The sequence below is a fragment of the Kitasatospora sp. Xyl93 genome, from assembly GCF_055383135.1.
On the sequence record NZ_AP029185.1, the window covers coordinates 3,409,951 to 3,464,020 of the forward strand.

At 72.4% G+C, this 54,070-nt stretch carries 57 protein-coding genes; 8 read left to right on the forward strand and 49 right to left on the reverse strand.

The window, feature by feature from the left end:
* Nucleotides 1–809: 809 nt before the first annotated feature.
* From ACZ5GH_RS15060 to ACZ5GH_RS15080, 5 genes are all read right to left on the reverse strand, one after another.
* Nucleotides 810–2,465, reverse strand: coding sequence for a hypothetical protein (locus ACZ5GH_RS15060; RefSeq protein WP_464334484.1), 1,656 nt, complete (start codon nt 2,463–2,465; stop codon nt 810–812).
* 305 nt (nt 2,466–2,770) lie between these two features.
* Nucleotides 2,771–4,561 carry a GMC oxidoreductase gene (locus ACZ5GH_RS15065; protein WP_464334485.1) on the reverse strand — a complete coding sequence of 597 codons (1,791 nt, stop codon included), beginning with the start codon at nt 4,559–4,561 and terminating at the stop codon, nt 2,771–2,773.
* A 124-nt stretch (nt 4,562–4,685) separates the two neighbouring features.
* A complete protein-coding gene (locus tag ACZ5GH_RS15070) occupies nt 4,686–6,317 on the reverse strand; it encodes a succinic semialdehyde dehydrogenase (protein WP_387756406.1) in 1,632 nt (543 codons plus the stop codon).
* A gap of 96 nt (nt 6,318–6,413) precedes the next feature.
* A complete protein-coding gene (locus ACZ5GH_RS15075; RefSeq protein ID WP_387756404.1) occupies nt 6,414–8,156 on the reverse strand; it encodes a serine/threonine-protein kinase in 1,743 nt (580 codons plus the stop codon).
* A 161-nt stretch (nt 8,157–8,317) separates the two neighbouring features.
* On the reverse strand, nt 8,318–9,418 hold the full coding sequence (locus ACZ5GH_RS15080) for a protein kinase domain-containing protein (RefSeq protein ID WP_387756402.1): 1,101 nt from the start codon (nt 9,416–9,418) through the stop codon (nt 8,318–8,320).
* Nucleotides 9,419–9,475: 57 nt separating this feature from the next.
* Between ACZ5GH_RS15080 and ACZ5GH_RS15085 the strand changes: the two genes are divergently transcribed.
* On the forward strand, nt 9,476–10,006 hold the full coding sequence (locus ACZ5GH_RS15085; protein WP_464334486.1) for an SHOCT domain-containing protein: 531 nt from the start codon (nt 9,476–9,478) through the stop codon (nt 10,004–10,006).
* Nucleotides 10,007–10,017: 11 nt separating this feature from the next.
* Here ACZ5GH_RS15085 and ACZ5GH_RS15090 read toward each other — a convergent pair whose 3' ends face one another.
* Nucleotides 10,018–11,931, reverse strand: coding sequence for a serine/threonine-protein kinase (locus tag ACZ5GH_RS15090; protein ID WP_464334487.1), 1,914 nt, complete (start codon nt 11,929–11,931; stop codon nt 10,018–10,020).
* Nucleotides 11,932–12,184: 253 nt separating this feature from the next.
* Here ACZ5GH_RS15090 and ACZ5GH_RS15095 point away from each other — a divergent pair, with 253 nt between their 5' ends.
* On the forward strand, nt 12,185–12,745 hold the full coding sequence (locus ACZ5GH_RS15095; RefSeq protein WP_464334488.1) for a hypothetical protein: 561 nt from the start codon (nt 12,185–12,187) through the stop codon (nt 12,743–12,745).
* Nucleotides 12,746–13,156: 411 nt separating this feature from the next.
* Here the strand turns inward: ACZ5GH_RS15095 and ACZ5GH_RS15100 are convergent, their stop codons facing one another.
* The 4 genes from ACZ5GH_RS15100 to ACZ5GH_RS15115 form a co-directional block, all read right to left on the reverse strand.
* On the reverse strand, nt 13,157–14,284 hold the full coding sequence (locus ACZ5GH_RS15100; RefSeq protein WP_387756394.1) for a GuaB3 family IMP dehydrogenase-related protein: 1,128 nt from the start codon (nt 14,282–14,284) through the stop codon (nt 13,157–13,159).
* 189 nt (nt 14,285–14,473) lie between these two features.
* Complete coding sequence (gene guaB, locus ACZ5GH_RS15105) at nt 14,474–15,976, reverse strand: IMP dehydrogenase (protein ID WP_387756392.1); 1,503 nt, start codon at nt 15,974–15,976, stop codon at nt 14,474–14,476.
* A 263-nt stretch (nt 15,977–16,239) separates the two neighbouring features.
* Nucleotides 16,240–16,956 carry a sigma-70 family RNA polymerase sigma factor gene (locus ACZ5GH_RS15110; protein WP_387756390.1) on the reverse strand — a complete coding sequence of 239 codons (717 nt, stop codon included), beginning with the start codon at nt 16,954–16,956 and terminating at the stop codon, nt 16,240–16,242.
* A 335-nt stretch (nt 16,957–17,291) separates the two neighbouring features.
* On the reverse strand, nt 17,292–17,903 hold the full coding sequence (locus tag ACZ5GH_RS15115; protein WP_014136228.1) for a response regulator transcription factor: 612 nt from the start codon (nt 17,901–17,903) through the stop codon (nt 17,292–17,294).
* 564 nt (nt 17,904–18,467) lie between these two features.
* Here ACZ5GH_RS15115 and ACZ5GH_RS15120 point away from each other — a divergent pair.
* Nucleotides 18,468–18,794: a WhiB family transcriptional regulator gene (locus ACZ5GH_RS15120; protein WP_350735776.1), complete on the forward strand. Its 327-nt coding sequence runs from the start codon at nt 18,468–18,470 to the stop codon at nt 18,792–18,794.
* Nucleotides 18,795–18,893: 99 nt separating this feature from the next.
* Here ACZ5GH_RS15120 and ACZ5GH_RS15125 read toward each other — a convergent pair whose 3' ends face one another.
* The 3 genes from ACZ5GH_RS15125 to groES all read right to left on the reverse strand — a co-directional run bounded on the left by ACZ5GH_RS15125 (nt 18,894) and on the right by groES (nt 22,075).
* Nucleotides 18,894–19,892 (reverse strand): LysR family transcriptional regulator, encoded by a 999-nt coding sequence (locus ACZ5GH_RS15125; protein WP_387756387.1) that lies wholly within the window; start codon nt 19,890–19,892, stop codon nt 18,894–18,896.
* A 129-nt stretch (nt 19,893–20,021) separates the two neighbouring features.
* Nucleotides 20,022–21,653 (reverse strand): chaperonin GroEL, encoded by a 1,632-nt coding sequence (gene groL / locus ACZ5GH_RS15130; RefSeq protein ID WP_387756385.1) that lies wholly within the window; start codon nt 21,651–21,653, stop codon nt 20,022–20,024.
* A 116-nt stretch (nt 21,654–21,769) separates the two neighbouring features.
* Nucleotides 21,770–22,075 carry a co-chaperone GroES gene (gene groES, locus ACZ5GH_RS15135; protein WP_014136232.1) on the reverse strand — a complete coding sequence of 102 codons (306 nt, stop codon included), beginning with the start codon at nt 22,073–22,075 and terminating at the stop codon, nt 21,770–21,772.
* Between the two features lie 249 nt (nt 22,076–22,324).
* Between groES and ACZ5GH_RS15140 the strand changes: the two genes are divergently transcribed.
* Nucleotides 22,325–22,660 carry a hypothetical protein gene (locus ACZ5GH_RS15140; RefSeq protein ID WP_387756383.1) on the forward strand — a complete coding sequence of 112 codons (336 nt, stop codon included), beginning with the start codon at nt 22,325–22,327 and terminating at the stop codon, nt 22,658–22,660.
* Between the two features lie 67 nt (nt 22,661–22,727).
* On the forward strand, nt 22,728–23,894 hold the full coding sequence (locus ACZ5GH_RS15145) for a class I SAM-dependent methyltransferase (RefSeq protein ID WP_387756381.1): 1,167 nt from the start codon (nt 22,728–22,730) through the stop codon (nt 23,892–23,894).
* Nucleotide 23,895: 1 nt separating this feature from the next.
* Here the strand turns inward: ACZ5GH_RS15145 and ACZ5GH_RS15150 are convergent, their stop codons facing one another.
* The 5 genes from ACZ5GH_RS15150 to tsaB form a co-directional block, all read right to left on the reverse strand.
* Nucleotides 23,896–24,807, reverse strand: a complete 912-nt coding sequence (locus tag ACZ5GH_RS15150; RefSeq protein WP_464334489.1) for a polysaccharide deacetylase family protein — start codon at nt 24,805–24,807, stop codon at nt 23,896–23,898.
* 76 nt (nt 24,808–24,883) lie between these two features.
* A complete protein-coding gene (locus tag ACZ5GH_RS15155; RefSeq protein WP_387756377.1) occupies nt 24,884–25,144 on the reverse strand; it encodes a hypothetical protein in 261 nt (86 codons plus the stop codon).
* Nucleotides 25,141–26,232: a tRNA (adenosine(37)-N6)-threonylcarbamoyltransferase complex transferase subunit TsaD gene (gene tsaD, locus ACZ5GH_RS15160; protein WP_387756375.1), complete on the reverse strand. Its 1,092-nt coding sequence runs from the start codon at nt 26,230–26,232 to the stop codon at nt 25,141–25,143. Before tsaD ends, ACZ5GH_RS15155 begins: the two co-directional genes overlap by 4 nt.
* A complete protein-coding gene (gene rimI, locus ACZ5GH_RS15165; RefSeq protein ID WP_464336832.1) occupies nt 26,225–26,758 on the reverse strand; it encodes a ribosomal protein S18-alanine N-acetyltransferase in 534 nt (177 codons plus the stop codon). The genes tsaD and rimI overlap by 8 nt, the downstream gene beginning before the upstream one ends.
* Before the next feature lie 23 nt (nt 26,759–26,781).
* Nucleotides 26,782–27,438, reverse strand: a complete 657-nt coding sequence (tsaB, locus tag ACZ5GH_RS15170) for a tRNA (adenosine(37)-N6)-threonylcarbamoyltransferase complex dimerization subunit type 1 TsaB (RefSeq protein ID WP_464334490.1) — start codon at nt 27,436–27,438, stop codon at nt 26,782–26,784.
* 154 nt (nt 27,439–27,592) lie between these two features.
* On the opposite strand from tsaB, the gene ACZ5GH_RS15175 reads away from it, so the two are divergent.
* Nucleotides 27,593–28,159: a hypothetical protein gene (locus ACZ5GH_RS15175; protein ID WP_387756371.1), complete on the forward strand. Its 567-nt coding sequence runs from the start codon at nt 27,593–27,595 to the stop codon at nt 28,157–28,159.
* Between the two features lie 51 nt (nt 28,160–28,210).
* On the opposite strand, the gene ACZ5GH_RS15180 is transcribed toward ACZ5GH_RS15175, so the two are convergent.
* From ACZ5GH_RS15180 to ACZ5GH_RS15200, 5 genes are all read right to left on the reverse strand, one after another.
* Nucleotides 28,211–28,447: a hypothetical protein gene (locus tag ACZ5GH_RS15180; protein WP_464334491.1), complete on the reverse strand. Its 237-nt coding sequence runs from the start codon at nt 28,445–28,447 to the stop codon at nt 28,211–28,213.
* 112 nt (nt 28,448–28,559) lie between these two features.
* Nucleotides 28,560–29,057, reverse strand: coding sequence for a tRNA (adenosine(37)-N6)-threonylcarbamoyltransferase complex ATPase subunit type 1 TsaE (gene tsaE, locus ACZ5GH_RS15185; RefSeq protein ID WP_387756367.1), 498 nt, complete (start codon nt 29,055–29,057; stop codon nt 28,560–28,562).
* Nucleotides 29,058–29,174: 117 nt separating this feature from the next.
* The gene (locus ACZ5GH_RS15190; RefSeq protein WP_464334492.1) at nt 29,175–30,410 is read right to left on the reverse strand and encodes an alpha/beta fold hydrolase; all 1,236 of its coding nucleotides are present in this window, start codon (nt 30,408–30,410) and stop codon (nt 29,175–29,177) included.
* Nucleotides 30,407–31,606 (reverse strand): alanine racemase, encoded by a 1,200-nt coding sequence (gene alr / locus ACZ5GH_RS15195; RefSeq protein WP_464334493.1) that lies wholly within the window; start codon nt 31,604–31,606, stop codon nt 30,407–30,409. The genes ACZ5GH_RS15190 and alr overlap by 4 nt, the downstream gene beginning before the upstream one ends.
* Nucleotides 31,607–31,709: 103 nt before the next feature.
* Nucleotides 31,710–33,221: an NAD(P)H-hydrate dehydratase gene (locus ACZ5GH_RS15200; RefSeq protein WP_464334494.1), complete on the reverse strand. Its 1,512-nt coding sequence runs from the start codon at nt 33,219–33,221 to the stop codon at nt 31,710–31,712.
* Between the two features lie 171 nt (nt 33,222–33,392).
* Between ACZ5GH_RS15200 and ACZ5GH_RS15205 the strand changes: the two genes are divergently transcribed.
* Entirely contained in the window at nt 33,393–33,950 is a 558-nt protein-coding gene (locus ACZ5GH_RS15205) for a Uma2 family endonuclease (RefSeq protein WP_387756359.1), read from the forward strand.
* 39 nt (nt 33,951–33,989) lie between these two features.
* Here ACZ5GH_RS15205 and glmS read toward each other — a convergent pair whose 3' ends face one another.
* Nucleotides 33,990–35,846 carry a glutamine--fructose-6-phosphate transaminase (isomerizing) gene (gene glmS / locus ACZ5GH_RS15210; RefSeq protein WP_387756357.1) on the reverse strand — a complete coding sequence of 619 codons (1,857 nt, stop codon included), beginning with the start codon at nt 35,844–35,846 and terminating at the stop codon, nt 33,990–33,992.
* Between the two features lie 99 nt (nt 35,847–35,945).
* Here glmS and coaA point away from each other — a divergent pair, with 99 nt between their 5' ends.
* Nucleotides 35,946–36,941 carry a type I pantothenate kinase gene (gene coaA, locus ACZ5GH_RS15215; RefSeq protein ID WP_387756355.1) on the forward strand — a complete coding sequence of 332 codons (996 nt, stop codon included), beginning with the start codon at nt 35,946–35,948 and terminating at the stop codon, nt 36,939–36,941.
* 84 nt (nt 36,942–37,025) lie between these two features.
* Here the strand turns inward: coaA and glmM are convergent, their stop codons facing one another.
* The 25 genes from glmM to rplN form a co-directional block, all read right to left on the reverse strand.
* A complete protein-coding gene (gene glmM / locus ACZ5GH_RS15220) occupies nt 37,026–38,390 on the reverse strand; it encodes a phosphoglucosamine mutase (RefSeq protein ID WP_387756353.1) in 1,365 nt (454 codons plus the stop codon).
* A gap of 165 nt (nt 38,391–38,555) precedes the next feature.
* Nucleotides 38,556–39,077, reverse strand: coding sequence for a 30S ribosomal protein S9 (gene rpsI, locus ACZ5GH_RS15225; protein WP_387756606.1), 522 nt, complete (start codon nt 39,075–39,077; stop codon nt 38,556–38,558).
* A 33-nt stretch (nt 39,078–39,110) separates the two neighbouring features.
* On the reverse strand, nt 39,111–39,554 hold the full coding sequence (rplM, locus tag ACZ5GH_RS15230; protein WP_030055846.1) for a 50S ribosomal protein L13: 444 nt from the start codon (nt 39,552–39,554) through the stop codon (nt 39,111–39,113).
* A 233-nt stretch (nt 39,555–39,787) separates the two neighbouring features.
* Nucleotides 39,788–41,446 (reverse strand): ABC-F family ATP-binding cassette domain-containing protein, encoded by a 1,659-nt coding sequence (locus tag ACZ5GH_RS15235; RefSeq protein ID WP_464334495.1) that lies wholly within the window; start codon nt 41,444–41,446, stop codon nt 39,788–39,790.
* 46 nt (nt 41,447–41,492) lie between these two features.
* Nucleotides 41,493–42,401: a tRNA pseudouridine(38-40) synthase TruA gene (gene truA / locus ACZ5GH_RS15240; protein ID WP_464334496.1), complete on the reverse strand. Its 909-nt coding sequence runs from the start codon at nt 42,399–42,401 to the stop codon at nt 41,493–41,495.
* Between the two features lie 80 nt (nt 42,402–42,481).
* On the reverse strand, nt 42,482–42,949 hold the full coding sequence (rplQ, locus tag ACZ5GH_RS15245) for a 50S ribosomal protein L17 (protein ID WP_387756347.1): 468 nt from the start codon (nt 42,947–42,949) through the stop codon (nt 42,482–42,484).
* 127 nt (nt 42,950–43,076) lie between these two features.
* Complete coding sequence (locus ACZ5GH_RS15250) at nt 43,077–44,099, reverse strand: DNA-directed RNA polymerase subunit alpha (protein ID WP_049649049.1); 1,023 nt, start codon at nt 44,097–44,099, stop codon at nt 43,077–43,079.
* A gap of 141 nt (nt 44,100–44,240) precedes the next feature.
* A complete protein-coding gene (rpsK, locus tag ACZ5GH_RS15255; protein WP_014136257.1) occupies nt 44,241–44,648 on the reverse strand; it encodes a 30S ribosomal protein S11 in 408 nt (135 codons plus the stop codon).
* A 72-nt stretch (nt 44,649–44,720) separates the two neighbouring features.
* Nucleotides 44,721–45,101: a 30S ribosomal protein S13 gene (gene rpsM, locus ACZ5GH_RS15260; protein WP_188306769.1), complete on the reverse strand. Its 381-nt coding sequence runs from the start codon at nt 45,099–45,101 to the stop codon at nt 44,721–44,723.
* A gap of 176 nt (nt 45,102–45,277) precedes the next feature.
* The gene (rpmJ, locus tag ACZ5GH_RS15265; protein ID WP_003956441.1) at nt 45,278–45,391 is read right to left on the reverse strand and encodes a 50S ribosomal protein L36; all 114 of its coding nucleotides are present in this window, start codon (nt 45,389–45,391) and stop codon (nt 45,278–45,280) included.
* A 32-nt stretch (nt 45,392–45,423) separates the two neighbouring features.
* Complete coding sequence (gene infA / locus ACZ5GH_RS15270; protein WP_003956442.1) at nt 45,424–45,645, reverse strand: translation initiation factor IF-1; 222 nt, start codon at nt 45,643–45,645, stop codon at nt 45,424–45,426.
* A gap of 193 nt (nt 45,646–45,838) precedes the next feature.
* Nucleotides 45,839–46,264 (reverse strand): large conductance mechanosensitive channel protein MscL, encoded by a 426-nt coding sequence (gene mscL / locus ACZ5GH_RS15275; RefSeq protein WP_387756345.1) that lies wholly within the window; start codon nt 46,262–46,264, stop codon nt 45,839–45,841.
* Between the two features lie 141 nt (nt 46,265–46,405).
* On the reverse strand, nt 46,406–47,245 hold the full coding sequence (gene map / locus ACZ5GH_RS15280; protein WP_387756343.1) for a type I methionyl aminopeptidase: 840 nt from the start codon (nt 47,243–47,245) through the stop codon (nt 46,406–46,408).
* A gap of 118 nt (nt 47,246–47,363) precedes the next feature.
* Entirely contained in the window at nt 47,364–48,017 is a 654-nt protein-coding gene (locus ACZ5GH_RS15285; RefSeq protein WP_387756341.1) for an adenylate kinase, read from the reverse strand.
* Nucleotides 48,017–49,327, reverse strand: coding sequence for a preprotein translocase subunit SecY (gene secY, locus ACZ5GH_RS15290; protein ID WP_387756339.1), 1,311 nt, complete (start codon nt 49,325–49,327; stop codon nt 48,017–48,019). The genes ACZ5GH_RS15285 and secY overlap by 1 nt, the downstream gene beginning before the upstream one ends.
* A 310-nt stretch (nt 49,328–49,637) precedes the next feature.
* A complete protein-coding gene (gene rplO, locus ACZ5GH_RS15295) occupies nt 49,638–50,090 on the reverse strand; it encodes a 50S ribosomal protein L15 (RefSeq protein WP_030280790.1) in 453 nt (150 codons plus the stop codon).
* A 2-nt stretch (nt 50,091–50,092) separates the two neighbouring features.
* On the reverse strand, nt 50,093–50,275 hold the full coding sequence (gene rpmD, locus ACZ5GH_RS15300; RefSeq protein ID WP_030055835.1) for a 50S ribosomal protein L30: 183 nt from the start codon (nt 50,273–50,275) through the stop codon (nt 50,093–50,095).
* Nucleotides 50,275–50,895 carry a 30S ribosomal protein S5 gene (gene rpsE, locus ACZ5GH_RS15305; RefSeq protein ID WP_316523510.1) on the reverse strand — a complete coding sequence of 207 codons (621 nt, stop codon included), beginning with the start codon at nt 50,893–50,895 and terminating at the stop codon, nt 50,275–50,277. Before rpsE ends, rpmD begins: the two co-directional genes overlap by 1 nt.
* A 48-nt stretch (nt 50,896–50,943) precedes the next feature.
* On the reverse strand, nt 50,944–51,327 hold the full coding sequence (gene rplR, locus ACZ5GH_RS15310; RefSeq protein WP_031063032.1) for a 50S ribosomal protein L18: 384 nt from the start codon (nt 51,325–51,327) through the stop codon (nt 50,944–50,946).
* A gap of 3 nt (nt 51,328–51,330) precedes the next feature.
* Nucleotides 51,331–51,870, reverse strand: a complete 540-nt coding sequence (gene rplF, locus ACZ5GH_RS15315) for a 50S ribosomal protein L6 (protein ID WP_387756336.1) — start codon at nt 51,868–51,870, stop codon at nt 51,331–51,333.
* A 22-nt stretch (nt 51,871–51,892) separates the two neighbouring features.
* Nucleotides 51,893–52,300: a 30S ribosomal protein S8 gene (rpsH, locus tag ACZ5GH_RS15320; RefSeq protein WP_238862988.1), complete on the reverse strand. Its 408-nt coding sequence runs from the start codon at nt 52,298–52,300 to the stop codon at nt 51,893–51,895.
* Between the two features lie 281 nt (nt 52,301–52,581).
* A complete protein-coding gene (locus ACZ5GH_RS15325; protein ID WP_030055830.1) occupies nt 52,582–52,767 on the reverse strand; it encodes a type Z 30S ribosomal protein S14 in 186 nt (61 codons plus the stop codon).
* Nucleotides 52,768–52,771: 4 nt separating this feature from the next.
* Nucleotides 52,772–53,341, reverse strand: coding sequence for a 50S ribosomal protein L5 (gene rplE, locus ACZ5GH_RS15330; RefSeq protein WP_316523506.1), 570 nt, complete (start codon nt 53,339–53,341; stop codon nt 52,772–52,774).
* Complete coding sequence (rplX, locus tag ACZ5GH_RS15335; protein WP_030263484.1) at nt 53,341–53,652, reverse strand: 50S ribosomal protein L24; 312 nt, start codon at nt 53,650–53,652, stop codon at nt 53,341–53,343. The genes rplE and rplX overlap by 1 nt, the downstream gene beginning before the upstream one ends.
* Nucleotides 53,653–53,667: 15 nt before the next feature.
* Entirely contained in the window at nt 53,668–54,039 is a 372-nt protein-coding gene (rplN, locus tag ACZ5GH_RS15340) for a 50S ribosomal protein L14 (protein ID WP_196949334.1), read from the reverse strand.
* Nucleotides 54,040–54,070: the final 31 nt, after the last annotated feature.

The following is a 54,070-nucleotide window of genomic DNA, read 5'->3' on the forward strand; positions in this document are numbered from 1 at the left end:
GCAGGACCACGCGTGGAGTTCCACCCAGTCCACCGGCGCACGTGGTGCCGCCGCCCGGCCCGCCGGGCGCGCGGCTCCGTGGGACCGTGCGCGGGTGCCGCGGCCGGCCAGCAGGGGACAGCGACCCCGGCCGCGACTGGGCCGAGAGGTGGGACGGCCGGAATCCGGGGACGCCCGGGCCGGCCGTCGCACCCCCGGTCCGATCCGGTGCGCGCCCGGGCGCACGCCCCCTTCCACACCGCGCCGCTACGCGCGTCCCCGTGCGCCACCACCACCCGAGCCACTACGCACCGTGATCATCGATGGCGGTCGCGGCGGGAATTGCTCTGGGCCGAACTGCGCCGAACCGGTTGCAGAGCGAGCCCCTCGTCCAGCACGATGCTCCTTGTAAGCGGTTCTCCCGGCGCCTCACGGCTCGCCGAGGAGGCCCGCCAAGGGCGTTCTCCGCAGCCGCGCCGCAGGGAGGTGGCAGCGGTCGTCAGTTCACGCTCCGTGAGCACAGGACCGGCGCAGACCTGCGCGCCGACCCCTCGCCCACGGGTCTGCGCGCCCCGCGCGGCCGGCCACCCACGCCGGAGCCGCACGGCGCGCCCCGAAGCCAACCGACACGACGGCGCTCCTCCCCCGGCGCCGTCACCCCAGCACCGGCGCGGCCCTGACGCCGAGTGCTGAACGACAAAGGGCCCCGTTCCCCCGCGGGGCCCTTTGCCCTGTCCGGGCCGCCCCGGCTCAGGGGCGCCCCGGCTCAGGGCCGCTCCGGCTCAGGGGCGCCCCGGCTCAGGGCCGCTCCGGCTCAGGGGCGCTCCGACTCAGGGGTGCTCGCGCCAGACGCTCGGGTCGACCGGCTCCTCGGCCGGGCGCGGCGGCACCGGCGCCCCGCCGGCCGGGGCGGGCGGCGCGGACGGCGCGGACGGCGCGGACGGCACCTCGTGCGAGGCGAGCACCTCGCTCACCCCGCTCCCGGCGGCGTACGGCGCGTCCTGCGGACCGGCGGCCTGCGGCGGCACCCCGGCCCCCGGCACCGGGCCGCCCTGCTGCGCCGGGACACCGTACGAAGGCGTCGCGTACGGCACCTCCGGCGGGTACGACGCGGCGCCCCCGCCCGGCGCGAACGGGGACTCGGCGTACGGCACGGCGCCGCCCGGCGCACCCTCGCCCCGGCCGCGGACGGCCGCCAGCAGCGCCGGCACCAGCAACACGCCGGCCAGCGCCCAGACCGCGTTGGCCACCAGCACGGTCAGGAACACCAGCCCGACCGAGGACTCCTGGGAGAACTCCATCCGCTTGGCCTCGTCGACCCAGCCGGTCATGGAGCTGGTCTCCACCAGCACCGCCCCGGAGACCGTCATCAGCAGGGTGAGCGCCCCGGCGTACAGGGCCGCCAGCCGCAGCCGGTCGGTGGCGTCCAGGCGCCGCCGGTAGGCCGTCCAGCCGAGCACACCCGCCGCGACGAGCGCCGCGAGGCCGGCCCAGCGCCAGTCGGCGCTGACGTCCCGCAGGTCGAAGAAGGAGAACTCGGTGTCGCTGCCGCGATCCCGCCACGAGGACTCGCCGTCGCCGGACAGGTTGGTGTGCGACCGCAGGCTCGCCCCCGAGCCGAAGCCGAGCAGACCGAGGCCCAGGTTGGGCAGGAAGGCCAGCGAGATCCCGGTCAGCGCCCCGCTGTCGCCGTTCGCCGCGACCAGCACGAAGGCCGCCACCGAGGACAGCCCCACCGAGATCGCGAGCGCCTGGCCGGCGGTCAGCGCGGCCACCGCCCAGCCGCGCACCGCCCGGCTGCGCCAGGCGGCCCAGCGCAGCGCGTCGGTGCCGTACACCAGGAAGGCCAGCAGGGCGGCCGCCACGGCGGTCCAGGCGACCGCCTCCAGCCAGCCGGAGTCCGCGGTGATCAGCGACTCCGCCGACTTCCGGCCGGAGCCGGGGTAGTCGGCCCCGACCCGGCGGCCGTCCGGGTTCCAGTCCGTACCGCCGGCCAGGCCGAGCACCAGGCTCACCGCCGCGAGGACGGCCGCGGTGCGCACCGCCTCGGCGGCGGCCCGGCCCCTGGTCAGCTGGCCCTCCACCGCCTTGCGACGGCGCAGCCCGGCCCGCAGGCCGAGCCAGAGCGCCAGGCACCACAGGGCGGTGACGGTCATCGGCAGCACCCGGACGGACTCCGTCCAGCCGGCCGTGCCCCGGCTCGCCGAGCTCTCGAAGCCGATCCGGAACGGCGCGCCGAGCGCGTTCAGGGTCATCGACAGCATCGCGAGGTAGCGCTCGCCGAAGCCGGGCGCCTCGAACCGGTACTGGTACTGGTAGTCGCTCGGGATCGCCGCGACCAGCGCCACGGCCAGCAGGACGAGGGTCGGTGCGACGGCCGCCCTGGCCGCCGGGCGCCAGTCCGCGGCGGTCAGCAGGCGCTGGAACCCGGGCTGCCGGTCGTACTGCTGCCCGGCTCCCCAGCTGGCCAGCGCGGGCGGGGCCACGGCCGGCGCGTACTCCGGCCGCGGCCCGTACCCGGGCGGCGGGACGGGCGGAGCCGCACCCGGCGGGGGCGGCGGGACGGGCGGAGCGGCGGCCGGCGGGGGCGGCGGCGCGAACGGCCGGCCGCACGACCCGCAGGTGGAGGCCCCCTCCTCCGAAGTCGCCCCGCACGACGTGCAGTCGGCCATGGCCCGCGTTCCCCCCGCTCGACGAGTCCCTGGGCGCCCCAGGGAGCCCGTTTATCCCATCGGACCCGAACGGATGTCAACCGGGAAAGGAGGCAGGCCGGTTGGACGTCCCGGCCGGGTCAGCCGCGCTTCTTCGGGACCTCCGGGACGGGCAGCAGCGGCAGCCGCAGCGCGCCGAACGCGCCCTCGGGGACGGCCGGCCGCGCCGGGGCCACCGCGGCGACCCGCCGGTACTCCTCGCCCTGGGCCGGGCGCGGGTCCGCCTCGCCCTTGTTCGGCCACATCGACATGGCGCGCTCGGCCTGGGCGGTGATGGTGAGCGAGGGGTTGACGCCCAGGTTGGCGGAGACGGCCGAGCCGTCCACCACGCTGATCCCGGGGTAGCCGTACAGCCGGTGGTACGGGTCCACCACGCCGGTCTCGGGGGCGTCGCCGATCGGGCAGCCGCCCAGGAAGTGCGCCGTCATCGGGATGTCGAAGATCTCGCCGACGGTGCTGCCCGGGAAGCCGTTGATCTCGTCGGCCAGCGCCTGGGCGCCCTTCTCGGCGGCCGGGATCCAGGTCGGGTTGGGCTCGCCGTGGCCCTGGGAGGAGGTGAGCCGGGCCTTGCCGAGCGGCCCCTTCCGCAGCGAGACGGTGATCGAGTTGTCCAGCGACTGCATCACCAGGCCGATGATCGTCTTCTCGGACCAGCAGCGCTGGTTCATCGAGCGGGCGAAGGTCACCGGGTGGAGCGCCGAGTTGGCCAGGTAGCGCAGCCAGCGCGGGACCGCCCCGCCGCCCCGGACCTGGGCGATGGACAGCGCGCCCATCGCGTTGGAGCCCTTGCCGTAGCGGACCGGCTCGATGTGGGTGTTGGCGTCCGGGTGGATCGACGAGGTGATCGCCACGCCCTTGGTGAAGTCCGCCCTGGCGCCGTAGCGCCGGTCGGTGGTCTGCGCGCCCACCAGCGCCTCGGAGTTGGTGCGGGTCAGCTCGCCCAGCCGATCCGAGATCCGGGGCAGGTGGCCGCCGTCGCGCATCCGGTGCAGCAGCGACTGGGTGCCGTAGGTGCCGGCCGCCACGACCACCCGGGCCGCGGTGATCGTCCGCGCGCCCGCCTTCACCCGGTCCGTCCTCGACCGGGAGTCGGTGCGGCGCACGTCCACCGCGTAGCCGGCGCCGTACTCGCGGATCCGGGCCACCGTGGTCAGCGGGTGGATCTCCGCACCGCCCCGCTCCGCCAGGTGGAGGTAGTTCTCGGTGAGCATGTTCTTGGCGCCGTGCCGGCAGCCGGTCATGCACTCGCCGCACTCCACGCAGGCCTTGCGGGCCGGGCCGGCGCCGCCGAAGTACGGGTCGGCCACCTCGCCGCCGGGCGCCGCCTTGGCGCTGCCGTCGGTGTCCCCGCCGTCGCCGAAGAAGACCCCGACCGGCGCCATGTGGAAGGTGTCACCGACGCCCATCCGCTCGGCGGCCGCCTTGAGGTGGACGTCGGAGGGGGTGAGGGTCGGGTTGAGCCGGACCCCGAGCATCCGCTGCGCCTGGTCGTAGAACGGCGCCAGCTCCTGCTGCCAGTCGGTGATGTGGCGCCACTGGCGGTCCTCGAAGAAGGCCTTCGGCGGCACGTACAGGGTGTTGGCGTAGTTCAGCGAGCCGCCGCCGACCCCGGCGCCGGCCAGGATCAGCACGTTGGCCAGCAGGTGGATGCGCTGGATGCCGTACAGCCCGAGCTGCGGCGCCCACAGGTAGTTCGGCAGGTCCCAGGAGTTCCGGGGCAGTTCGTCCCGGTCGAAGCGCCGCCCGGCCTCCAGGACGGCGACCCGGTAGCCCTTCTCGGTCAGCCGCAGGGCCGCGACCGAACCGCCGAAGCCGGAGCCGACCACCACCACGTCGTAGTCGAACTCCGCCGCACCGCCGGACTGCACCATCTGCCACCGCTCCTTCGCCGGGTGAACCTGCCTGTGGGTACCGCGAACCGGGCCCCGGCGGACGCGCGGGGCCCGCGTGCCTCCGGGGCCCGCCTCCGTCCGGGGGCCCACGGGCCTTCGGGGCCTACTTGAAGCGCAGCGCCTTGAGCGCCCGCAGCCCGCCGGTCATCACGGCGGCGAACTGCTTGTCGTCCAGCCCGAACGCGGGCGCGATCGGCATCAGCCGCTGGGTCGCGATGGTCTGCGCCTCGGTGAAGCGCAGGATGCCCTCCGCGCCGTGCCGGCGGCCGAGCCCGGAGTCGCCCATGCCGCCCATCGGCGAGCCGACCGAGCCGTACGCGGCGGCGTACGCCTCGTTGACGTTGACCGTGCCGGTGCGCAGCCGGGCCGCGACCGCCCGGCCGCGCCGCTGGTCCCTGGTCCAGACGCTGGAGTTCAGGCCGTACGGCGTGGAGTTGGCGGCGGCCACCGCCTCCTCGTCGGTGTCGAAGCGGTAGAGGGAGACGACCGGGCCGAAGGTCTCCTCGGCGCAGACCGCCATGTCCGGGGTGACGCCGTCGAGGATGGTCGGCTCGAAGAAGAACGGGCCGAGGTCCGGCCGGGCGCGCCCGCCGGCCACCACGGTGGCGCCCGCCTTGACCGCCTCGTCCACGTGCCGGGTGGTGGTCTCCAGCTGGCGGACGGAGACCAGCGAGCCCATGTCCGCGCCGTACGCGAGGCCGCCGCCGAGGCGCAGCGCCCGGGTGCGGGCGGCGAAGCGCTCCAGGAACTCGTCGGCCACCGAGCGGTGCACCAGCAGCCGCTCGATCGAGATGCACAGCTGCCCGGCGGAGGAGAAGCAGGCCCGTACGGCACCCGCGGCGGCCGCGTCGAGGTCGGCGTCGGCGAGCACCAGCATGGCGTTCTTGCCGCCGAGTTCGAGCGAGGCGCCGACCAGGCGGGCGGCGGCGCGCTGGGCGACGTCGCGGCCGGTGCGGGTGGAGCCGGTGAACGAGACGTAGTCGGCGTGCTCCACCACGGCGGGGCCGATCACCGGGCCGTCGCCGATCACGATCTGCCACAGGTCGGCCGGGAGCCCGGCCTCGACCAGCAGCTCGCGGGCCCACAGCGCGGTCAGCGCGGTCTGGGTGTCGGGCTTGTTGACCACCGCGTTGCCGGCCACGAAGGCGGGCAGGGCGTCGCCGACGGACAGCTCCAGCGGGTAGTTCCACGGCGAGATGTGGCCGACCACGCCCTTGGGACGGCGGGCCTCGACGGCGCGGGTGAGCACCGGCAGCGCGCCGCCGTGCCGCTTGTCCCTGAGGTACGCGTGCGCGGCCCGCCCGTAGTGCCGGGCGGCCATGGCGACGGCCAGCACCTCCTCGAAGGCGTGCAGCCGGGCCTTGCCGGTCTCCGCCTGGACGAGGTCCAGCACCTCGTCCTGCCGCCTGAGCAGCAGGTCGTGGAAGCGCAGCAGGACGGCGGCCCGGCGGCGCACCGGCAGCGCGGCCCAGGCCGCCTGGGCGCGGCGGGCCAGCTGGAAGGCGACCTCGACGTCGGCCGGGGTGGACTGCGGCAGACTGGCCAGCCGTTCGCCGGTCAGCGGGGCGACGGTCTCCACCAGGTCGGGCTCGCCGGTGGCGGTGACGCCGGCGGCCAGCCTGGCGACCAGGGACGGCGGGACGGCCGCGGCGACCGTCCGGCCGCCGCCGGGGGCCGCCGGATTGCCGGTGCCGGGGTGTTCGGTGGCCACTGCATCTGCTGTGAGGTCCGACATACGGCGCAGCCTAGGCGCTCGGCGGCCGGTCCGGTACCCGTCGGTAACAAGAATCTGCCGCAGTCGGGCGAAAGCGGGCGCTCCGCCCGCGCCCGGTCAGCGGGTCGGGGTGAAGTTGTTGAGCACCGCGTAGAAGCGCTGCTCGGCCTCGTTCCACTCGTTGCCCTTCTCCGGGCTGGACGAGTAGATCGCGTAGCTGGTGCCGTCCTGGCTGATGAACTCGGTCTCGATCGCGCGCCGGCGGCCGCCCTCCTTGGCCAGGTAGCTGAACTCCCAGACCGCCGCCTCCTGACCCTTCACCGCCGTGCCGGCCATCCGGTGCTGCTTGTAGTCCTTGAGCGACTTGGAAACGTTGCCCTCCATCTGCCGCATGTGGTCCAGCGGCTTGACCGACTGGCCGACGGTGACGGCGAACTGGAGGTAGTGCACCTTGCCGTCGGGGCTGTAGAAGATCTGGTTGTCCCCGGCGCTGATCCGCTGCCAGGACGGGGTCCCGTTCGGCAGCGGGAAGCGGAAGCCGGCCGGGTCGTCGACCCAGTGGTAGCCGCTGGGCGGCGCCACCGCCGGGGTGGCGTCGCTGGTGGGCTCGGGGCCGGTGGACTCGGCGGCGGTCGGCGTCGGGTCCACCGGGCCGTCGCCGCCCACCATGTGCCGGGTGACGAGGAAGGTGCCGGCGGCGGCCAGCAGGCCGACGGCCACCGCGATGCCGACGATCTTCAGTAGGTTGCGGCGCCTGGCCGGACCGCGCGCGGGCGTGACGGAGTGCGGCACCGGCGCGACGGGCCCGGTGTACGCCATCGCCGCGGCCTGCGCGCCCCCGGCGGTGTCCGGTCCGACGGGGACGAGGGGGACGGCGGGCGCGGCGGCCTTCGGCTCGGTCGGCTCCTCGGAGCCCTCGACCGGCTCCGCCGCGGACGCCCGGCCCTCACTGCGGTCCACCACCGGCACCGACTGGGTGGGCGTGCGCACCGACGCGACCGACTTCAGGCCCATCGTGTGCCCGGCCTGCACCTCGGCCAGCATCCGGGCCGCCTCGTCCGCGGTGGGCCGCTCGGCCGGGTCCTTGGCCATCAGCGCGGCCAGCACCGGCCCCAGCGGCCCGGCCCGCCGCGACTCCGGCAGCGGCTCGTCGACCACCGCGGCGAGCGTGGTGATCGGCGAGTCCCGCCGGAACGGCGACTGGCCCTCGACCGCCGCGTACAGCGTCGCCCCGAGGCCCCACAGGTCCGAGGCCGGCCCGGGCCGCTCGCCCTGGGCGCGCTCCGGCGCCAGGTAGTCCGGCGAGCCGACCAGGTCGCCGGGCCGGGTCAGCTCGGTCGAGCCCTCGTACTTCGCGATGCCGAAGTCCAGCAGCACCACCCGCCCGGTGCCGCGCTCCAGCAGCACGTTGGCCGGCTTCACGTCCCGGTGCAGCACGCCCAGCTGGTGGCCGCGGTGCAGCGCGGCCAGCACCTGGCTGCCGACCTCGGCGGCGGCGCGCGGCTGCAGGGTGCCGTCCTGGCTGATCACGTCGGCCAGCGAGCGGCCGTCGACCAGCTCCATCACGATCCAGGGCCGGCCGTCCTGCTCCAGCACGTCGTGCACGGTGATCACGCCGGGGTGCTTGATCCGCGCGGCCGCGCTGGCCTCGCGCTTCATCCGGGCGTGCAGGATCTGGAGGTCCTCCTCGGGCAGGTGGTTGACGGTCAGCTCCTTGACCGCGACCTCGCGGTCGAGCATCCGGTCCCAGGCCCGCCAGACAGTGCCCATGCCGCCGCGGCCGAGCCGCTCGCCGAGCTCGTACCGCCCGGCCAGCAACCGCTCCGCCTCGGCCGACTCCGGCCGGTCCTGCACGCCCATCTGCGCCCGCTCCCCCACACATTCCGCCTGCCGTCACCGCGACGGAGGGCCTGGTGCAGACCACTGTTCGAACAAATCCCAGGCACACATTAGGCGCACCTTGCCTCCCCGGGTAATCTCGCCCGCTCCCCGGACCGGCAGGCCGGAACCCCGGCGGGCCGTCAGCCTGCGAACAGGACCACCGCGGCGATTCCCAGCGCGAGCAGCACGAACACTCCACCCACCAGCAGCGGGCCCAACAGGGCGGGGGGTATCCGGGGCGGCTTCGCCCCGTTCCCCGGCCCGAAGTCCCCACCGTTCCCGCCCTTCCGGGCACTCCTCCCGGCCCTCCCGCCGCGCGGGCGCGGCACCAGCGGCGCCTCCGGCTTCAGCACCGGGACCCCCGCCGCCCGCTCCTCGTCGACCGGCTCCGGCGCCCCCGCCAGCAGCGCCGCCAGCTCGCCGCGGACCGCCTCCGCCGTCGGCCGCAGCACCGGATCGGGCCGCAACAGCCGCTCCACCAGCGGCGCGAGCGGCCCGCACACCACCGCGGGCTCGCGCCGCCCGTCCCGTACGGCCGTCACCAGCTCCGGCACGTCCCGCTCCGGGTACGGCGCACGGCCGGTGACCAGCCGCTGCAGCAGCACCCCGAGCGCCCAGCAGTCGCCCGCCGGGCCGCCGTCCAGCGGCCAGCGCTCCGCCACCGGCCCGACCAGGGTGGCCCGCACCTCGTACCGGCGCCGCCCGCCCGGCCCGCCGAGCTCCTCGGCCAGCGCCTCCTCCGCCACCCCGGCGAGCAGCCCGCCGAGCATCGCCGCGCCGTCCTCGCAGACCAGCACCGACTCCGCGGTCAGGGCGCCGTGGGTCAGCCCGGCCGCGTGCAGCGCCCGCAGCGCGCCGGCCACGTCCGCCGCCAGCTCGGCCGCCCGGTACGGCGGCAGCGGCCCCTCGGCGAGCAGCTCGGCCACCGTCCGCCCGGCCGGCCGCTCCTCCACCGTCCACAACAGCTCGCCCTCGACGAACGCGCCGACCCCGCGCAGCAACCTCGGGTGCGCGACCGGCGCGGCCGAACCGACCGCCGCCACCCGCCGCACCAACCGGTCCGCCTGCGCCGCGGCGGCCTCCTCCGGGTCCTGACCCGACGTCAGCAACTCCGGCAGCTCCAGGGCGCTCAGCAGCACCGATTCGCCGGTCCGCTCGTCCACCGCGTGGGCACGCAGCGGTTCAGGACGGTCCGTCAGCCGGTACCGCCCCGCCAGCAACTGCCCGGGGGCGCCTCGCATGCCAGTTCCTCTCGCTCTCCGAGCAGCCTACTGAGCGGCTCCCTTAGGCTCGATCCCATGGACTGGACCGATCTGATCGACACCGCCCTCGAGGCGTCCGGAAACAGCGGCAAGGCCAACCAGGCCGAGGCCCTCCGCACCGTCGAGGGAACCATCATCGACGGTGAGAAGCCGGTAGCCTCGACCGCCGGGCGCCACCCCGACCACTTCCGCAAGGGCATGCTCGTGCTGACCACCCATCGGCTGCTCTTCCTGAAGGACGGGAAGCCTCCGGTACCGGTTCCGCTCGCCGCCGTCACCGACGTCACCGTGACCCGCACCAAGCTCAACGGCGAAGTGCTCCTGGTGGTGGCGCTCACCGGCTCGCACCGCTTCGAGGACGTGGTCAAGGCCGACTTCTTCGCCGAACAGCTCCGGACCGCCGCCCGCACCGCCCGCAACGCCCCGAAGGCCGTACCCGCCGCCCCGGCCGAGGCCGCCACCGGCGACCAGCTCATCGGCCAGCTCGAACGGCTGGCCGCCCTGCGCGCCTCCGGCGCCCTCACCGAGGACGAGTTCACCCGCGCCAAGCAACGCCTGATCGGTTAGGGCCTGTCGCCCTACGGCGCCGGCTGGAAGCTGTTGAAGACGACGTCCCGGACGGGGGCCTGGGCGGCCCACTCCGCGTCCGGGACGATCCAGTAGATCGAGTACCCGTACTTGGCCGGAGTCCCGGTCACGAAGCCGCGGTTGAGCGAGTGCATCCTGGGCGTGCCGTTGGTCCACTCCCAGTCCGCCGCGTTGGTCCACTGCCGGTAGGTGATCGCCGCCAGGTTCAGCCGCTGGTAGTTGCTGACCTGACCGCGGACGTTCGGCTCCGACTCCTGCCAGTCCGCGACCGCGCTCGCCCCGGGCGACGTGGTCCACTCGATCCGCAGCTGGCTGCCGTCGGCCGCGTTCTTGAAGATCCGCCGGTTGGCGTCCGACCCGGCCGGCTGCAGACCGTCCGGGAGCACGACCGAGAAGCCGCTCGGGTCCTTGTACTCGTGGTAGCCGGCCGGCACGGCGGCCGGCGCGGGCGCCGCCGGGGTCTGCACGGGAGCCGGGGTCTGCACCGGCGCCGGGGTCTGCACGGGAGCCGCGGGCGCACCGGCGGACTGCGCCGGCGCGTCCGGCACCGCCGCCGGGTCACCGGTCGGCTGGGCGGGCGCCGGCGACGCCGCCGCACTCGGGCTCGACACCGGCTCCGGCTGCGTACTGGCCGTCACCGGCCCGGTGGCACCCGCGCTCCGGGTGGCCCCGCCGCCCGGACCGCCGTCCCCGCCGACCGCCTGGACCACCGCCACCACGCCCGCGATCAGCAGCAGCACCACGATCACGGTGGCGATGGCCAGCCGCCGCCGGCCGGTGCGCGGATCGGCCCCGGCCGCCTGGGTCGCGCCCAACGTCCACTCGCTGGTGACCGGCCGGATCGACTCCGCCTCCGGCTCCCCCGACGGCTTCCCGGCGGGCTCCGCGCCCTGGGCCCGGCTACCGACCCGAACCGTCCCCAGCAGCCCGCCCACGGCCCGCTTGCGGCCGTCCTCGGCCTGCTCCGGCTCCACCGCCGCCACCTTCGCCGGCCCGGCCTCGGCCTCCGGCTCCGCCGCGGCCGCCTTCTTCACCGGCACCGCGTGCTCGGTGGTCGACTCGGCCCGGGCGGTCGACTCCGCGACCACCCGCTTGAGCATCGACCGGGTCTGCGAAGCGTCCAGCCGCTCGGCCGGGTCCTTCGCCAGCAGCCCCTCGATCACCGGCAGCAGCGGCCCGGCGTTCACCGGCGCGACCAGGTCCTCGGTCATCACCGCGGTCAGCGTGGCCAGCGCCGAGCCCCGGTCGTACGGCGGCCGGCCCTCGACCATGGCGTACAGCGTGCCGCCCAGCGACCACAGGTCGGCCGGCGGCCCGGGCTTCTGCCCGCGGGCCCGCTCCGGCGAGATGTACGAGGGGGCGCCGACCAGCATCCCGGTCGAGGTGACCGAGGCGTCGCCCTCCACGCTGGCGATGCCGAAGTCGGTGAGCACCACCCGGCCGTCGTCGCCGATCAGCACGTTGGACGGCTTGACGTCCCGGTGCAGGATCCCCAGCGCGTGCGCCGCGCTGAGCACGCCCAGCACGTCCAGCGCGATCTCCGCCGCCCGGGCGGGCTCCAGCGGCCCGTCCTCCCGCACCACGTCGGCCAGCGAGCGGGACTCGACCAGCTCCATCACGATCCACGGCCGGTCGTCCTCGTCGACCACGTCGAAGACCGTCACCGCCGAGTTGTGCCGGATCCGCGCGGTGGCCTTGGCCTCGCGCAGCGTCCGGGTGATCAGCCGGTGCTTCTCCTCCTCGTCGACGCTGGCGTTCATCCGCAGTTCCTTGACCGCGACGGTCCGGCCCAGCATCTCGTCCTCGGCGCGCCAGACCGTGCCCATGCCGCCGCGCCCGAGCACGCCGTTCAGGCGGTAGCGGCCGGCCAGGAGGCGGCCGGTGGAACCCTGCGCCTGGGTCATTCGGAACGTTCCCCCATGTGCTGCCGGCGGTCGTGGTGACGGCGCGTCGGCCCGACCTGGGTCCCGAACGCCCAAGCCTCCATCATCCCCTGTCCCGAGGGCCCTCGACCACCCGGCCCCCGCCCCAACCTGGGACGGACCTGAACGGATGCGGCGCTCCGTGCCCGATCTGTGATCGAAAACTCGCCAAGATCTGTCCGAGTCACTGCTACCGTTCGGCAGCTCATCGTCTTTCCGGGGGGATTCGACGCCCATGACCGCACCCGTACCGGGCACTGACGGCCCGTCGCCCCGGCCGCGCACCGCCCAGCACTACTCGGTCGCACCTCCCCCGGCCGCCCCCGAGGGCTACGTCGCCCCCGGCATGCCCGGCGCCATCACCGGCTTCGACCCCACCGAACCCGAACCCCGGCCCGCCCCCCGCCACCGCACCGCCCTGGCCGTCACCCTGGCCCTGCTCGCCATGCTCCTCGGCGGCCTCGCCTACGGCAGCGCCCCCCTGCGCGCCGCCGACAGCCTCGGCTGGCTGGCCATCGCCCCCGCCGGCCTGGTCGCCCTCCCCCTGGGCCGCCTCGGCGGCCCCGGCCGCCTCCTCCCCCCACTCGGCGCCCTCCTGGCCGCCGGCGCCCTCCTCCTCGGCCAACTGATCGAACACCTCCGCCGCCTCCACACCGAAGGCCCCACCCCCCACAACCTCCTCCACGACACCCTCACCACCTGGCGCGCCGACCTACGCCCCCTCGACGCCGCCTTCTACGCCATCGCCCTCATCGGCGGCTTCCTCCTCACCCGCCGCACCGCCACCCGCACCTGACCTACCCACACACCCCCAACACCCCAGCGGGCGCGCAAGGCGAAGCCCGCGCGCCCGCAACACCCACACCCCACCAGCAGCACCCCCGCCCTCACCCCCAGCAGGCATCCCCCCACCCACCGCCCCACCCACCCGCCCCTCCCCCACCCCAGCGAGAGGGACGCGCTGCGGAAGGGGGCGGCGCAGGGGGTGGGTGCGGAGAGGGGCGTGACGGGTGATTTTCAGACTGCCAACGCTCCCCAGCCCGCAGGCACAGGACCGGCAGTCTGAAAATCATCCAGCCCCCGCAGCACCCACCCCCGGAGCCGCCCCCGGCCCCCCACCCTCCCGAAAGCCACCCCCCGAACAGAAACCCCCCACAAACCCCGAAGGCCCCCACCGTCACCCGGCAGGGGCCCCCATCGACAAACCTCAGCGGTGATCCAGCGCCGGATTCACCGTCACCTCGACCCGCTGGAACTCCTTGAGCTCCGTGTACCCCGTCGTGGCCATCGCCCGCCGCAGCGCACCGAACAGGTTCATCGTCCCGTCCGGAGTGTGCGACGGCCCGGTCAGGATCTCCTCGGTGGTGCCGACCGTCCCGAGGTCCACCCGCTTGCCCCGCGGCAGCTCCTCGTGGACGGCCTCCATCCCCCAGTGGATCCCCTTGCCCGGAGCGTCGGTGGCCCGCGCCAGCGCGGCCCCGATCATCACCGCGTCGGCGCCGCAGGCGACCGCCTTCGGGATGTCCCCGCTGTACCCGACCCCGCCGTCCGCGATGACGTGCACGTAGCGCCCACCGGACTCGTCCATGTAGTCGCGACGGGCGGCCGCCACGTCGGCGACGGCGGTCGCCATCGGCACCTGGATGCCCAGCACGTTCCGGGTGGTGTGGGCCGCGCCCCCACCGAACCCGACCAGCACCCCGGCGGCGCCGGTCCGCATCAGGTGCAGCGCCGCGGTGTACGTGGCGCACCCGCCGACGATCACCGGGACGTCCAGCTCGTAGATGAACTGCTTGAGGTTGAGCGGCTCGGCGGCACCGGAGACGTGCTCGGCCGAGACGGTGGTGCCGCGGATGACGAAGACGTCGACGCCGGCGTCCACGACGGCCTTGGAGAACTCGGCGGTGCGCTGCGGCGACAGGGCCGCGGCGGTGACCACGCCGGAGTCGCGGACCTCCTGGATCCGCTGCTTGATCAGCTCGGCGCGGATCGGCGCGGAGTAGATCTCCTGGAGCCGGCGGGTCGCGGTGGACTCGTCGGTGATCGAGGCGATCTCGTCCAGCAGCGGCTGCGGGTCCTCGTAGCGGGTCCACAGGCCTTCGAGGTTCAGCACGCCCAGACCGCCGAGGCGGCCGATCTGGATGGCCTGCTGCGGCGAGACCACGCTGTCCATCGGGGCGGCCAGGAACGGCAGCTCGAAGCGGTAGGCGTCGATCTGCCAGGCGATCGAGACCTCCTTCGGGTCCCGGGTACGGCGGCTGGGGACGACGGCGATGTCGTCGAAGGCGTACGCCCGTCGGCCGCGCTTGCCTCGCCCGATCTCGATCTCAGTCACTTCGAGCCCTTCTGCTTTGTTGCTCATGCCTGCCGGGTCACCCCGACCGCACCCCAGTATCCCGTACGGCCGCTGGTCCCGCCCCGACGGCCCACGCCCGAACGCCCGACAGCCGCGCCCGGACGCCCGGACGCCCCGAGGGGCCCGCCGCCGCGGTGCGGCAGCGGGCCCCTCGGTGGTCCGGCGGCGTCAGCGGGCCGAGTAGTTCGGCGCCTCGACGGTCATCTGGATGTCGTGCGGGTGGCTCTCCTTGAGGCCCGCCGAGGTGATCCGGACGAACCGGCCCTTGCTCTCCATCTCGGCGACGGTGGCGGCGCCGACGTAGCCCATGGTCTGGCGCAGACCGCCGACCAGCTGGTGCAGCACGGCCGACAGCGGGCCGCGGTAGGGCACCTGGCCCTCGATGCCCTCGGGGACGAGCTTGTCGTCCGAGGCCACCTCGGCCTGGAAGTAGCGGTCCTTGGAGTAGGAGCGCCCCTGGCCGCGGGACTGCATGGCGCCCAGCGAGCCCATGCCGCGGTAGGACTTGAACTGCTTGCCGTTGATGAACATCAGCTCGCCCGGCGACTCCTCGCAGCCGGCCAGCAGCGAGCCGAGCATCACGGTGTCGGCACCGGCGGCGAGCGCCTTGCCGATGTCGCCCGAGTACTGCAGGCCGCCGTCGCCGATGACCGGCACGCCGGCCGCCTGGCAGGCCACCGCGGCCTCGTAGATGGCGGTGATCTGCGGCACGCCGATGCCGGCGACCACGCGGGTGGTGCAGATGGAGCCGGGGCCGACGCCGACCTTGACGCCGTCCACGCCGGCGTCGATCAGCGCCTGGGCGCCGTCGCGGGTGGCGACGTTGCCGCCGACCACGTCGATCTTGACGGCCGACTTGATCTTCGCGATCCAGGCCAGCGCGTTGTGGCTGTGGCCGTGCGAGGTGTCCACCACCAGGAAGTCCGCACCGGCCTCGACCAGGGCCTGGGCCCGGTCGAACGCCTCGGCGCTGGCGCCGACGGCGGCACCGACCAGCAGCCGGCCCTCGGCGTCCTTGGCGGCGTTCGGGTACTGCTCGGCCTTGACGAAGTCCTTGACGGTGATCAGGCCCTTGATCCGGCCCTCGTCGTCGACCAGCGGAAGCTTCTCGATCTTGTGGCGGCGCAGCAGGGCCATCGCGTCCACCCCGGAGATGCCGACCTTGCCGGTGATCAGCGGCATCGGGGTCATGATCTCGCGGACCTGGCGGCTGCGGTCCGACTCGAAGGCCATGTCGCGGTTGGTGACGATGCCGAGCAGCTTGCCCGCCTCGTCGGCGATCGGCACGCCGGAGATGCGGAACTTGGCGCACAGCGCGTCGGCCTCGCCCAGGGTGGTCTCCGGGCCGACCGTGATCGGGTCGGTGACCATGCCGGACTCGGACCGCTTCACCAGGTCGACCTGGTTGGCCTGGTCCTCGACGGACAGGTTGCGGTGCAGCACGCCGACGCCGCCCTGGCGCGCCATCGCGATGGCCATCCGCGACTCGGTGACCTTGTCCATCGCCGCGGAGAGCAGCGGAATGTTGACGCGCACGTTCCGGGAGACCCGCGAGGAGGTGTCCACCTGGTTCGGCAGCACCTCGGAGGCCCCGGGCAGCAGCAGGACGTCGTCGTACGTGAGCCCGAGCATGGCGAACTTCTCGGGTACGCCTGCGGCGTTGTAAGACATTTGGGGGGTACCTTCCGTGGCCGGCCTTATCCGCTCACGCCCTGAGGGTGGGGGCGCATTCATCGCTCACTCGCGCAGACCGCCGAAGCCGGGTGCAATGGGAGGATCCTCCAAGGGGACCCCGCGCGCACCCGTCAAACTTTGGCAACCCGCCCAGGCGCCGATACCCCATGGTACTGGCACCGCGAATGTGTCCTCGTGTGCCCTTGACAACAACCCCGCACCATGGGCCATTCCACCGCGAGCGGCGGGGACGGCACAGGTCAGGAGGACTCCTCCGCGAGCGCCCGCAGCCGGCTGAGCGCCCGGTGCTGGGCCACCCGGACGGCACCGGGCGACATCCCGAGCACCTCGCCGGTCTCCTCCGCCGACAGTCCGGCGGCCACCCGGAGCAGCACCAGCTCGCGCTGACGGGCCGGCAGGTTGGAGAGCAGTTCCTTCGCCCAGGCCGCGTCGCTGCTCAGCAGCGCCTGCTCCTCCGGGCCGAGCGCCTCGTCCGGCACCTCCGGCAGGTCGTCCTGGGGCACCACGGTCGAGCCGGGCCCGCGCATCGCGGCCCGCTGGAGATCGGCGATCTTGTGCGCGGCGATCCCGTAGACGAAGGCCTCGAACGGGCGCCCCTGGTCCTTGTACCGGGGCAGCGCGCAGAGCACCGCGACGCAGACCTCCTGGGCGACGTCGTCCACGTGGTGCCGGGCCCCGCCGGGCAGCCGGACCAGCCTGGCGCGGCAGTACCGCAGGGCCAGCGGGTGGACGTAGGCGAGCAGCGCGTCGATCGCCGGGCCCTCGCCGCGCACAGCGGCCGCGACCAGCTCGCCCACCAACGGGGAGCCGCCCCTGCCGAGCACCGGCGGGCGGTCCGGCCCGGTCGCACCGGCGGAACCGCCGGGTTCGGCGTACGACGGATCGTGACCCGGACCGGAGGGCTCGGCCTCCACCGGGTCCGCCTGGCCGGCCGTACCGGCGACGTCGTCGCGCATCGGTCCATGGTGCCTGGTCGAGCGGGAAAACGCGGCACCGCGTCCGGAGTTGTGCACCGGAACGTTATGCGCTGCGGCACCGTGCGGCATGCCGTGCACCACCGGCCCCTCCTGCACCGTGCCGCCTCCCGCCCCGCCGCAGTCGCTGGTACCGTCCGTCGCGCCGTCCGCCGAGTGTCCTGCGGCTGCGTGGTTCGCCGCAGTGCCTGTCCGCTGGTCCCCGAGGTGCTCCACTCCTCCATGGTGCAACCTCGGGACCGTAACGTCACACGCCTGTGCGGTGTCCGCTCCGGGAACCACCGGCGGCACGCCGCAACCGGCGGCGCCGCCGGTGGTCAGCGGACCAGGCCCCAGCGGAAGCCCAGCGCCACCGCGTGCGCCCGGTCGGAGGCCCCGAGCTTCTTGAAGAGCCGTCGGGCGTGGGTCTTGACGGTGTCCTCGGAGAGGAACAGCTCGCGGCCGATCTCGGCGTTGCTGCGGCCGTGGCTCATGCCCTCCAGCACCTGGATCTCACGCGCCGTCAACGTGGGCGCCGCGCCCATGTCGGGGCTGCGCAGCCGGCGCGGGGCGAGCCGCCAGGTCGGGTCGGCGAGGGCCTGGGTGACGGTGGCCCGCAGCTCGGCGCGCGAGGCGTCCTTGTGCAGGTATCCGCGGGCGCCCGCGGCCACCGCGAGCGCGACACCGTCGAGGTCCTCGGCGACGGTGAGCATGATGATCCGCGCGCCCGGGTCGGCGGACAGCAGCCGCCGGACCGTCTCGACCCCGCCGAGGCCGGGCATCCGGACGTCCATCAGAACGAGATCGGAGCGGTCGGCCACCCAGCGGCGGAGGACCTCCTCCCCGTTCGTCGCGGTGGTGACCCGGTCCACACCGGGTACGGTCGCGACCGCGCGGCGAAGCGCCTCGCGGGCGAGCGGGGAATCGTCGCAAACGAGAACGGAAGTCATGACCGTCGTCCTCCGCAGCTGATCCGCGTCACGTTGAGCCTCCTGGCTGGTACGAACCTCTCCGACACGGCCGATCGGCGACAGACTCCGTGCTGATCGCCCCAACCTGCCCGCGATCGTTCCCGACGTCCGGCGCCCGCTAACCGCCTCCGCACTTCCAACGACCGTCACTCGAATGAGTTACGGCCTTCGGGGCCATCTCCACCACTGTACGTGGCCGACCCGTTACCGATCAGCCGCATCGCGGTGCACACGCCGCTCTTTTGCGCAGCTCGCGCGCGGTCGGCGTACGACCCGCACACCGGCCCGGCACGCCGCGCGCCCCTCGGGCCACCCGATTGCCACGCCCGCGCCCGGCGGACCCCTTGCCCACTATGCCCTTTTTTATAGCTTTCGTATGGTCATTGACTGTTGTGCCAGTGTGTGGGTGACTTGTCCATGGAGTTGCCTTAAGTCATATTTCCAGGTGTCCACACCAGTGCATCGAAGCCCCGCCGCACCGCTCGGCAGCCAGCCCCGCCGAACGCCCGGCCGACGGCCGACAGCCTCTGAAGGGAATGAGCCATGGCAGATTTCTCCCGCCTCCCCGGTCCCAACGCGGACCTCTGGGACTGGCAGCTCTCCGCAGCCTGCCGTGGCGTGGACAGCTCGCTCTTCTTCCACCCCGAGGGCGAGCGCGGGGCCGCGCGCAGTTCGCGCGAGGCCAGCGCCAAGGAGGTGTGCATGCGCTGCCCGGTGATCGCCGAGTGCGCGGCGCACGCGCTGGCGGTCCGTGAGCCGTACGGCGTCTGGGGTGGGATGACCGAGGACGAGCGCGAGGAGATGCTGGGACGCTCGCGGCACCGGCTGGTCGAGGTCCCGCTGACCCCGCCGGCGGTCGCCCGGCGCTAGACCCGTCTCCATGAGCGCCGTGAAGAAACGTTTCCTCGCGGCGCTTCAGCCTGTCGGCTCACTGTACGTACAGAACCACGACGGCCCCGTCACCCACCGTCAGCGCGTGGCGGCCGCCCCCGCCAGCCGCTCCAGCATCAGCGCCACGGCCGGCACCTCGGCCAGGTCCGGCAGGGTCAGCGCGACCACCTGGCGCACCGCGGGCGCCCCGGAGGCCGTCCGCACCGGCACCGTCGACACGCCGTCAGGACGCACCGACTGGAGCGCCAGCCGGGGCAGCACCGCCACCCCCAGCCCGGCCGCCACCAGGCCGACCACCGCCGGGTAGTCGTCCGTCGCGAAGTCGATCCGGGGCTCGAAGCCCGCGCCGGCGCACAGCTCCACCAGGTGACCCCGGCACTGCGGGCAGCCGGCGATCCACTGCTCCCCCGCCAGCTCGGCCAGCTCCACCGCCCCGCCGCGCCCGCCCAGCGGGTGGTCGGCGGGCAGCAGGCCCACCAGCGGGTCGTCCAGCAGCGGGGTGACCACCAGATCGGACCAGTCGGTCCCGGCGGTCAGCTGCTGCGCCTCCAGGTTGGCCTCGGCCCGGGCCTCGCGCGGCGTGCCGTGGGCGGGCGCCGGGGCCGCGGCGGCGCCGTCGGACTGCGGGTAGCGGAAGGCCAGCGCGATCTCGCACTCGCCGCCGCGCAGCATCGCCAGCGACTCCGGCGGCTCCGCCTCGACCAGCGACACGCGCACCCCGGGATGGCCGTCCCGCAGGCGGGCGACGGCGGGCGGCACCAGGGTGGAGCTCGCGGTCGGGAAGGAGACCAGCCGCACCCGCCCGGCCCGCAGCCCGGCGATCGCGGCGACCTCCTCCTCGGCGGCGGAGAGCCCGGCCAGGATTCCGGTGGCATGCTTGAGCAGGACCCGGCCGGCCTCGCTGAGCTGCATCCCGCGGCCCGAGCGGACCACCAGCGGGGTGTCCACCGACTTCTCCAGGGCCTTCATCTGCTGGCTGATGGCGGGCTGCGTACAGCCCAGCTCGCGGGCGGCGGCGGAGAAGGAGCCGGTGCGGGCGACGGCACGCAGGACGCGCAGATGGCGGGCCTCGATCATGCCTTATTTATAAGGCAATCTTTGGAATCTGCAAAATTCTACTGATAGTTGAAGCGCGGGCGAACGCCGGAGGCCCGGCCCGCTCCCCTCGCGGGGCGCGGACCGGGCCTCCGGTCAGGCGTCGGAGCCTCAGTGCGAGTGGCCGTGGCCGTGCGAGTGGCCGTGACCGTTGTCGGCCTCCTCCTCCTTCTTCTCCACCACGAGGGTCTCGGTGGTGAGGAGCAGGGAGGCGATCGAGGCGGCGTTCTCCAGGGCGGAGCGGGTGACCTTGACCGGGTCGATGACGCCGGCCTTCACCAGGTCGCCGTACTCGCCGGTGGCGGCGTTGTAGCCCTGGCCGGCCTCCAGCTCGGAGACCTTGGAGGTGATGACGTAGCCCTCCAGGCCGGCGTTCTGGGCGATCCAGCGCAGCGGCTCGTGCAGCGCCTTGCGGACGACCGCGACACCGGTGGCCTCGTCGCCCGACAGGCCCAGGCCGTCGTTCAGCACCTTGGCGGCGTGGACCAGGGAGGCGCCACCACCGGCGACGATGCCCTCCTCGACCGCGGCGCGGGTCGCCGAGATGGCGTCCTCCAGGCGGTGCTTGCGCTCCTTCAGCTCCACCTCGGTGGCGGCGCCGACCTTGATGACGCAGACGCCGCCGGCCAGCTTGGCCAGGCGCTCCTGCAGCTTCTCGCGGTCCCAGTCGGAGTCGGTCGCGGCGATCTCGCCCTTGATCTGGGCGACGCGGCCGGCGACGGCCTCGGCGTCACCGGCGCCGTCGACGACCGTGGTCTCGTCCTTGGTGATGGTCACCCGGCGGGCGGTGCCCAGCACGTCCAGGCCGACCTGGTCGAGCTTGAGGCCGACCTCCTCGGAGATGACCTGGCCACCGGTCAGGACGGCCAGGTCGCCGAGGATCGCCTTGCGGCGGTCGCCGAAGCCCGGGGCCTTGACGGCGACGGCGTTGAAGGTGCCGCGGATCTTGTTCACGACCAGGGTCGACAGCGCCTCGCCGTCGACGTCCTCGGCGATGATCAGCAGCGGCTTGGAGGCACCGCCCTGGAGGATCTTCTCCAGCAGCGGCAGCAGCTCCTGGATGGAGGAGATCTTGCCCTGGTTGATCAGGATGTACGGGTCCTCCAGGACCGCCTCCTGCCGCTCCGCGTCGGTGACGAAGTACGGCGACAGGTAGCCCTTGTCGAACTGCATGCCCTCGGTGAAGTCCAGCTCCACGCCGAAGGTGTTCGACTCCTCGACGGTGATGACACCGTCCTTGCCGACCTTGTCGATCGCCTCGGCGATCAGCTCGCCGACCTGGGTGTCCTGGGCGGAGAGGGACGCGACGGCGGCGACGTCGTCCTTGCCCTCGATCTCGCGGGCGATGGAGAGCAGGTGCTCGGAGACGGCGGCGACGGCCTTGTCGATGCCCTTCTTCAGGGCGGCCGGGCCGGCACCGGCGGCGACGTTGCGCAGACCCTCGTTGACCAGGGCCTGGGCCAGCACGGTGGCGGTGGTGGTGCCGTCACCCGCGACGTCGTTGGTCTTGGTGGCGACCTCCTTGACGAGCTGCGCGCCAAGGTTCTCGTACGGGTCGTCCAGCTCGACCTCGCGGGCGATGGTGACACCGTCGTTGGTGATGGTCGGGGCGCCGAACTTCTTGTCGATGACGACGTTGCGGCCCTTGGGGCCGATGGTCACCTTGACGGTGTCGGCCAGCTTGTTGACACCGCGCTCCAGCGAGCGGCGGGCGTCCTCGTCGAACTGCAGGATCTTCGCCATGTTCCCTATTCCCTCGGGGCTGCGGCCGGCCGACCGGCCGCCGAACTACGTGAACCAACAACCACGCCCCGGGCCACTGTCACGGAGGACACGGATCCGGGGCGGGTCGGGACGACTTACTTCTCGATGATGGCGAGAACGTCGCGAGCGGAGAGCACCAGGTACTCCTCGCCCTGGTACTTCACCTCGGTGCCGCCGTACTTCGAGTACAGGACGATGTCACCCACGGCGACGTCGAGCGGCAGACGCTGGCCGTCCTCGAAGCGGCCCGGGCCGACGGCCAGGACGACACCCTCCTGGGGCTTCTCCTTGGCGGTGTCCGGGATAACCAGGCCGGAGGCCGTGGTGGTCTCGGCGTCGAGCGGCTGGACCACGATGCGGTCCTCGAGCGGCTTGATGGCAACCTTGCTGCTGGTGGTCACGTCCGAGCTCCCCTTCGGAGATTACGGGGTTTTCTAACGGGTAGGGGCGATCCTGCGGGTCTGCCGTCGCGGGGGTCAGACACACGTCGTCGCGTTAGCACTCTCCTAGTGGGGAGTGCCAAGGACGACCATAGGGCCGTGTTAGCACTCAGTCAACCAGAGTGCCAACGACGCGCCCTGGGAACCCGGATTCGCGGATGAGTAGCCGTACTCATGTGCGACGCTCCCGCCGTCGGCAGACTCCTCGTCATGACATCGATCCCGGTGCGCGTCGGCCCGTCCCGGACCACGGACGCCGCCCTCGCCCTGCTGTCGCTGCCCCTGCTGGGAGCCGCGCTGCCGTTCGTGGTCTTCTTCGTCGTCGCCTCCCTCGGCAGCGGCCCCGGCCACGGGGACGACGGGGACGGCCTCGAATGGGCCTTCCTGGGCATCGGGATGCTGGCCGCCCCGGTCGCCGCCCTGACGGCGGGCCTGGTGGTCGCCTTCCGCAGCCGGCGGTCCGGCTACCAGTACCTCCCGGTCGCCGCGGTGCTCTCCCCCTTCGTGCTGCCGGCGGTCCTGTCCTCGGGCGTCCTGTGGCGCTGACGCCGTCCGGCCCGCCGGAACCGGCGGGCACGCGGAGCGGGGGCGCCCGACCGGCGAGAATGGCCCCGTGGACACCGAGAACCTCCAGCCGCTGCTGACCCCCGAGGGCCAGGCCCTGCTCGCCGAGTTGCGCGAGTTCACCCCCGAGGAGGAGCTGGCGCTGGCGACCCGGCTGCGCCGGGAGCACCCGGCGGAGCTGGTGTCGGCGGCGTTCGGGCAGGCGCGGCTGCGCCAGCGGGCCCGGGCGAAGTTCGGGGCCGACGCCGACCTGATGTACTTCACGCCCAACGGGGTGGAGCAGTCCACCCGGCGCAGCGTGGCCGAGTGGCGGGCACGGCGGTTCGCCGCCCTGGGCGTACGGCGGCTGGCGGACCTCTGCTGCGGCATCGGCGGGGACGTGCTGGCGCTGGCCCGGGCGGGCATCGAGGTGCTGGCCGTCGACCGGGACCCGGCGGCCTGCGCCGCCACCGCGGCCAACGCCGCCGCGCTGGGCCTGGCCGACCTGGTCGAGGTGCGCTGCGCGGACGTCGCCGAGGTGGACGTCACCGGCTTCGACGCGGTGTTCACCGACCCGGCCCGGCGCACCTCGCGCGGCCGGGTGTTCGACCCGGAGGCGTACGCCCCGCCGCTCTCCTGGGCCGTCGAGGCCGGCCGGCGGACCCCGGTCGGCGCACTGAAGGTGGCGCCGGGCATCCCGCACGAGGCGGTGCCGCAGGACGCCGAGGCCGAGTGGGTGTCCGACCACGGCGACGTCAAGGAGGCGGTGCTCTGGTTCGGCACCCGGGCCGCGAGCCCGCACCGCGCCACCCTGCTGCCGCAGGGCGCCAGCCTGACCGGCGGCGACCTGCCCGACCCGCCGGCCGGCCCGGTCGGGCGCTACCTGTACGAGCCGGACGGCGCGGTGATCCGGGCCCACCTGGTGGCCGAGGTGGCCGAGCAGGTGGGCGGCCGGCTGATCGACCCGAAGATCGCCTACCTGACCTCGGACGAACTGGTCGCCACCCCGTACGCGCACGCCTTCGAGCTCACCGACGTGCTGCCGTTCAACATCAAGAAGCTGAAGGCGCTGCTGCGCGAGCGGGCGGTCGGCACGGTGGTGATCAAGAAGCGCGGGATGGCGATCACCCCGGAGGAGCTGCGCCGCCAGCTCAAGCCCTCCGGGCCGAACACCGTCACGGTGATCCTCAGCCGCACCGACCACGGGCCGCTGATGATGCTGGGACGGCCGGTCTGAGCTACGAGGCGGGCGCCTGGATGTAGTCCTCCAGCCGGGCCACCGAGAAGCCCTGCTCCTGGATCCGGGCCAGCAGGTCGCCGAACATCTGGGTCATCGTGGCGCCCTTGAGCTCCTTGGGGCCGCGGAAGTGCGCCAGGATGATGTCGCCGGGCTTCAGCTTCTTGTCCCCGGACTGGTACTGCATGTCGTGGATCTGCATCGACTCGCGCCACAGCACTATGGCGCGCGGGCCGCACTCCTGGACCGAGGTGTTGAGCACCGGGGTGTTGGCGCCGTCGCCGAACGGCGGACGGAACAGCAGCGGGGCGGTGCCGTACTGCTGGGTGAGCGCGGACTGCGCGTCGCAGATCTCGGCCTTCTGCCTGTCCACCGGGAGCTTGCTCATCACCGGGTGGTCCACGGTGTGGTTCTGGACGTGGTTGCCCAGCGCCTGGAGCGGCTTGAAGTACGCGTAGTCGTTCCTGACGATGTCCCGGGTCAGGAACATCGAGACCGGCACCTTGAGGTCGGTCAGCATCTCGACGAACTTCGGGTCCTTCTCGGCGCCGTCGTCGATGGTGATGAAGACGACCTTGTCGCTCGTCTTCACGTCGCTGAACACCGGTACCGGGCCGGTCCGTTGGAGCTTGACGGGCTTGTCGGCGGGCGGCGCCGGGGCGGGGGCGAGCGGGGTGAGGCCCCACTTGGCCCAGGCCGCGGCGCCCGCTCCCGCCGGGGCGCCGGACGGGGTGGCGGTCGCGGCCCCGGTGGTCGGCGCGGCGCCGGTGGGCCGGGCCGCGGCGGACGTGGCCGCGGCGGCCGGGGCGGCCCCACCGCCGCCTCCGCCGTCACCGCACGCGGTGGCGAAGGCCAGCAGGGCCACCGCCCCCGCCGCGTACGTCCTGGCCCTGCTCCGCCCGTCCCTGATCACCGCTGCGCGCTCCCGGCTCCCGTCCAGCTTTCTCTCAGCTAGCACGGTAGCGAACAGGTCAGCGGTTCCCGATCAGTTATTCGATGTGCTCGCTGGTGAAGGACCAGCGGTGCACCGGGCGGCCCAACAGCTCGGCCGGCGGGTCGGCGACGGGCACCGGCTCGCCGCTCCACCAGGCGATCAGCAGCACCCTCTCGCCCGGGGCGGAGAGCAGTTCGAGGCGCTCCAGCCCGGCCGAGCCGCGCAGCGCGGGCAGCGCCGACTCCCGCACCCAGGCGGCGAGTTCGCCGGCCCGGCCGGTCGCCGCCCGGGCCTCCCACATCGCGGCGACGGTCATGCCGCGCCGCCGCCGAGGGCGTCGTAGGCCTGACCGTGGAAGTCCGTGTGGGGCACGTGGACGTCGGTCACCGGCAGCGAGGAGTCGGCGGACAGGTCGAAGGCGGACGGCGTGCGGTCGCGCCACACCATCTCGGCGCCGAGCGCCGCGACCATCGCGCCGTTGTCGGTGCACAGGCCCGGCCGGGGAACCCGCAGTCGGATGCCGGCCCGGTCGCAGCGCTGCTGGGCCATCTCGCGCAGCCGCGAGTTGGCCGCCACGCCGCCGCCGATCATCAGGTGGTCGACGCCGTTGTCCCGGCACGCCTTGACGGCCTTGCGGGTGAGCACGTCGGTGACGGCCTCCTGGAAGGACGCCGCCACGTCGGCGATCGGCACCTCCTCGCCGGCCCGGCGCTTGGCCTCCACCCAGCGGGCGACGGCGGTCTTCAGACCGGAGAACGAGAAGTCGTACGCCGGGTCGTTCCTGCCGGACAGGCCGCGCGGGAAGGCGATCGCCCCGGGGTCGCCGTCGCGGGCGGTGCGGTCGACGATCGGGCCGCCGGGGAAGCCGAGGCCGAGCACCCGGGCGACCTTGTCGAAGGCCTCGCCGGCGGCGTCGTCGATGGTCGCGCCGAGCGGGCGGACGTCGCTGGTGATGTCCTCGCTGAGCAGCAGCGAGGAGTGCCCGCCGGAGACCAGCAGGGCCATCGTCGGCGAGGGCAGCCGGCCGTGCTCCAGCTGGTCGACGCAGATGTGCGAGGCGAGGTGGTTGACCCCGTACAGCGGCTTGTCCAGCGCCCAGGCGTACGCCTTCGCGGCGCTGACGCCGACCAGCAGCGCGCCGGCCAGGCCGGGGCCTGCGGTGACGGCGATGCCGTCCAGGTCGCTCGCCTTGATGCCGGCGGTGTCCAGAGCGCGCTGGATGGTCGGGACCATCGCCTCCAGGTGCGCGCGGCTGGCGATCTCCGGCACGACGCCGCCGAAGCGGGCGTGGTCGTTGACGCTGGAGGCGACCGCGTCGGCCAGCAGCGTGGTGCCGCGCACGATGCCGACGCCGGTCTCGTCGCAGGAGGTCTCGATGCCGAGGACGAGCGGTTCGTCAGCCATGGCGGGTGTCCTCAATGTCCTTCGGGTCGGTGCTGTCAGTGCTCGGGCGGTCGAGGCCCGGGCGGTCGGGACTCGAGTGGTCGAGACCCGGGCGGTCGAGGCGCATCACCAGCGCGTCGACGTTGGCGGGCTGGTAGTAGCCGCGCCGGATGCCCACCGGTTCGAAGCCGTGCCGCTCGTACAGCCGCTGGGCGCGCGGGTTGTCCACCCGCACCTCCAGCAGCAGCTCGGCGCACTCGCGCCGGGCGGCCTCCCGGATCAGGTCGGTGAGCAGCGCCGCGCCGAGGCCGGCGCCCTGGTGGCGCTCGTCGACGGCGATGGTCTGGACGTCGCCCTCGCCGGCGATCGCCATCAGCCCGGCGTAGCCGACGACGGTGCCGTCCGGGGCGGCCGCGACGGTGTAGTGGCGGGTGCCGCCGGGGTGGGCGTCGGCCAGCTCGGACCAGAACATCCCGGCGGACCAGGCGTCCTCGGGGAAGAGCCGCAGCTCCAGTTCCAGCACCGGCGCGATGTCCCACCAGCGCATCGGGCGCAGGGTGGTGCCGTGGTTCACGCCGGGAGCACCGCCTTGTAGCCGGCCGGGACCTGGGCGTCCGGGCGGCGCAGGTACAGCGGGTGGTTCGGCAGCAGCTCGCGCCCGGCGGCCAGCTCGGCGGCGGCGAAGCCGGCCAGGGCGCCGGCCGAGACGTGCGCGGGGCCGTGCGCGCCCGGGAAGGCGTCGGGGTAGAGCAGCGCGCCGGCGCCGACGGAGCGCTCCCGCGGGGTCAGCTCGGCCGGGCGGTCGACGTCGGGGCCCTCGGTGCGGCGGCCCTCCGCGTCGTACGAGGCCCAGTAGACCTCCTTGCGGCGCGCGTCGGTGGCGACCGTGAACGGCTCCCCGGCCAGGCCCTCGGCGCGGGCCTGGAAGGCGATCGCGTCCAGGGTGCAGACGCCGTGGACCGGCAGCCCGAGCGCGTGGCCGAGCGCGGCGGCGGTGACCAGACCGACCCGCAGGCCGGTGTACGGGCCGGGGCCGACGCCGACCGCGATGCCGGTCAGCCGGTGCTTGTCCACCCCGGCGGCCCGCAGTACCTGGTCGATCGCGGGCAGCAGCAGTTCGCCGTGGCGCCTGGCGTCGACCTGGTGGGTCTCGGCGAGGACGGCCGTGCCGTCGTGGACGGCGGCGGTGACGGCGGGGGTAGCGGTGTCGAACGCGAGCAGCAGCACGGGTCAAGGTTAGACCGACGTTGGGCCGACCGGCCGATCGGCAAGGCGTACTACCCGGGAACACACATCCGAGGCGCTGCGACCCGCGCGGATGAACCTGGCACGATGGGGCCGTACGTAAAGGGACGGCGGCGGGAGCGGCAACGTGGCGAAGATGGGTCCTGGAGTGGTGGTCACGGGGTTGACCGTGGGGGCCCTGGTGGTGGTGAGCCTGCTGGCCTTCCAGGCCAACGGCGCCCAGGAGCGGGCGGGCGGCGCCAGGCCCACCGCCACCACCACGGCGACCGGGACGGCCACCGCCGCGGCGCCGACCCCGGCGGCCACCCCGACCGTCCCCGCGCTGCCGACCACCTCGGGCACCGGCATCCGGGTCGTGTACTCGGTCGGCAGCCACTACGTCTGGCTGGTCGACCCGAAGAAGACCCCGCAGGTCACGGCCGCCTTCCCGGTCACCCCGGGCTCGGTCGAGCCGGCCCCGGGCAACTACGCCGTGTACAGCCGCACCCCGACCGCCACCGGGACGGACGGCCGGCAGATCGAGCACGTGGTGCGCTTCGCGCAGCAGAACGGCGTGGTGTTCGGCTTCAGCGCGGCCGTGGACGGCGCGACGCCGACCACCGACCCGGGCACCAAGACCGGCGGCATCCGCAGCGGCCGCGCCGAGGGGCAGCTGCTCTGGGACTTCGCGCCGAAGGAGACCAAGGTGGTCGTGATCGCCTGATCCCGGGCGGCCGGGAGCGACCAGGCCCGCCCGCGCCCGGGAGGACCGGACTCACGCGGCCCGGGGCGTCCGCGCCTCGGGCCGTTCGCCGTGCCCGGACGGTCCTCCGTCCGGTACGGCCCCCGGTTCGTCCGGTACCGCCCCCGGTTCGGGCGGCGTGGACACCGCCTCGGCGGCCGCGCAGGCGGCCAGCAGCGCCCGCATCGGCTCTCCCGGAGCCCGGCGGGCGGAGTCTCCGACCCCGGCGGCGGGGACCGCGCGCTGCGGGGCGGGGGTGGTGCTCGACATGGCGCCTCCCTAGTTAGGCAGACCTAACCGCAGCACCCATCCCACCACGCCCGGCGCCCCGCCCGCAACACCTTGCCGACAGCCTGTCGGCAAGGTGTCGGCGGCCGGTCGGCTATCCGAGCTCCGCCAGCGCCACGTCCGCCCAGCGCGGGCCGATGCCGGTCAGCACCACCCGGCGCGGGTCCTGGTCGTCGCCGTCCGGGGTGTCGCCGATGGCGCGTTCGATCCGGACCTCCAGCCGGTCCTCGGACAGCCGCTCGACCTTGCCCTCGCCCCACTCGACCACGACCACCGACTCGGGCAGCGAGACGTCCAGGTCGAGGTCCTCCATCTCGTCCAGGTCCCCGCCCAGCCGGTACGCGTCCACGTGCACCAGCGCCGGGCCGCCGACCAGCGAGGGGTGCACCCGGGCGATCACGAAGGTCGGCGAGGTCACCGCCCCGCGGACCCGCAGCCCCTCCCCCAGCCCCCGGGTCAGCGTGGTCTTCCCCGCCCCCAGCTCGCCGGAGAGCAGCACCAGGTCACCCGGCCGCAGCAGCGCGGCCAGCTCCCGGCCGAGCCGGCCCATCCGCTCCGGGGTGGGGACGGTGAGAGTGGCGTGCGAGCCCATGCGCGTGTCTTGCCCTTCGATCCGTACCGGCGCACCGACCACCGGCCGCCACCGCTACCGTCCCACATCGGCGGGCCCCGGTGCGGCCGGCGGGGGCCCGAGGACCGGCCCCCGTCCTCACGTGGGGTCGGCGACGGCCTCCGCGGCCCGCTCCCGGGCCAGGTCGAGGACGGCCGCGGGCAGCGGCGCGGCCCCGGCGAAGTCGGCGGCCCGGCGCAGCAGCCGGGCCAGCTCGCGGCCGACCGGCCCCGGGCGCTCCAGCATCACCAGGTGCCCGGCGCCCTCGGCCAGGACCAGCTCGGCACCCGGCAGCCGCTCGGCGATCGCCTCGCTGTGCGTCGAGGGCGTCAGCAGGTCCTTCGTCCCGGCCAGCACCAGCGCGGGCAGACCGCGCAGGGCGGCCAGCGCCTCGTACTTCTCGTGCACGCCGAACACCGGGTAGAACTCGGCCACCACGTCGATCGGGGTGGCGTCCAGCAGCTGCTCGGCGAAGCGCACCACCCCGGGCTCGACGTCCCGGCCGCCGAAGGAGAACCGCCGGTAGAACACGGCGGACAGGTCCGAGCCCAGCCGCCTGGTCGCCTCGACCAGGTCGACCTGCCGGCCCAGCAGCCTCACCATCCCGGGCGCGACCTTCCGGAACAGCTTGGCGCCGGCCTTCGGCAGACCGAGGCTGACGTCGTTCCAGTCCCCGGCGAGGGTGCCGACCAGCGCCACCCCGGCCACCCGTTCGCGGAACAGCTCCGGGTGCTGGTCGGCCAGCGCCATCACCGTCATGCCGCCCATCGAGTGGCCCACCAGCACCAGCGGCCCGGTCGGGGCGACGGCGTCGATCACCGCCTTGAGGTCGCCGCCCAGCTGGTCGATGCCGGCCGGCTCGCCCGCCAGGTACGAGCGGGAGCGCTCGGAGCGGCCGTGGCTGCGCTGGTCCCAGAAGACCAGCCGCATGCCCTCGCGCAGCGCGGCCCGCTGGAAGTGCCAGCTGTCCTGGTTGAGGCAGTACCCGTGGCAGAACACCACGGTCAGCGGCTCGCCGTCGGAGCCGTCGCCGTCCGGCCCGCTCCAGCCGGTGCCGTCCAGCTCGACGTACAGCTCGGTGCCGTCCGGCGCGGCCACCGTCCGCGGGCGGCCGCGCAGCGAGCCGTACGGGGCGTTCGCGTCGAGCTCGGCCCGGGCCCGGCGGCGCATCGCCCGGCCGACGGTCAGCCGCTCCAGCGCGACGCCCGCGGCCGCCCCGGCCGCCAGCACGCCGACCGAGATCCCGATCACACCCGCCCGGCTCACCCCGGAGGCGGCGCCGGCCGCCTTGGCGACCACCGCGACCGGAGTGGCCTCGGCCGGCGCGTCGGTCATGCCGCCGGGCCCTCGGCGTGGCTGCCGCCCAGGTAGCGGCGGGGCACCCGGGCGCCGATCCGGGTGATGATCTCGTACGAGATGGTGCCGCAGGCGCGGGCCCAGTCCTCCGCGGTGGGCTCGCCGCGCTCGCCGTTGCCGAACAGCAGCACCTCGTCGCCGACCGCCGGGGTGTCGCCGCCGAGGTCCACCACGAACTGGTCCATCGCGACCCGGCCGGCCACCGTGCGCCACTTGCCGTCGATCAGCACCGGGCCGGTGCCGCTGGCGTGCCGGGGGACGCCGTCGCCGTAGCCGACCGGGACCAGGCCCAGGGTGGTCTCGCCCGGCGTCGTGTAGTGGTGGCCGTAGCTGACCCCGTGCCCGCCGGGGACCTGCTTGACCAGCGCCAGCCGCGCGGTCAGCGCCATCACCGGGCGCAGCCCGAAGTCGGCCGGCGAGCCCACCTCGGGCACCGGCGACAGCCCGTACGCGGCCAGGCCGGTGCGGACCAGGTCGAAGTGCGACTCGGGCAGCAGCAAGGTGGCCGGGGAGTTCGCCAGGTGCCGGACCTCGGGGCGCAGCCCGGCGGCCCCGGCCGTGGCCAGCGCGGCCCGGTAGGAGTCCAGCTGGGCCTGGATCGAGGGGTGGCCGGGCTCGTCCGCGGCGGCGAAGTGCGACCAGACGCCGACGACCGTCAGCAGGCCCTCGGCCTCGGCCTCGCGGGCGGCGGCCACCAGCCGCGGCCAGTCGCGCGGCTGGCAGCCGTTGCGGCCGAGGCCGGTGTCGGCCTTCAGGTGCACCCGGGCCGGGATGCCGGTCTCGCGCACGGCGGGCAGCAGCTCGTCGAGCGCCCACTGGCCGCTGACCGAGATGTCCAGGTCCGCGCGCAGCGCCTCGCGCCAGGGGCCGCCCGGCGTCCACAGCCAGCACAGGATGCGGGCCAGCTCGGGGCGGATGCCCGCGGCCCGCAGCGCCAGCGCCTCGTCCGGCGTCGCGCAGCCGAGCCAGCCGACCCCGTTCGCGACCGCTTCCCGGGCACACTCGACCGCCCCGTGGCCGTAGGCGTCCGCCTTGACCGCGAGCATCACCGCCGGGCCGCCGACGCGCTCGCGCAGCGCCGCGAGGTTGCCGCGCAGGGCGGCGAGATCGATGGTCGCCTCGGCCCGTACGCCGTCGGTGAGGGTGGCTGTGCCGGTCGTGTTCGCAGTTGTCATCAGGGTCAGTCTCCCAGACGTCCCGGAGTCCTCGCCGAACGGCCCGTCGGCGCGGCGGCCCCCCACGGCCCGCCGACCTGCCGCGGACCGCCCGTTCCCCCGCTCAGGACGCCGTGACCGGATGCCCCGGTTCCGTCGGCGCCCCCTCGCGGACCGCCCGCCACACCGCCGGCAGCGCCCCCGCCACGGCGAGCGCCGTCGTCGGGGCGCCCGGCCGGCCCGCCGCCTCGCGGCCGGCCAGGCCGTGCAGGTAGGCGGCCACCGACCCGGCGTCCAACGGCGCGAGGCCGGCCGCCAGCAGGGAGCCGGCCAGCCCGGACAGCACGTCGCCGCTGCCGGCGGTGGCCAGCCAGGAGGTGCCGGTCGGGTTCACCCGCACGGCCCCGCCCGGGTCGGCGACCACCGTGGTGGAGCCCTTCAGCAGCACCGTCGCGCGGTAGGCCGCCGCCAGTCGGCGGGCAGTGGCCAGCCGGGTCGCGGCCAGGTCGCCGGCGGCCGGCGGTGTGCCGCCCCCGGCGCCCGCGAGCAGCCGGGCGGCCTCGCCGGTGTGCGGGGTGAGCAGGGTGGGGGCGGTGCGGCCGGCCAGCGCGTCCGGGCCGAGCCGGCCCAGCTCGGTCAGCCCGTCCGCGTCCACCAGCACCGGGACGTCGCTCGCCAGCGCCTCGGTCAGCGCCTGCCGCGCCCCCTCGCCGCCGCCCGGGCCGACCACCCAGGCCTGCACCCGCCCGGCCCCGGCCGGACCGCCCTCGGTGACCAGCGTCTCCGGGAAGCGCCGCACCACCTCCTCGGCGGCGGCGCCCACGTAGCGGACGGCGCCCGCGCCGCCGTGCAGCGCCCCGGCCACCGCCAGCAGCGCCGCGCCCGGGTAGGTCGCCGAGCCGGCCGCCACCCCGACGACGCCGCGCCGGTACTTGTCGCTCTCCGCGCCCGGCACCGGCAGCAGCGCCGCCACGTCCGCGTGCTGCAGGGCCGTCACGTCCGCCGCCGGCAGCTCCAGCCCGATGCCGACCAGCTGCACCACGCCCGCGTACTCGGCCCCCGGGTCGACCAGCAGGCCGGGCTTGTACGTGCCGAAGCAGACCGTGACGTCCGCGCGCAGCGCCTCGCCGGGCACCTCGCCGGTGTCGGCGTCCACCCCGCTGGGCAGGTCCACCGCCACCACGATCCCGGTCCGCGCCGCCCGCGCGTACGGCCGGGCCTCCGGGCGCAGCCCGCCCCGGCCGCCGATGCCGACGACGCCGTCCAGCACCAGGTCCGCGCGCGAGAAGTCGGCCAGGCCGGCTTCCCGCTCCACCGTCACCCGCCCGCCGGCGGCCCGCAGCGCGGCCAGCCCGCCCGGGTGCGCCTTCTCCGGCGCCAGCAGCACCGCCGTCACCCGCGCCCCGCGCCGGGCCAGCGCGGCCCCGGCGTACAGGGCGTCACCCCCGTTGTCCCCGCTGCCCGCGAGCACCGCCACCCGGCTGCCGTACACCCGCCCCCGACGCCGGGTCAGCAGCCGCGCACAGGTCGCGGCGAGCCCGACGGCCGCCCGCTGCATCAGGGTGCCCTCCGGCAGCCGCGCCATCAGCGCGGCCTCGGCGGCCCGGACGGTTTCCACAGGGTGTGCATGACGCATGCGGGAACTCCTTCAGCGGTCGGCTACCGCCGACGCTAGCCCGCGTCCCCGCCCCGCGGGAGCCGCCCCTGCGGCACACTTTCGAGTGACACCCCACTTCGACCCCCCACCGGTGTCGGTCCGTACGCCTACCTTGTGGCTCGACACGGACCCACAGGAGGGAGAAGGGCCATGGTCGCCATGCCGGCAGTCGAGCACCCGCTGGGCCAGGACGACGTCCTCCAGGCGTTCCTGGAGCTGGACACGCCTCCCGGTTTCAAGGCCGAGCTCATCGAAGGGGAGATCGTTGTGACGCCACCACCGGACGGTGATCACGAGGACGCCATCGCCCGGTTCGCCCGGGCCGTTGCGCGCGAGGCCGCCGAGGAGCTGTACGTCAGCGGCGGGAAAGGGCTGATCACCCCCAAGGGCCGGTTCATCCCGGACGCCACCGTTGCTCCCGTCGGCCACTTCCGCGCCCAGGACTCGTGGTCGTCCGCTGTGGGAGTCGAGCTGGTCCTCGAAGTCACGTCGACCAACCCGGTCAAGGACCGCGAGTCCAAGCGCCTCGGCTACGCCGCCGCCGGCGTTCCCTGCTACCTGCTCATCGACCGCAGCGAAGGAACGGTGACGCTGTTCACCGACCCGAAGAACGGTGATTACGGCACCCTTCACGAAACCGAGTTCGGCAGGCGCATCAAGCTCCCCGCCCCGTTCTCCTTCACGCTCGACACGGCGCCCCTGCGGTAGGACGCAGCCACCGCAGGGGCGCCGTGGAAGGCCGAGCGACTACTCGACGGTGACCGACTTCGCCAGGTTGCGCGGCTGGTCGACCTCGTGGCCCTTGGCCGTGGCCAGCTCGCAGGCGAAGACCTGCAGCGGGACGGTGGAGACCAGCGGCTGGAGCAGGGTCGGGGTGACCGGGATGCGGATCAGGTGGTCCGCGTACGGGACGACGGCCTCGTCGCCCTCCTCGGCGATCACGATCGTGCGGGCGCCGCGGGCCCGGATCTCCTGGATGTTGGAGACGATCTTGTCGTGCAGGATCGACCGGCCGCGCGGCGACGGAACGACCACCACGACCGGCAGCCCCTCCTCGATCAGCGCGATCGGGCCGTGCTTGAGCTCGCCCGCCGCGAAGCCCTCGGCGTGCATGTACGCCAGCTCCTTGAGCTTGAGCGCGCCCTCCAGGGCCACCGGGAAGCCGACGTGGCGGCCGAGGAACAGCACCGAGCGGGCGTCGGCCAGCGAGCGGGCCAGCTCGCGCACCGGCTCCATGGTCTCCAGGACCTGCTCGACCTGCTTCGGCGCGTCGCCGAGCTCCTTGATGACGGCGAAGATCTCGTCGCCCCACTTGGTGCCGCGCACCTGGCCCAGGTACAGGGCGACCAGGTAGCAGGCGACGAGCTGGGTCAGGAACGCCTTGGTCGAGGCGACCGCGACCTCCGGGCCGGCGTGGGTGTACAGCACCGCGTCCGACTCGCGCGGGATGGTGGAGCCGTTGGTGTTGCAGATCGCCAGCACCTTGGCACCCTGCTCGCGGGCGTGCCGCAGCGCCATCAGGGTGTCCATGGTCTCGCCGGACTGCGAGATGGCGATGACCAGCGTGCCCGGGCCCATGATCGGGTCGCGGTAGCGGAACTCGGAGGCGACCTCGACCTCGCAGGGGATGCGGGTCCAGTGCTCGATCGCGTACTTGGCGATCATGCCGGCGTGGAAGGCCGTGCCGCAGGCCACGATGACGACCTTGTCGACCGAGCGCAGGTCGGCGTCGGAGATCCGCAGCTCGTCCAGGGTCAGCCGGCCGTCGGTGCCGATCCGGCCGAGCAGGGTATCGGCGACCGCCTTCGGCTGCTCGGCGATCTCCTTGAGCATGAAGTAGTCGTAGCCGCCCTTCTCGGCGGCGGAGGCGTCCCAGTCGACGTGGTACTCGCGCACGTCGGCGGGGGTGCCGTCGAAGTTGGTGACGGTCACGCCCTCCCGGCGCAGCTCGACCACCTGGTCCTGGCCCAGCTCGATCGCCTCACGGGTGTGGGCGATGAAGGCGGCGACGTCCGAGGCGAGGAAGTTCTCGCCCTCGCCGCGCCCGACCACCAGCGGCGAGTTGCGGCGGGCGCCGACGACGACGTCCGGCGCGTCCGCGTGCACGGCGACCAGGGTGAAGGCGCCCTCCAGCTGACGGCAGACCACCCGCATGGCCTCGGCGAGGTCGCCCGCGTAGGCCTCGCCCAGCAGGTGGGCGACGACCTCGGTGTCGGTCTCGGACCGGAGGGTGTGGCCGCGCCCGGCGATGTCGGCGCGCAGCTGGGCGAAGTTCTCGATGATGCCGTTGTGCACCACGGCCACCCGCTGGTGGTCGTCCAGGTGGGGGTGGGCGTTGGCGTCCGTCGGGCCGCCGTGGGTGGCCCAGCGGGTGTGGCCGATGCCGGTGGTGCCGCCGGGCAGGGGGGTCTCGGCGAGCGACTTCTGGAGGTTGGCGAGCTTGCCCGCCCGCTTGTCCGTGGCCAGGCTCCACCGGCCCTCGGAGTCCTGGACCTGCACCGCGACACCGGCCGAGTCGTAACCCCGGTACTCCAGGCGCTGCAGGCCTGCGATTACTACGTCGAGGGCGGCCTGAGCGCCCACGTATCCAACAATTCCGCACATGCGTGCCAGCATAAGGGCGGTTCTGCGGCCATTTTCCCGCCGCGCGCGAACGCTGCGTGACCGACACCACAGCCACCGCGAACGTCGCTACGGCTCACAATGGAGCATGTGCTGACCGAACTCTGTACGCGGGGCGCCGCCACGCCCGGCCCGTCACCGTCCCCCTACGTGGACCTCAGCCGGGCCGAGTGGAGCGCGCTGCGCGAGCGTACGCCGCTGCCGCTGACCGCCGAGGAGGTGGAGCGGCTCCGCGGCCTCGGTACCGCGCTCGACCTGGACGAGGTCCGCGACGTCTACCTGCCGCTGTCGCGCCTGCTGAACCTGTACATCCACGCCACGCACGAACTGCGGGGCACGCTGGGCACGTTCCTGGACACCCCGGACACCGAGCGCACCCGCACCCCGTTCATCATCGGCGTGGCCGGCTCCGTCGCGGTCGGCAAGTCCACCACGGCCCGCCTGCTCCAGGCGCTGCTCGCCCGCTGGCCCGAGCACCCCCGGGTCGAACTGGTCACCACCGACGGCTTCCTGCTCCCCAACGCCGAGCTGCGCCGCCGCGGCCTGATGGCCCGCAAGGGCTTCCCGGAGTCCTACGACCGCCGGGCGCTGATGCGCTTCGTCGCAGACGTGAAGGCGGGCAAGGAGCGGGTCAGCGCGCCGGTGTACTCGCACCTGGTGTACGACATCGTGCAGGGCGAGCGGCTCACCGTGGAGCGCCCGGACATCCTGATCGTCGAGGGCCTGAACGTGCTCCAGCCGGCCCTGCCCGGCTCCGACGGCCGCACCCGGCTCGCGGTGGCCGACTACTTCGACTTCTCGATCTACGTCGACGCCCGGACCGACGACATCGAGCACTGGTACCTGGACCGCTTCCGCAAGCTGCGGCAGACCGCCTTCCAGGACCCGAACTCCTACTTCCGCCGCTTCACCGAGGTGCCGGAGGAGGAGGCGATGGAGTACGGCCGACAGGTCTGGCGCACCATCAACAAGCCCAACCTGCTGGAGAACGTGCTGCCGACCCGCGGCCGGGCCACCCTGATCCTCCAGAAGGGCGCCGACCACAAGGTCCGCCGGGCGCTGCTGCGCAAGCTCTGACCGCCCGTCGGGCACGACGGGAAGGGCCCCCGCGGCGCGCGGGGGCCCTTCGTCGTCTCCGGCCCCGGCCCGGCGGCCGCGGGCTCAGCCCAGGTGGGCGCGCACCGCCTCGGCGAGCCGCTGCGCGACCGTCTCGGCCTGCGCCGGGTCGGCGGCCTCGACCATCACCCGGACCAGCGGCTCGGTGCCCGACGGGCGCAGCAGCACCCGGCCGGTGGAGCCCAGTTCGGCCTCGGCCCCGGCGACCGCCGCGGCCAGCTCGGTGCTGGTCCGCACCCGGCTCTTGTCGACGCCCTTGACGTTGATCAGCACCTGCGGCAGCCGGGTCATCACGGCGGCCAGGTCGGCCAGCGGCTGCTTGGTGGCGGCCAGTCGGGCGCCCAGCATCAGACCGGTCAGGGTGCCGTCACCGGTGGTGGCGTGGTCCAGCAGGATCACGTGGCCGGACTGCTCGCCGCCCAGCGCGAAGCCGTGCTCCTTCATCGCCTCCAGCACGTAGCGGTCGCCGACGGCGGTCTCCACCAGCTCGATGCCCTCGCGCTCCATCGCCAGCTTGAAGCCGAGGTTGGACATCACGGTGGCCACCGCGGTGTTGCCGCGCAGGGTGCCGGCCTCCTTCATGGCGACCGCGAGGATGGCGATGATCTGGTCGCCGTCCACCTCGTTGCCCTCGGCGTCGGCGGCCAGGCAGCGGTCGGCGTCGCCGTCCAGGGCGATGCCCAGGTCGGCCTGGTGCTCCTTCATCGCGACCCGCAGCCGGTCCAGGTGGGTGGAGCCGACGCCGTCGTTGATGTTCAGGCCGGTGGGCTCGGCCCCCAGGGTGTGGACCACCTCGGCGCCGGCCCGGGCGAAGGCCTCGGGGGCGACGTAGGCGGCCGCGCCGTGGGCGCCGTCGATGACGACCTTGATGCCGTCCAGGCGGTTGGGCAGCACGCCGATCAGGTGGGCGACGTACTTGTCGAAGCCCTCGGTGTACTCGCGCACCCGGCCGACGGCCGCGCCGGTCGGACGGTTCCAGTCCTCGTCGCCGAGCGTGTGCCTGCGGTAGTGGGACTCGATCGCGTCCTCGATCCGGTCGTCCAGCTTGTGGCCGCCGCGGGCGAGGAACTTGATGCCGTTGTCCGGCATGGCGTTGTGGCTGGCGGACAGCATCACGCCGAAGTCGGCGCCGAGCGCGCCGGTGAGGTACGCCACGGCCGGGGTGGGCAGCACACCGACCCGCAGGACGTCGACTCCGGCACTCGCCAGACCGGCGATGACGGCGGCCTCCAGGAACTCGCCCGAGGCGCGCGGGTCACGGCCGACCACCGCGACCGGCCGGTGGCCGTCGAAGGCGCCGGCCTCGCCGAGCACATGGGCCGCCGCGACCGACAGACCGAGCGCCAGCTCCGCCGTCAGGCCCTCGTTGGCCACCCCGCGCACGCCGTCCGTACCGAAGAGTCGTCCCACTGTCCCGTCCTCCATCACCACTGCTCGGAACCCAACCGATGATCCCGGCCGCCGCACAGTAGCCGGGGAACACGTCGCCCCGGAGTACACGGGGTACTCCGGGGCGACGGTTTCGCGCAACCAGGGGGTGCGCCGCCAGGGCGGACCGCACCCCCGGGGAGGCGATTAGCGCTTGCTGTACTGCGGCGCCTTGCGGGCCTTCTTCAGACCGGCCTTCTTGCGCTCGACGGCGCGGGCGTCACGGGTCAGGAAGCCGGCCTTCTTGAGGGCGCCGCGGTTGTTGTCCACGTCGGCCTCGTTCAGGGCACGGGCGACGCCGAGGCGCAGCGCGTAGGCCTGGCCGGAGACGCCGCCACCGCTGATGCGGGCGACGACGTCGTAACGGCCGTCCAGCTCCAGGAGCTTGAAGGGCTCGTTCACGGTCTGCTGGTGCACCTTGTTCGGGAAGTAGTCCTCGAGGGTGCGACCGTTGATCTTCCACTGGCCCGTGCCGGGGACGATGCGCACGCGGGCGATCGCCTCCTTGCGACGGCCCAGGCCGGCACCCGGAACGGCCTCGCCGAAGCGGCCGGCCAGGGACTCGGAGGTGTAGCTCTCCTCGGAGGTGTACTCGCCCTCGACGGCCTCGGCGGCCTCGTCGAAGTCGACCTCAAGGGTTTCAGTGGTCTCGGCCACGGTGTTCCTCAGCTCTTTTCAGTGTTGGGGGGCTTGGTGGCCGAATTACTGCGCGACCTGGGTGATCTCGAACGGCACCGGCTGCTGGGCAGCGTGGGGGTGCTGGTCGCCCGAGTAGACCTTGAGCTTCGAGAGCATCTGACGGCCCAGGCTGTTCTTGGGGATCATGCCCTTGATGGCCTTCTCGACGGCCTTCTCCGGGTTGTTCGCCAGCAGGTCGTCGTAGCGCACCGAGCGCAGACCGCCCGGGAAGCCCGAGTGGCGGTAGGCCAGCTTCTGGGTCTTCTTGTTACCGGACAGGTGCACCTTGTCGGCGTTGATGATGATGACGAAGTCACCAGTGTCAACGTGCGGCGCGTAGATCGCCTTGTGCTTGCCCCGGAGGAGGTTGGCGGCCTGGGAGGCCAGGCGGCCGAGCACGACGTCGGTCGCGTCGATGACGTGCCACTGACGCTGGACGTCGCCGGGCTTGGGGCTGTACGTACGCACGGTCGTAGCCTTCGCTTTTCAGTGAGTGAGTCCTGACAGGAGCACCCGGACGGAAGAGCAGCCTGGCCACCCTTGGACGCAATTCAAGGGGGGACCGCTGGTCGACGACCTGATGTCTCCGGCGTACCGACCTCTCACGTGAGATAGAGCGAGCCAATACGCACATCAAGCGTCCAGGTTACCGGCAGGGCCGGACCCGGTCAAAAATGCCCGGGACCGGCCCCCGCCGTCACTCAGCGTTCGCGCTCCACCCGGGTCACGTCCCAGACCGGCTCGGGCGCTTCGTAGACCCGGCCGTCCGCCCCGAACACCAGGAAGCGGTCGAAGGTCTTGGCGAACCAGCGGTCGTGGGTGACGCACAGCACCGTGCCGTCGAACGCCTCCAGGCCGGCCTGCAGCGCCTCGGCGCTCTCCAGGTCCAGGTTGTCGGTCGGCTCGTCGAGCAACAGGGCCGTGACGCCCGAGAGTTCGAGCTTGAGGATCATCAGCCGGGCCTGCTGCCCACCGGACAGCGACTCGAACTTCTGCTCCTCCTGGCGGTCCAGCTCGTACCGGCGCAGCGCGCCCATCGCGGCGCCGCGGCTGAGCGCGTGCTCCTCCTCGACGATCGACCGCACGGTGCGGCCGAACAGCTCCGGGTGGGCGTGGGTCTGCCGGAAGTGGCCGGGGACGACCCGGGCGCCGAGCTTCCAGTCACCGGTGTGCGCGACGGTTTCGTCCCCCGCGAGCAGCCGCAGCAGGTGCGACTTGCCGGCGCCGTTGGCGCCCAGCACGCCGACCCGCTCGCCGTAGAAGACCTCCAGGTCGAAGGGCTGCATCAGGCCGGTGAGCTCCAGCCGCTCCATGGTGAAGGCGCGCACGCCGGTGCGCCCGCCCTTGAGCCGCATGCTGATGCTCTGCTCGCGCGGCGGCGCCTCCGGCGGGCCGACCTCCTCGAACTTCTTGAGCCGGGTCTGGGCGGCGGAGTAGCGGGAGGCCATGTCGTGGCTGACGGAGGCGGCCTGGCGCAGGGTGACGACCAGCTTCTTGAGCTTGGCGTGCTCCTCGTCCCAGCGGCGGCGCAGCTCCTCGAAGCGCTCGAAGCGGGCCTTGCGGGCCTCGTGGAAGGTGTCGAAGCCGCCGCCGTGCACCCAGACGCTGCTGCCGGCCGCGCCGGACTCGACGCTGATGATCTTGTCGGCGGTCTTCGAGAGCAGCTCGCGGTCGTGCGAGATGAACAGGACGGTCTTCGGGGTGGCCTTGATGGCCTCCTCCAGCCAGCGCTTGGCCGGGACGTCCAGGTAGTTGTCGGGCTCGTCGAGCAGGAGCACCTCCTCCGGGCCGCGCAGCAGCGCCTCCAGCACCAGCCGCTTCTGCTCGCCGCCGGAGAGGGTGTTCAGGCCGCGCCACTGGGCCTTGTCGAAGGGCATCCCGAGGGCCGCCATGGTGCAGACGTCCCAGTCGGTCTCGTAGTCGTAGCCGCCGACGTCGGCCCAGTCGGAGAGCGACTGGGCGTAGGCCATCTGCGTCTTCTCGTCGTCCTGGGCGATCATCGCCAGCTCGGCGGCGTCCACCGCGCGGGCCGCCCTGGCGATCCGCTCCGGGGCGACCGACACCAGCAGGTCCCGCACCGAGGCGTCGGCGGGCAGCGCGCCGGGGGTGGCCTGCTGGTCCTCGCGGCCGGTGGTGCCGACGAACTGGCGCATCACGCCGAGCCCGCCGCTGATCGTCACCGAGCCGCCGTGCGGCTGGAGGTCCCCCGCGATCATCCTCAGCAGGGTGGTCTTGCCGGCCCCGTTGGCGCCGACCAGGGCGACCGCGGCGCCCTCGCCGACCCGGAAGGACGCGTCGTCGAACAAGACGCGCCCGTCCGGCAGGTAGTACTCCAGGTGCGAAATCTCGACGTGTCCCATGGGAGCGATTCTCCCAAGCGGACGCGCCGGGCCAAAACGGATTACCTCACAGCGCGCTCTGCCCGGGCAGGGTGCGCATCCGCCGGGCCGCCCGGTTGCGCTCGGCCAGCTGGTCGTCCGGCGGGTAGCCGACCTCCTCCAGCGTGAGCCCGTACGGCCGGATCACGTTGACGGCCGAGTTGCGCACCCCGCCGGCCAGCACCTCGCCGGGGAACTCCACCGGCCGGTGTCCGTCGCCGACCAGCAGCATCGCGCCGACCAGCGCCCGGACCATGTTGTGGCAGAAGGCGTCCGCCCGGACGGTGGCGACCGCCAGCGAGCCCTCCTGGGCGGCGTAGGAGTCCACCGGGACGCGGTCCCAGCGCAACTCCAGCAGGGTGCGGATGGTCGTGGCGCCCTCGCGCTTCTTGCAGTACGCGGCGAAGTCGTGCTCGCCGAGCAGCAGCTCGGCGGCCGCGTTCATCCGGTCGACGTCCAGCGGGCGGTCGTGCCAGAGCACGTGGCCGCGCAGCAGCGGGTCCACCCCGCCGGAGTGGTCGGCGACCCGGTACGCGTACCGGCGCCAGATCGCCGAGAAGCGGGCGTCGAACCCGGCCGGCGCCTCGCCGACCCGGTAGATCCGGACGTCCCCGGGGAGTCGGCCGGCCAGCCGGCGCAGCAGCTTCTCCCGGTGATCCGCCCACAGCTCGACGGGCAGGTCGACGTGGGCGACCTGGCCGCGGGCGTGCACCCCGGCGTCGGTGCGGCCGGCCACGGTCAGCGGGAACGGTTCGGAGCTGCGGGTGACGACCTGGAGCGCGGTCTCGATCTCCTCCTGGACCGTCCGGCGGCCGCCCTTCTGGCGGGCCCAGCCGGAGAACTCGGCGCCCTGGTAGGCGAGGTCGAGCCGGACCCGGACGTACCCCTCCGCCGGGCCGTCCTTCACCGGCGGCCGCTCGGCGCAATCGTTGACCACTGCTCTCCACTCCCTGGACATGAGGAACGGGCCCGCTCCCCCACGGATGGGAGGGCGGGCCCGCAACACACCTGGCGGCGTCAGGCCTGCTCGGCGGCCTCGGTCTCGGTGGCCTCGACCTTGGCGTCGGCCTCCTTGACGGCACGCTTGGTGGCGGCCTCGGCCTCGCCGACGGCGGTCTGCGCGACGGTCAGCGCCTCGACCAGCTCGATCACGGCCATCGGGGCGTTGTCGCCACGACGGGGACCGACCTTGGTGATGCGGGTGTAGCCACCCGGGCGGTTCTCGTAGCGCGGCGCGATCTCGGTGAAGAGGGTGTGCAGCACCGAGACGTCGGTGATGGTCTTGCGCACCAGGCGACGGTTGTGGATGTCGCCCTTCTTCGCCTTGGTGATCAGCTTCTCCGCCAGCGGGCGCAGGCGGCGGGCCTTGGCCTCGGTGGTGGTGATGCGGCCGTACTGGAACAGCTCACGGGCCAGACCGGCGAGCAGCAGCGGCTCGTGGTGGGGGCCACCGCCGAGGCGGGCACCCTTGGTGGGACGCGGCATGGAATTACTCCTTGAATCTCCGACTACGGCCGTACCAGGTACCGCAGCGGGCGTACGGGCACGGTGCCCGTACGACTTTCACGACGACGGGGGCGGCTCCGTGGAACCGCCCCCGCGGCCAGGTCTCTTAGTACTGCTCGGTCTCGGCGAAGTGCGAGTCGTCGAGGTCGTCGGCGCCGAAGGCGTCGGCGGCGGCGGTCGGGTCGAACCCGGGCGGGCTGTCCTTGAGGGCCAGGCCCATGCCGGCCAGCTTCGCCTTGACCTCGTCGATCGACTTGGCGCCGAAGTTGCGGATGTCGAGCAGGTCCGCCTCGGAGCGGGCGACGAGCTCACCCACGGTGTGGATGCCCTCGCGCTTGAGGCAGTTGTAGGAGCGGACGGTGAGCTCCAGCTCCTCGATCGGCAGCGCCAGGTCGGCGGCCAGGGCGGCGTCCGTCGGGGACGGGCCCATGTCGATGCCCTCGGCGTCGATGTTCAGCTCGCGGGCGAGGCCGAACAGCTCCACCAGGGTCTTGCCGGCCGAGGCCATGGCGTCGCGCGGACGCATGGCGGGCTTGGTCTCGACGTCGACGATCAGCTTGTCGAAGTCGGTCCGCTGCTCGACACGGGTGGCCTCGACCTTGTAGGTGACCTTCAGCACGGGGCTGTAGATCGAGTCGACCGGGATGCGGCCGATCTCCTGGCCGGAGGCCTTGTTCTGGACGGCGGAGACGTAGCCGCGACCGCGCTCGACGGTCAGCTCCATCTCCAGCTTGCCCTTGCCGTTCAGGGTGGCGAGGACCAGCTCGGGGTTGTGCACCTCGACACCCGCCGGCGGGGCGATGTCGGCGGCGGTGACGACACCCGGGCCCTGCTTGCGCAGGTACATCACGACCGGCTCGTCGTGCTCCGAGGAGACGACCAGCTGCTTGATGTTGAGGATGAGGTCGGTCACGTCCTCCTTGACGCCCGGCACGGTGGTGAACTCGTGCAGGACGCCGTCGATGCGGATGCTGGTGACAGCGGCACCCGGGATCGACGACAGGAGCGTGCGGCGCAGGGAGTTGCCGAGGGTGTAGCCGAAGCCCGGCTCCAGCGGCTCGATCACGAACCGCGAGCGGAACTCGTCGACGACCTCTTCGGTCAGCGAGGGACGCTGAGCGATAAGCATGGGGGAAATCCTCCGGTTGTCTTCGGCACCCACTATTTGATGCCGACAGGACCAAGCGTACGGGCTCCCGTGAGCAGTGACACTCACCGCGTGGGAGCCCGTACGTGGTTAAAGCAGGACCGCGTGCCCGAAGGCGCTGCGTCAGACGCGGCGGCGCTTCGGCGGACGGCAGCCGTTGTGCGGGGTGGGGGTGACGTCCTGGATCGAGCCGACCTCCAGGCCGGTGGCCTGGAGCGAACGGATCGCGGTCTCGCGGCCGGAGCCCGGACCCTTCACGAAGACGTCGACCTTGCGCATGCCGTGCTCCTGCGCGCGACGGGCAGCGGCCTCAGCGGCCATCTGCGCGGCGAACGGGGTGGACTTGCGCGAGCCCTTGAAGCCGACGTGGCCGGCGGAGGCCCAGGAGATCACGTTGCCCGAGGGGTCGGTGATCGAAACGATGGTGTTGTTGAACGTGCTCTTGATGTGCGCGTGGCCGTGAGCGACGTTCTTCTTTTCCTTGCGGCGGATCTTCTTCGCGCCGGCAGCCTGACGACCCTTGGGGGGCATAAGTCTGTTCTCCTACTGAGGTGGTCGGTCCGCTGACCCGCGGGCCGGAGGGATGTCCGGTGACGGGACGGACTACTTCTTGCCCGGCTTCTTCTTACCGGCGATCGCGCGACGCGGGCCCTTGCGGGTACGCGCGTTGGTGTGGGTGCGCTGGCCGCGGACCGGCAGGCCGCGGCGGTGACGCAGACCCTCGTAGCAGCCGATCTCGACCTTGCGGCGGATGTCGGCGGCCACCTCACGGCGGAGGTCACCCTCGACCGTGTAGTTGGCGTCGATGTACTGGCTCAGCTTGACGAGGTCGTCCTCGGAGATGTCGCGAACGCGGACATCCGGGTTGACACCGGTCTCGGCCAGGGTCTGCTGGGCGCGGGTACGGCCGATGCCGTACACGTAGGTGAGGGCGATCTCGATCCGCTTCTCACGGGGGAGATCAACGCCGGCGAGGCGTGCCATTCAAGGCTCCTGTGGTTCTTCAGAGGTCTTGCGTGCTACCTACTCCTTCGCCTCTCGACGATGGAGCCCCGGCCTCTGACCGGGGGCGGCAGTCCGACCGCGAACGGACGGATCGGGTAGCCCGCTTATGACGTTTTCGCGTCGCGCGAAGTACTACGAGAAATGCTGGAGAGCGATCAGCCCTGGCGCTGCTTGTGGCGCAGGTTGTCGCAGATCACCATGACCCGGCCGTGACGGCGGATCACCTTGCACTTGTCGCAGATCTTCTTGACGCTCGGCTTGACCTTCATGTTCAGGTTCTCCGGGTCTAGATCTGACGTTCTTACTTGTAGCGGTAGACGATCCGCCCGCGCGTGAGGTCGTAGGGGCTGAGCTCCACCACGACCCGGTCGTCCGGCAGGATGCGGATGTAGTGCATGCGCATCTTGCCACTGATGTGCGCGAGGACCTTGTGACCGTTCTGCAGCTCGACCTTGAACATCGCGTTCGGAAGAGACTCGATCACGGTGCCCTCGATCTCAATGGCGCCTTGCTTCTTAGCCATGAACTGCGAGATCCACCTTCCGGGACCGGCTACCGTATGCGGAACGCTCGTGCGAACCTGGGTTCACCCCGCCCCCGAGGGGAAGAGGGCGTGCTGAAGCACGCTACGAGTGAGCCGACGGTCCATCCTACGCCAGCGCGTCCGGGGGACCAAAACCGGGGCCCCGGAAAGCGGTCGCCGTCACACCACCGGGTCAGATCCGGGCGGTGACGGTCAGCGGCTCGACGTGCGCGGTGCAGGCCGAGCAGCGGCGGGCGGCCTCGGGGATCTCGGTCAGGCACTCCGGGCAGGGGCGCTTCGGAGTCTTCGGCTTCTTCGGCATGTAGCGCGCGGTCGCCTTGGTGATCGGCAGCACCACGCAGAAGTACAGCACCGCGGCGGTCATGAAGAACGCGATCAGCACGTTGAGGAACTGCCCGTACGGGAAGGTCACCCCGGCGACGTGCGCCTTGTACGAGCTGAAGTCGCCGGCCGCGCCGACCACCACACCCACCAGCGGGGTGAGGAACGCCGACACGAAGCCGGTCACCACCGCGGTGAACGCGGCGCCGATGACCACACCGACGGCCATGTCGACGACGTTGCCGCGCATCATGAAGTCGCGGAATCCCTTGAGCACGTGCTGTCTCCTGCATCGCTCGTAAACCAGTCAGGCGGCAGCGGACCACTACCAGCCGATAAAAATAGGACAAAAGCCCTGGAGGTCCAAACCTCCAGGGCCCTGGTCCCCCGTCAGCGGCGGCAGTCGGCGCCGCCCCGACTACGCGAGCGGGTCCGGAGCCGCGGTGACGCCCAGCTTGGCCAGCTCCGCCTTGCCGCCGTCGAAGGCGGTCAGCACCAGCGGGCCCTGCTCGGTGACGGCCACCGAGTGCTCCCAGTGCGAGGCCCAGGTGCCGTCGTTGGTGACGACCGTCCAGTCGTCCTCCAGCACGGTGGTGTGCGGGGTGCCGAGCGAGACCATCGGCTCGATCGCCAGCACGGTGCCGGGGACCAGCTTCGGGCCCTTGCCGCGGCCGCGCTCGACGTAGTTCAGCACGTGCGGCTCCATGTGCATCGCGGTGCCGATGCCGTGGCCGCCGTACCCCTCGGTGATGCCCCACTTGCCCTTCGGCGGCAGCGGCTGGCGGCGGATGTAGCCCTCGATCGCCTTGGAGACGTCCACCAGGCGGTTGTTCTTCTTCATCTGGGCGATGCCGGCCCACATCGAGCCCTCGGTGACCCGGCTCAGCATCTCGACCTCCGGGCGGACCTCGCCGACCGCCACGGTGATGGCCGAGTCGCCGTGCCAGCCGTCCAGGATGGCGCCGCAGTCGATCGAGATGACGTCGCCCTCCTGGAGCACCCGGTCGCCGGGGATGCCGTGCACGACCTCGTTGTTCACCGAGGCGCAGATCACGCCCGGGAACCAGAGCCCGCCGTGGTGGGCGCGGAAGTTCGAGGTGGCACCGTGGTCGGTGATGACCTTGTCCGCGATGTCGTTGAGCTCCTGGGTGGTCACCCCGGGGACGACCGCCTCGCGGCAGGCCTTCAGGGCCTCGGCGACGACCAGCCCGGCCGCTCGCATCTTCGCGATCTGCTCGGGGGTCTTGATCTCCACCATCTGGTCACGCCTTCCAAGTCCGGATTACCACTGCTACCACCGTACGACGCCGAAACGGCCGGGCCACCCGCGCTGGGGCGGGCGGCCCGGCCGTACCGTCGTACGTTCGCCGAGAGACTCAGCTGTCCTGCTTCAGCGCCTCGATCGAGCGGGCGGTGACCTCGTCCACCTTGCCGAGGGCCGAGATGGTCGCCACCAGGCCCTGCTGGACGTAGTAGTCGATGATCGGCTCGGTCTCGGTGTGGTAGACCTCCAGGCGCGTGCGCACCTTCTCCTCGGTGTCGTCCGAGCGCTGGTACAGCTCGCCGCCGCACTCGTCGCAGACGCCCTCGGTCTTCGGCGGGTTGTAGTCCACGTGGAAGACGTGGCCGCCGTCGTTGCGGCACAGGCGCCGGCCGGCGATCCGGCGGACGACCTCGTCCTCGGGGACCTCCAGGTCCAGCACGCCGTCCAGCTTGATGCCCTGCTCGGCGAGGAACTCGTCGAGCGCCTTCGCCTGGCCCAGGTTGCGCGGGAAGCCGTCGAGCAGGAAGCCCTTGGCGGCGTCCGGCTGGAGCATCCGGTCCTTGGCCATCCCGATGGTGACCTCGTCCGGCACCAGGTGTCCCGCGTCCATGTAGCTCTTGGCCTCGAGCCCCAAGGGGGTGCCCTGGCTGATGTTCGCACGGAACAGGTCGCCGGTGGAGATGTGGGGGATGGACAGGGTCTTGGCGAGCAGGTGCGCCTGAGTACCCTTCCCGGCCCCGGGAGGACCAACGAGGACGATACGCATCAGCGGAGGAACCCTTCGTAATTGCGCTGCTGGAGCTGGCTCTCGATCTGCTTCACAGTTTCGAGTCCGACGCCGACGACGATGAGCACGCTGGTGCCGCCGAACGGGAAGTTGGTCTGCTGTCCGAAGGCGACCAGGGCGATCATCGGGATCAACGCGATCAGGCCCAGGTAGAGCGAACCCGGCCACGTGATTCGGGTCAGCACGTAGTTCAGGTACTCGGCCGTCGGGCGGCCGGCCCGGATGCCCGGGATGAACCCACCATACTTCTTCATGTTGTCGGCAACTTCTTCGGGGTTGAAGGAGATGGCGACGTAGAAGAACGCGAAGAAGACGATCAGCAGGAAGTAGGTGGCCATGTAGATCGGGTGGTCACCCTTGACGAAGTTCGTCCGGATCCACGTGGCCCAGCCGGCCTGGCTGTTGGTCAGCTGGACCACCAGCGCGGGGATGTACAGCAGCGACGAGGCGAAGATGACCGGGATGACACCGGCCTGGTTCACCTTGAGCGGGATGTAGGTCGAGGTGCCGCCGAACGCCCGGCGGCCGATCATCCGCTTCGCGTACTGGACCGGGATCCGGCGCTGGGCCTGCTCGACGAAGATGACCAGCATCACGACGATGACGCCGACCGCGACCACGGAGAGGAACTCGACCCAGCCGCCGCCGATGGTGCCGGACTGCTTGATCGCCCACATCGAGGACGGGAACTGGGCCGCGATCGAGGTGAAGATCAGCAGCGACATGCCGTTGCCGATGCCGCGGTCCGTGATCAGCTCGCCGAGCCACATGATGACCGTGGTGCCGGCGGTCATGGTGAGCACCATGACGGTGATCCGGAACACGCTGGTGTCCGGGACGATCTGGTTCGCGTAGACGCAGCCGGAGAACAGCGCGCCGCTGGAGGCCGTCGCCACGATGCCGGTGCCCTGGAGCACCGCGAGCGCGATGGTCAGGTAACGGGTGTACTGGGTGATCTTCGCCTGGCCGGCCTGTCCCTCCTTCTTCAGCATCTCCAGTCGCGGGATCACGACGGTGAGGAGCTGGAGGATGATGCTCGCCGTGATGTACGGCATGATGCCGAGGGCGAAGATCGTCAGCTGGAGGAGCGCGCCACCGCTGAACAGGTTGACGAGTCCGAAGAGGCCACTGTTCTTGGTCTCCTTCACGCACTCGTTCACGGCCGTGAAACTCACGCCCGGAATCGGGATGTGCGAGCCCAGCCGGAACAGCACCATGATGCCCAGCGTGAACAGCAGCTTCTTGCGCAGGTCGGGCGTCTGGAACGCCCGCGCGAACGCACTGAGCACGGTGCCTCCTGCGCCTCCCGCGCGTCGTCGGCGGGAGGGTCGGTCCTGAATGGGGAGTTTGCGGTACGGGCCCCCGTACAGACGGCACAGGCGAGCCTACGCGCAGCCTACAAGGGAACTCCACGGACTCTAACAGTGCGCGGCCATTCCGAAGAAGCGCGTACGCCCGCTCCCCCACTCACGGGGTACGGGATGCCCGGGTTTGCCACACAAAAGAACGAGCACCGTCCGGCGCGATGTCACCGGGAAACGGCACGAGCCCCGCACCTCCCGAAGGAGGTGCGGGGCTCGTGGGGCCGGGTCAGCGAACTCAGACGAGCTCGGTGACCGTGCCGCCCGCGGCCTTGATCTTCTCGGCGGCCGAACCGGAGACGGCGTCGACCGTCACCTGGAGGGCGACCGAGACCTCGCCGGTGCCGAGCACCTTGACGAGCGAGTTCTTGCGAACCGCGCCCTTGGCGACCAGGTCCTCGACCGTGACCTCGCCACCCTGCGGGTAGAGCTCGGCCAGCTTGTCCAGGTTCACCACCTGGAAGGTGATCTTGAACGGGTTCTTGAAGCCCTTCAGCTTCGGCAGGCGCATGTGGAGCGGCATCTGGCCACCCTCGAAGCGCTGCGGAACCTGGTAGCGGGCCTTGGTGCCCTTGGTACCACGACCAGCGGTCTTACCCTTGGAGCCCTCACCACGACCCACGCGGATCTTGTCGGTCTTGGCACCCGGGGCGGGACGCAGGTTGTGGATCTTGATCGGGTTGTCGCCCATGATCAGTCCACCTCCTCAACCGTCACCAGGTGACGGACCGTGTGGGCCATCCCGCGGATCTCGGGACGGTCCTCCTTCACCACGACGTCGTGCATGCGCTTGAGACCAAGCGAACGCAGGGTGTCACGGTGGTTCTGCTTGCTGCCGATGTACGACTTGGTCTGCGTGATCTTCAGGCGAGCCATCAGGCGCTCACCCCAGCAGCACGCGCCCGCAGCAGAGCGGCGGGGGCCACGTCCTCCAGCGGCAGGCCACGACGGGCGGCGATCTCCTCGGGGCGGACGAGGCCCTTCAGAGCCACCACGGTGGCGTGCACGATGTTGATCGCGTTGTCCGAGCCGAGCGACTTCGACAGGATGTCGTGGATGCCGGCGCACTCCAGGACGGCGCGCACCGGACCACCGGCGATAACACCGGTACCGGGGGCGGCGGGCTTCAGCAGCACGACGCCGGCGGCCTTCTCACCCTGGATGGGGTGGGGGATGGTGCCCTGGATACGGGGGACCTTGAAGAAGTTCTTCTTGGCCTCCTCAACACCCTTGGCGATGGCGGCCGGAACCTCCTTCGCCTTGCCGTAACCGACACCCACGGTGCCCTCGCCATCGCCCACCACGACGAGCGCGGTGAAGCTGAAGCGACGGCCACCCTTGACAACCTTGGCGACACGGTTGATCGCGACGACGCGCTCGACGTAAGCGGTCTTCTCGACAGCCGGGGCGTTGCCCTGACCGTCACGCTTACGGTCGCGCCGCTCGCCACCCGTGCCGCGACCGGCGCCGCCTTCGCGGCGCTGGGGTCCAGCCATTGGAATTACCTCTCTCGTTTACGTCCGTCGACAGAGTCGACGAGCGGCTTAGAAGTCGAGCCCGGCCTCGCGGGCCGCGTCCGCCAGGGCGGCGATGCGGCCGGCGTACCGGTTGCCCGCGCGGTCGAAGACGACCGACTCGATGCCGGCGGCCTTGGCGCGCTCGGCGACCAGGCTCCCGACCTTCTTGGCCAGCTCGGTCTTGTCGCCCTCGGTGCCCTTGATGGACACGTCGAGGGTGGACGCCGACGCCAGGGTGTGACCCTTGGCGTCATCGATGACCTGGGCGACCATGTGGCGGTTCGAGCGCGTCACGACGAGGCGCGGACGCACCTCGGTGCCGACGACGCGCTTGCGAACGCGGATCGCGCGGCGCTTGCGAGCGGCGCTCTTGTAGGCGTTGCCCTTGCCGATCTTGACAGAGACACTCATCGCTTACTTACCACTCTTTCCGACCTTGCGGCGGATGACCTCGCCCGCGTACTTGACGCCCTTGGCCTTGTACGGGTCGGGCTTGCGCAGCTTGCGGATGTTCGCGGCGACCTCGCCGACCTTCTGCTTGTCGATGCCGTCCACGTGGAACTTGGTGGGCGACTCGACGACGAAGGAGATGCCCTCCGGCGCGGCGATCAGGATCGGGTGGCTGTAACCGAGCGCGAACTCCATGTCGGAGCCCTTCGCGGTCACACGGTAACCAACACCGCTGATCTCCAGCGACTTGCGGTAGCCCTGGGTCACACCGGTGATCATGTTCGCCACCAGCGTGCGGGTCAGGCCGTGCAGGGCCTTCGAGCGACGCTCGTCGTTGGGGCGGGTGACGAGCACGGTGCCGTCCTCGCCCTTGCCGATCTCGATCGGCTCGGCGACGACGTGGGTGAGCGAGCCCTTCGGGCCCTTCACCGAGACCGCCTGGCCATCGATGGTGACGTCCACGCCAGCGGGGACCTGGATGGGCAGCCGTCCAATGCGCGACATTGCTGTACCTCCGTTTCCCGAATTACCAGACGTAGGCGAGAACTTCTCCGCCTACGCCCTTCTTGGCGGCCTGCTTGTCGGTCAGGAGGCCGGACGACGTGGAGATGATCGCCACGCCCAGGCCGCCGAGAACCTTCGGCAGGTTGGTGGACTTTGCGTAAACGCGCAGACCCGGCTTGCTGATGCGCTTGATGCCGGCGATGGAGCGCTCACGGTTGGGGCCGAACTTGAGCTCGATGGTCAGCTTCTTGCCGACCTCGCCCTCAGCCGGCTCCTCAACCTTGTAGGAGGAGATGTACCCCTCCTGCTGCAGGATCTCGGCGACGTGCGCCTTGATCTTGCTGGCCGGCATCGCCACGGAGTCGTGGTACGCCGAGTTCGCGTTACGCAGACGCGTGAGCATGTCTGCGATGGGGTCGGTCATGGTCATGATGGCCTCAGGCCTCTCTCGCCGTGGTTTCTCCGCACCAGGTCCCCCTTCCGCACTCTTCCGAGTTCGTCAGGGGCACAAGCGCAGGGGACCTACGACGTAGTAAGACTGGGTGCGAGCCCTTGAAAGGGCCACGGTCGTCCATGGGGAAGCCGTGGCAGGGGGCCCGACCCCACTACCTTACGGGAATCCGTACGGCAGCCCAAACCTCAGCACTGTGAGATCGGCGGGCCAGGTGGGGTCGGGCACCTCTGCGTCGCTGTGTGCCTAAAGCGCCTGGATTACCAGGAGCTCTTGGTCACGCCCGGCAGCTCGCCGCGGTGCGCCATCTCACGGAGGCAGACACGGCACAGGCCGAACTTGCGGTACACCGAGTGCGGACGGCCGCAGCGCTGGCACCGGGTGTAGGCCCGGACGCCGAACTTCGGCTTGCGCTCGGACTTCGCGATGAGGGACTTCTTCGCCATTGGCTCACGCCTCCTTGAACGGGAAGCCCAGAGCGCGCAGGAGCGCCCGGCCCTCGTCGTCGGTCTGAGCGGTGGTCACGACGGTGATGTCCATACCGCGCTGACGGTCGACCTTGTCCTGGTCGATCTCGTGGAACATAACCTGCTCGGTCAGACCGAAGGTGTAGTTGCCACGGCCGTCGAACTGCTTCGGGGAGAGACCACGGAAGTCACGGATACGCGGCAGGGCCAGCGAAACCAGACGGTCCAGGAACTCCCACATGCGGTCACCGCGGAGGGTGACGTGGGTGCCGATCGGCTGGCCCTCGCGCAGCTTGAACTGCGCGATGGACTTGCGAGCCTTGGTCACGGCCGGCTTCTGACCGGTGATGGCGGTCAGGTCGCGGATCGCGCCCTCGATCAGCTTGCTGTCACGGGCGGCCTCGCCGACACCCATGTTGACCACGACCTTGACCAGGCCGGGGATCAGCATGACGTTCTCGTACTTGAACTGCTCGTGCAGCTGGCCCTTGATCTCGGAGTTGTAACGCTCCTTGAGGCGGGGGGCCACCTTCTCAACAGACGTCTCAGACATCAGATGTCCTCACCGGTTCGCTTGGCAACGCGGATCTTGTTGCCCTGGTCGTCGAAGCGGTAGCCGACGCGGGTGACGACCTTCTTGCCGTCCTTCTCCACGACCAGCTGGACGTTGGAGACGTGCACCGGGGCCTCGACGGTCACGATGCCACCCTGGGTACCCGGACCCGGCTTGGTGTGCTTCTTGACCCGGTTGACACCCTCGACGAGGACCTTGTTCTCAGCCGGCATGGCCTGGATGACCTTGCCCTGCTTGCCCTTGTCCTTGCCGGTGATGACCTGAACCAGGTCACCCTTCTTGATCTTCATGCTGTTCGCCATGGGTCAGAGCACCTCCGGCGCCAGCGAGATGATCTTCATGAACTTCTTGTCGCGCAGCTCGCGGCCCACCGGGCCGAAGATGCGGGTACCGCGGGGGTCACCCTCGGTGTTCTTGAGGACGACGGCGGCGTTCTCGTCGAACCGGATGTAGGAACCGTCCGGACGACGGCGCTCCTTCACGGTACGGACGACGACGGCCTTGACCACGTCACCCTTCTTCACCGAGCCACCGGGGATCGCGTCCTTGACGGTCGCGACGATGACGTCCCCGATTCCGGCGTAGCGGCGACCGGAGCCACCGAGAACACGGATGCAAAGGATCTCCTTGGCACCAGTGTTGTCGGCAACACGCAGTCGCGACTCCTGCTGGATCACAGCTTTCTCCTGATCGTCAACGAGAGTCGAC

Excerpts from the sequence above, each read along its gene's own strand:
- ACZ5GH_RS15085 (WP_464334486.1), top strand. The coding sequence starts at position 9,476 with ATGGACTGGACCGATCTGATCGACACCGCCCTCGAGGCGTCCGGAAAC.
- rpsM (WP_188306769.1), bottom strand. The coding sequence starts at position 45,101 with ATGGCACGCCTCGCCGGCGTTGATCTCCCCCGTGAGAAGCGGATCGAG.
- ACZ5GH_RS15200 (WP_464334494.1), bottom strand. The coding sequence starts at position 33,221 with ATGCGTCATGCACACCCTGTGGAAACCGTCCGGGCCGCCGAGGCCGCG.
- rpmJ (WP_003956441.1), bottom strand. The coding sequence starts at position 45,391 with ATGAAGGTCAAGCCGAGCGTCAAGAAGATCTGCGACAAGTGCAAGGTG.
- rpsK (WP_014136257.1), bottom strand. The coding sequence starts at position 44,648 with ATGCCCCCCAAGGGTCGTCAGGCTGCCGGCGCGAAGAAGATCCGCCGC.
- coaA (WP_387756355.1), top strand. The coding sequence starts at position 35,946 with ATGGAGCATGTGCTGACCGAACTCTGTACGCGGGGCGCCGCCACGCCC.
- ACZ5GH_RS15090 (WP_464334487.1), bottom strand. The coding sequence starts at position 11,931 with ATGACCCAGGCGCAGGGTTCCACCGGCCGCCTCCTGGCCGGCCGCTAC.
- ACZ5GH_RS15065 (WP_464334485.1), bottom strand. The coding sequence starts at position 4,561 with ATGGTGCAGTCCGGCGGTGCGGCGGAGTTCGACTACGACGTGGTGGTG.
- ACZ5GH_RS15250 (WP_049649049.1), bottom strand. The coding sequence starts at position 44,099 with ATGCTTATCGCTCAGCGTCCCTCGCTGACCGAAGAGGTCGTCGACGAG.
- groL (WP_387756385.1), bottom strand. The coding sequence starts at position 21,653 with ATGGCGAAGATCCTGCAGTTCGACGAGGACGCCCGCCGCTCGCTGGAG.
- rimI (WP_464336832.1), bottom strand. The coding sequence starts at position 26,758 with ATGCGCTGGTGGGACATCGCGCCGGTGCTGGAACTGGAGCTGCGGCTC.
- rplE (WP_316523506.1), bottom strand. The coding sequence starts at position 53,341 with ATGTCTGAGACGTCTGTTGAGAAGGTGGCCCCCCGCCTCAAGGAGCGT.
- ACZ5GH_RS15115 (WP_014136228.1), bottom strand. The coding sequence starts at position 17,903 with ATGACTTCCGTTCTCGTTTGCGACGATTCCCCGCTCGCCCGCGAGGCG.
- rpsH (WP_238862988.1), bottom strand. The coding sequence starts at position 52,300 with ATGACCATGACCGACCCCATCGCAGACATGCTCACGCGTCTGCGTAAC.
- ACZ5GH_RS15285 (WP_387756341.1), bottom strand. The coding sequence starts at position 48,017 with ATGCGTATCGTCCTCGTTGGTCCTCCCGGGGCCGGGAAGGGTACTCAG.
- ACZ5GH_RS15080 (WP_387756402.1), bottom strand. The coding sequence starts at position 9,418 with ATGCGAGGCGCCCCCGGGCAGTTGCTGGCGGGGCGGTACCGGCTGACG.
- ACZ5GH_RS15155 (WP_387756377.1), bottom strand. The coding sequence starts at position 25,144 with ATGACCGTCGCCGCGATGTGGGAGGCCCGGGCGGCGACCGGCCGGGCC.
- ACZ5GH_RS15190 (WP_464334492.1), bottom strand. The coding sequence starts at position 30,410 with ATGACCGACGCGCCGGCCGAGGCCACTCCGGTCGCGGTGGTCGCCAAG.
- tsaD (WP_387756375.1), bottom strand. The coding sequence starts at position 26,232 with ATGGCTGACGAACCGCTCGTCCTCGGCATCGAGACCTCCTGCGACGAG.
- tsaE (WP_387756367.1), bottom strand. The coding sequence starts at position 29,057 with ATGGGCTCGCACGCCACTCTCACCGTCCCCACCCCGGAGCGGATGGGC.
- rplO (WP_030280790.1), bottom strand. The coding sequence starts at position 50,090 with ATGGGCGACAACCCGATCAAGATCCACAACCTGCGTCCCGCCCCGGGT.
- rplR (WP_031063032.1), bottom strand. The coding sequence starts at position 51,327 with ATGAGTGTCTCTGTCAAGATCGGCAAGGGCAACGCCTACAAGAGCGCC.
- infA (WP_003956442.1), bottom strand. The coding sequence starts at position 45,645 with ATGGCTAAGAAGCAAGGCGCCATTGAGATCGAGGGCACCGTGATCGAG.
- ACZ5GH_RS15075 (WP_387756404.1), bottom strand. The coding sequence starts at position 8,156 with ATGGGCGTGCAGGACCGGCCGGAGTCGGCCGAGGCGGAGCGGTTGCTG.
- map (WP_387756343.1), bottom strand. The coding sequence starts at position 47,245 with ATGGTGGAGATCAAGACCCCCGAGCAGATCGCGAAGATGCGAGCGGCC.
- ACZ5GH_RS15125 (WP_387756387.1), bottom strand. The coding sequence starts at position 19,892 with ATGATCGAGGCCCGCCATCTGCGCGTCCTGCGTGCCGTCGCCCGCACC.
- ACZ5GH_RS15235 (WP_464334495.1), bottom strand. The coding sequence starts at position 41,446 with ATGGGACACGTCGAGATTTCGCACCTGGAGTACTACCTGCCGGACGGG.
- glmS (WP_387756357.1), bottom strand. The coding sequence starts at position 35,846 with ATGTGCGGAATTGTTGGATACGTGGGCGCTCAGGCCGCCCTCGACGTA.
- ACZ5GH_RS15070 (WP_387756406.1), bottom strand. The coding sequence starts at position 6,317 with ATGTCGGACCTCACAGCAGATGCAGTGGCCACCGAACACCCCGGCACC.
- ACZ5GH_RS15325 (WP_030055830.1), bottom strand. The coding sequence starts at position 52,767 with ATGGCGAAGAAGTCCCTCATCGCGAAGTCCGAGCGCAAGCCGAAGTTC.
- guaB (WP_387756392.1), bottom strand. The coding sequence starts at position 15,976 with ATGTCTTACAACGCCGCAGGCGTACCCGAGAAGTTCGCCATGCTCGGG.
- ACZ5GH_RS15205 (WP_387756359.1), top strand. The coding sequence starts at position 33,393 with ATGGTCGCCATGCCGGCAGTCGAGCACCCGCTGGGCCAGGACGACGTC.
- ACZ5GH_RS15180 (WP_464334491.1), bottom strand. The coding sequence starts at position 28,447 with ATGTCGAGCACCACCCCCGCCCCGCAGCGCGCGGTCCCCGCCGCCGGG.
- rplQ (WP_387756347.1), bottom strand. The coding sequence starts at position 42,949 with ATGCCGCGTCCCACCAAGGGTGCCCGCCTCGGCGGTGGCCCCCACCAC.
- alr (WP_464334493.1), bottom strand. The coding sequence starts at position 31,606 with ATGACAACTGCGAACACGACCGGCACAGCCACCCTCACCGACGGCGTA.
- ACZ5GH_RS15095 (WP_464334488.1), top strand. The coding sequence starts at position 12,185 with ATGACCGCACCCGTACCGGGCACTGACGGCCCGTCGCCCCGGCCGCGC.
- ACZ5GH_RS15120 (WP_350735776.1), top strand. The coding sequence starts at position 18,468 with ATGGCAGATTTCTCCCGCCTCCCCGGTCCCAACGCGGACCTCTGGGAC.
- ACZ5GH_RS15175 (WP_387756371.1), top strand. The coding sequence starts at position 27,593 with ATGGGTCCTGGAGTGGTGGTCACGGGGTTGACCGTGGGGGCCCTGGTG.
- rpsE (WP_316523510.1), bottom strand. The coding sequence starts at position 50,895 with ATGGCTGGACCCCAGCGCCGCGAAGGCGGCGCCGGTCGCGGCACGGGT.
- ACZ5GH_RS15140 (WP_387756383.1), top strand. The coding sequence starts at position 22,325 with ATGACATCGATCCCGGTGCGCGTCGGCCCGTCCCGGACCACGGACGCC.
- ACZ5GH_RS15110 (WP_387756390.1), bottom strand. The coding sequence starts at position 16,956 with ATGCGCGACGACGTCGCCGGTACGGCCGGCCAGGCGGACCCGGTGGAG.
- rpmD (WP_030055835.1), bottom strand. The coding sequence starts at position 50,275 with ATGGCTCGCCTGAAGATCACGCAGACCAAGTCGTACATCGGCAGCAAG.
- rplF (WP_387756336.1), bottom strand. The coding sequence starts at position 51,870 with ATGTCGCGCATTGGACGGCTGCCCATCCAGGTCCCCGCTGGCGTGGAC.
- rplX (WP_030263484.1), bottom strand. The coding sequence starts at position 53,652 with ATGAAGATCAAGAAGGGTGACCTGGTTCAGGTCATCACCGGCAAGGAC.